This window comes from Vibrio sp. Vb0937 (assembly GCF_033338855.1).
Map to the genome: position 1 here is coordinate 1 of NZ_JAWOTK010000025.1, position 50,671 is coordinate 50,671.

Here is a 50,671-nt window from a genome sequence, read left to right on the forward strand (position 1 = left end):
TGGTGATTTCTCCAATTGATTTTCCGGTGTAGCGGTTTCCGACGTCTCGGAAAACCAAGTAGTTCTCTCAAAGTTACCTCTATTAACGACACCAAATTCAGAAGCTTTAGAAAAAAGTTTAAAAAAATAACATTGCGAGATTTAGCTAATAAAATTGAAGAAAAGTAAGAAAAAGTGCTCAAGTTTCCACAAATCGAGCCGAGAGGGCCAAATTGTATAGAAAACCAGCGAAAGGAAACAATTGAAGATAAGTTCGCAGACGATAGACGTAAGAATTAGAAAAGAAAAAGCCCCTTTTCCTTTGAGAGAACTGGGGCTAGGTTGGTCGCCAGAGCCTATGTGGAGATCAAGAGAAATGAACACATTTCCGGCATACCGAGTGCAACTTTATATTGAAAATGATTGGCAGGTGAGAGATGAGAGAGCCGCTCATTCTATTGTAAAGTTGCTTGCCAAAAGCCTGCATTCCCATCCACGTCTGAATGTATTGAGCACAGGCTAAGTAAACTACTGCAATAGTGACATTGCAGAGTTTGGCAACTGTTTCGCTTGAGCAAGAATCGATGTACCTGCTTGTTGCAAAATTTGTGCTTTGGTCATTTGCGTGGTTTCTTTCGCAAAATCTGTATCTTTAATTCGGCTGTTCGATGCGTCAACGTTTTCTTGGATATTCGCCAAGTTGTTGATGCTGTGACTCAAACGGTTTTGCTTCGCACCTAAGTCTGCACGTTGCGAGTCTACGTATTTCAGTGCCGAATCCAGCACAGAAATCGCGTTTTGAGAACCTTGTACCGTGGTCATATCAATATCTTGTACTGACGTTCTGATAGGTTCATCACTCAGGCCAAGCTCAGATGCTAATCCACCAGAAATGGAAATCTCGCCCTGAACGTTTGGATGCGCGACAAAAACTTGCAACTTGCCATCTTCACTTACAGACGCATTAATCATATCAGACTGACCATTAATGTAAGTGGCAAGCTCTTCGATGTCGTCGCCCGCTTTGGCATTAATGTTGATTTCTAGATCATCAACATTGCCGTCTTCGTCTTCACCCATACCTGGTAGCGTGATCTTCAAGTCAGATTTAGCTGGGTCAACGCTCCAGTTTTTATCTTTACCATTTTCAGATAAGAAGGTCACACCGCCCATGCGAGTATCGTCCGCACGAATGCTGGTGAGTCCCATGATCATGGCTTCTCCTGAGCTCGCACCAATCTGGAATGCTGCTTCACCGAATGAGCCGTTCAATAGACGACGACCACCAAATGAAGTGGTTTCTGCAATACGGTTTAGCTCGTCAATCAATGCCATTGACTCTTCGTTGATCGCCTGACGCTCAGCTGGAGAGTTAGTACCGTTCGATGATTGAATCGCAAGGTCACGCATTCGTTGCATGACAGAGGTTGCCTCATTCATCGCACCTTCAGCGGTTTGTGCAATCGAGATACCATCGTTCGCGTTACGCATTGCGACATCTAGGCCACGAGACTGTGCAGTTAAGCGGTTAGAGATCTGTAGACCTGCCGCATCATCTTTTGCACTGTTAATCTTATGTCCTGAAGATAAGCGCTCCATCGACGTGTTTAATTCATCAGTCGCTTTGTTTAGGTAACGCTGCGCGGTCATCGCGGAGACGTTAGTACTAACTGTTACAGCCATTTTGCTCTCCTGTTGAGTTCGCAAGCTTTTGCGAAGCGGCCAGCTTTACTCTCATTTGGATAAGCACTGACCGTAAAAGTTACTTGCTAAATCTGCCTTAAACGCAGGGTTTAGAATCTCTAAATCTGTTCTGATATTTTCAATACAATTTGTGTGCCAACTTGCGTAAATTATTTAACTACTTTTAAAAGAATCAAATAAACAATAAGTTAGCTTTATCATTAAGCTATTTCCGGTTTGTCAGACTCATCTTAGCCCAAGGGTATTGAACGCTGCCCTGTTGCCGCCCGACTTGCCTCCCGCATCATTGCCGCTTTGGGTAAAATCGTGCCGCATGACATCTCAGACTCTCAGGTTACGTCGACTTATCGCGCTTAAGGCTTTGCACATAAGGCATCAAAATCAGACAATGTGTATGAGTGTCATACTAGATGTAGTTAAACAACGTTAGATCTTTGGTCTTACCGAATGCTTGTTGCGATGCCTGTAACGCTCGCGAGTTTTCACTGAACTCGATCACGGCTTTAGAGTAATCCAAGTCCTCAAAGTTGCTCTTCGCTTTTGCGAGAGACAAATTAAAGTCTTCATGATTTTGCTCTTGGATATCCAGCGTACTCAATCGAGCACCGGCATCTGTACGCGCTTTATTCAAATGGATAAAAGCAGCGTGGAATTCTTCTGTCATTTGGTGCAATTTGGCGGTCGCCGACGTATCCGAAACCGATTTGTCTGACCATGCCATTGCATCCTTGAAGGTATCGAAAATGCTGAACTCTGCCCGCTTTTCGATCTCAATGCTGTCACCAGGCGTAATTTGGCCTTTTACGTGCACTTTCAGGCCTTTGTATTCAATCCCTTTCTCTGGAGAAAACTCATCGGCATCCACTACTTTGCCGTTACGCTCTAATTGGTAACCAAATTTGCCGTTATTCATATCGACAAATGTCACGCGATACGCCGCATCATCCTTAGCGTCAACGTTAGTAGCTTTGTTTAGCAACAGCTCAGAGCCATTTTGTAGATCGTAATTCGGCTGATAGTCGCCAAATGGGTTTGGTATCTCCATAAACAGCTTGCTGCCAGGATCGTTCATTGGCATCTCAAGCATGCTAGAAACTTTCATTTTGCGCTGATAATCGTCCCCAGCGTATTGCACGCTACCATCTTTATCGCGATAAAATGGTTGGCTTTTTGGCTTAGTGCCAGCAAACACGTAGTTACCAGATTCATCTTGCGAGTTCACCAAGTTAAGGAAGTTGTTCGCAATCTCTTCTAGCTCACGCTTCTTTGCTTGTCGGTCTTCAGCAGAAAAGGCACCGTTAATCATCTCCATCGTTAAGCGCTTCGACTCGTCGGCAAAATTCTCCGCATTGGCGATATTAACTTCGTGGTTTTCTAGACGATTACGCACCAACACTATCGAGCTAAGATATTGTTGTAGCTGTTCTTGTTGCTGACTAATGTTTTGGATGTAATGCGCAGCGAGGGGGTCGTCACTAGGTTTCAGTAACTTTTTCCCTGAAGCAAGTTGCTCTTGGTTGTGGTGAACCTTATTCTCTTGACGACGCAGATCATTTTGTACGGACTGATAGTTATGGAAACTAGAAATTCGGGTTAGCACTTATCTCTTCTCCTTACCTCAGTTGTAAAATGGTATTGAAGGTATCATTCGCCGCTTGCATCACACGTGATGAAGCCATGTACGCTTGTTGAAACTTCATCATGTTGGCCGCTTCTTCATCGAGGTTAACGCCAGAAATAGAAGCAACGCGCTCTTGCGCCGCTTCATGCTCTAAACGAGCGACGGAGGCTAAACGGTTTGCTGTAGAAGATTTCAGTCCAACTTCAGTATTGAGGTTATGATAAACATCGATCAAGGTACTGGATTTTCCATCCATCATCTTGTCTGTTTGGATCTTCTGCATTTTTCTCAAGTTGCCGTTACCACCTTCAGAAGGCACCAAGTTTGCGGTGAATTTATCATTCATCAGTGCGCCTTCGCTCAACTCAAACACGGTTGCATCGCCGTTTTTATACAGCGGATGGCTTTTCGGCACTGAGATTTCAATCATCGGGTTATCTTTATCTAACGGGTATGAGTATTTGTCCGATAGTAAATTACCCTTGTTATCCGTGATCTTTAACCACGGCTTATCATGCTTCTCGTCGGCTGGTTGTACGGTAACCTCAAACTCTTTAACATCCCCCGCCTCACGAATTTTAAACTTGGCGTTACCTTGGGCAAAAGTGGTTGAGGCTTCATAACTTTGTGCGGCAATAGCTTTTGCGTCATTGGTTTCCATCTTTATGATGGCTGCACCACTTCTCGTTGGGCGGAGCAATACGCGCTCACCGGCGGCAAGGCCTTCACCAATTTGCACTTTCATACCATCCAGAACAAACGACGAATCCGAACGGTCGATGTTCAACGACATTTGCTCACCTTTCGGTGTTGTCACGCTGTATTGGTCGCCATCAAAACGCAGCGAATATTCACCACCTTTGATCGCGGAAATGTCCTCGATGTAAACCGCAACATCAGCTTGTGAGTCAGGCGCAGCAAAAACTCGAGATTTTGCCACCAGCTCAGAGTTCACGTCGGTAAATACGTCTTTACCTATCTTGCCGTTGAGATCCAGACCTTGAGATTGCAGCTGATTAATTTTGTAGGAAAAGCCCGTCGCTAAACGGCCCATTTCATCTTGCAGTTGTGGGATGTGTTTGTCGCGCATTTCAAGTAAAGCGCCGATTTTGCCATCCATATCATCAGACTTGATCGCTTTAATGCCATTCCCTTCCACCATTGCTAATCGTCTTTGATGAACATCCGGATAGCCATCGATCATTTTGAGCTGGCTTGCTTCCGTGCCAGAAACAAGAGTGTGTCCATTGCCGATATGAACATTAAACCCTTCCGCATTTTTGCGTGGGGTTACGGTAACTTTGGTGTACTCTGACAGCTCAGTAACCAGCTTTTCATGCTGATCCATCAGGTCATTATGTGGACCGGGAGTACGCATCATCAGTCGATGAATATCGCGAATTTCCAACGCAAGTTGGTTAACGCGCTCAATGCCCATATCCAATTTTTTATTGGTGACATCAGATTGCAGTCGCACGGTTTCGTGGAAATCATTTAATGTATCAGAGAAGATTTTCGCCTTTTCCAATACCACTTTTCGTGCCCCTAAATCGTTCGGGGTATCTGCCATGGTTTTTACCGCATCGAACCACTCATTCAGGTTCTCAGGAATTTTCTTCGATGCCACAGAGCTCAACATACTAGAGAGCATATCAAGATTGTCTTGGGTATCCGTTTTGTTGGCATTGTTGGTCGACGACAGGTTCAGTTCATTCACGGCAAACTGATCCCACGAGCGGCGAACATTTTCCACATGCACACCCATGCCGTAGGTAGAACCACCAAACATGCGCGGATCATTCGTGCCTTGGATAACAGACTGACGGCTATAACCCTCTGTATTAACATTAGAAATGTTATGACCAGTGGTGTTTAATTGTCTCTGAGCAGTAAGCACACTTTGAGTACCTACATTCAGAAGATCTGACGCCATACATGCCCCCGAAAACGAAATATAAATCGGCAAAACCGATCACCTAGACACATTAAAAGCAAAAGATGTGCCAAGTGATAGAAAGGCGTAGATGTTCAGATAAAGTGAAGGCTTGCACTATGGCAAGCCTTCGAGAACGTCATAAATTGTCGCAGAGACATTACATACTTTCGATTTTATCCTTCACCTGCAGGACTTTATCTGCGTAATTCGGATCGGTCGCGTAACCCGCACTGTGGATACCGCGAATAAACAACTCTGAATTTCCGCGTTTCTGCAATGCTGTCTCGTAACGTGGGTTGTCATTCAAAAATCGTACAAAGTCATTAAAGCTGTCTTCGTAACTTGAGTAGGAGCGAAACGCTGCCGTCTCTTTCACTGGCGTGTTATCGTGGAACTCTAAAGTTTGAGTCGTCACTTTGTCACCCTGCCAGCTTCGATCTGCTTTGATATTAAATAAGTTGTTGCTGCTGCCACGCGCGTTCTTCACGACCTTTTGTCCCCACCCCGTTTCCAAAGCGGCTTGCGCAAGTAGCAAAGATGGCTCGACACCTAGGGCTTTCGCAGCTTTCTCCGCGTATGGCTTCATCGAGTTAACAAAGGATTCTGGTGAATCGAATCGAGTGGGTTCATTGCTTGGTCGAGATAGTTGACCAGATTCAATCAAGCGCTGTTCAATCTCGCGCGCTTTTTTCGGGTCAACACGACGATATTCCGCAGCATTGTTTGCCGCATCACGCATAGCCGTTTCTTTTTTGTCGTTCCCTTGCCCAGCCGTTAATTGCTTAACAATCATATCGGCCAGTCCCATTGAACCAGACGAACTCAATTCACTCGCCATCTGTTCATCCAACATTTGTCGGTAGAACTTCTCGTTTTGGCTGTTCATCATGTTGGACTCAAAGCCCTCATTGGCTTCACGCATGGATTTCAACATCATGGAGGTGAAGATCGATTCGAACTGACGAGCAGCCGCATGCAATGCTTCTTGCTCGCCATCTTTTCCCTCTTTCACTGCTTTTTGACGCAGAGTATCCAGAGAACTGATGTCATGGATAAAACCAATGTCGTTAGGATTGTTCATTATACCTACCTCCTAACCATTAAATGATGATCAACTGGCCTTCAATGGCACCAGCTTGCTTCAATGCTTGTAAAATTGCCATCAAGTCCGAAGGCGCAGCCCCGACTTGGTTCACGGCACGGACCAAATCATCCAACGTTAAGCCTGGTTCGAACTTAAACATTTTGCCTTGCTCTTCGCTGACTTCGATATCCGAGTCTGGTACGACTACGGTTTGCCCACCAGAAAAGCCGTTAGGTTGGCTAACATTCAGGTTTTCTTTGATCGCAACCGTCATGCCGCCGTGCGTTACTGCTGCTGGTTTAAGACGCACATGCTTACCAACTACGATGGTGCCCGTGCGAGAGTTAACGATGATTTTGGCTGCACCATCTGCTGGGTCGAACTCTAGGTTTTCGATTGCCGATAAGAACGCAACACGCTGGCTGACGTCACGAGGAGCACGCACGCGCACTGATGTCGCGTCAACAGCGCTCGCCATTTGTGGGCCAAGGAAGTTGTTTACAGCATCCGCCATACGTTGAGCCGTTGTGAAATCTGACTCAAGCAAGTTGAACGTGATGTAATCACCACGACCAAATGGGTTTGGAATTTCTCGCTCTACTGTCGCACCACTAGAGATAAGACCAACGGTTGGATTGTTACCTACGATTTTAGAACCGTCAGCGCCTTCAGCACTGAAGCCGCTCACCACTAAGTTACCTTGAGCAACCGCGTAAACTTGACCGTCGAGACCTTTGAGGAACGTTTGTAGTAGCGTACCACCACGCAAACTTTTAGCACTTCCGATGGAAGAGACAGTCACGTCCACTTGCTGACCCGGTTTAGAGAAAGGCGGCAACTCTGCCGTAACCATGACTGCGGCAACGTTTTTAATTTTTGGCTTTGTGCCCGGCGGCATCTGAATGCCGAAGTTTTGCAGCATGGCGGCGAAACTTTGCTCTGTAAACGGGTTCGCTTCACCCGTACCCGGTAAGCCTGAAACCAAACCATAACCCACGAGTTGGTTGCTTCGTACACCTGCCACTTGCGCGACGTCTTTGATACGTGCGGCTTGGGCTACGGTAGAAAACAGAGCAACGCTCATCAGTACTAAAAGGAGTTTTTTCATGCTTACTTATCTCTTGCAGTCAAATTGCCGTCAGCACGGCGTGTTATAGCGCTACATTAAAGAATCGTGCCAAGAAGCCTGGCTCTTGCATATCTTGTTGCAAACCAGTGCCAGAGTACTGAATTCTTGCGTTAGAAACGCGATTTGATGCAATGGTGTTGTCGAAATTAATATCATCCGGACGAATAGTGCCACTTAAACGTATGTACTCATCACCCGTATTTAGCGTCATCCACTTCTCACCGCGGATCACGAGGTTGCCGTTTGCCAGTACTTCGATCACCTCAACAGTGATGTAACCACTGATGCTGTTGCTCTGTTTTGCAGAAGAGTCACCTGCAAATGAGTTGGAGTTGTTTAGGTCATAAGAGAAATTATATTTTCCGCCAATTTGCAGCTCTTCTCCGCCCACTTGAAGCGGGTCCATTTGCGCTTCATTGGTTTTCGATAAATCGGCATTTGCGCTTTTCGTCGCACTGGTTGTCTCATCCAGTGTTACGGTAATAATGTCGCCAATACCACGTGGTTTAGAATCGTCGTATAGATCGGTAATGTGCTCGGCGCTAAACAACGAACCTGTTGCAGCAGCGTAATGCTCAGGTTTGTTTTTCGGATGAATTGGAGCCCAAGCAGGGTCGCCAGCAACCGGATCGCTTCTACCACGTAAAGTATCTACAATACCGCTGCTCTCTTCTTTCGATTTATCGCCTTCTACTGCGTCGACCACAGTGGTTGCTTGTGTCACTTCATCCGTTTCAATCGGTTCCAACATGGCACAGCCCGACATCGTAGCAATCAAAGCGAGTAGGCAAATACGTTTCATCGTGAGCTCCTCAAATCTTGCTCTTAATCGTTACAATTGCTGGTTAACGAAGCTCATCATCTTATCGACTGACGAGATCACTTTTGAGTTCATTTCGTAAACGCGCTGGGCTTCGATCATATTGACCAACTCTTCTGTTACATTCACGTTGGACGCTTCCAGCATGGATTGACGAATTTCCCCCAAACCGTCCAAACCAGGAACACCCTCTTGTGGATCGCCACTGGCACCCGTTGGTAAGTAAAGGTTCTGACCAATTGGCTCTAGGCCACCCGGGTTAACAAAGTCTGTAATGGTTAGCTGACCAACGACTTGGTTGTCTTGCTGACCTCGGACGCGAACCGACACTTCACCATCCGTACCGACAGTAATAGAAATCGCATCTTCTGGAATCACAATTTCAGGCTCTACAGGGTAGCCAGAACCCGACGTGACTAACGTGCCTTCACCATTGAGCGTGAACTGACCGTTACGGGTATAACCGATGTTGCCGTCCGGCAATGTCACTTGGAAAAAACCGTCGCCTTCCACCATCATGTCCAGTGCGTTGGTCGTTGTCTGTGCATTGCCGTGCGTGTGCACTTTTTGCGTCGCAACCACTTTAGAACCCGCACCTAGCATCAAGCCACTTGGCAGTTCCGTGTTCTGAGATGACTGGCCGCCAGGCTGGTTGATGTTCTGATAGAACAAATCTTCGAATACTGCACGGCTCTTTTTGTAGCCGACAGTAGAGGCGTTCGCCAAGTTGTTCGAAATCGTGGCAATGTTGGTTTGTTGGGCGTCTAGACCTGTTTTACTTACCCATAGCGCTGGATGCATAGTGAACCTCTAACTCTGTTAACTCATACGAAGCAGTGAATCTGAAGATTTATCCATTTCTTCAGCTGTGCTCATCATCTTGACTTGCATTTCAAACTGACGTTGTAAGTCAATCAATGCGGTCATTTCACCTACGGCATTCACGTTACTGCCTTCTATCGCTCCCGTCTGGAGGCTAACAGTCGCGTCTGCTTCGTAAGGTTGGTTTGGAGTTTTATGGCGAAATAAGCCATTGGTGTCTTTAAACAAGCTTTGGTCATTAGGCTTAACAAGCTTAATGCGATCAACCGCTTGGAATTCTTCTGCCGGGGCACCTTGAGGAAGCACAGAGATGGTGCCATCCCGACCGATTTCAATTTTGGAGAGAGGAATAGGCAAAGTAATCGGCGCATCGTTTTCACCCAGCACCAAATGACCACTTGCGTTGGTAAGCATGCCATTTTGATCGACTTTTAGGTTGCCGTTACGGGTCAACCCTTCTTTCCCTGTGTGATCGAGTACCGATATCCAACCGCTGCCTTCAATCGTCACATCCAGATCACGCCCTGTTGTAATCACGCTACCTTGAGCAAAGTTATGCCCTGGACGCTCTGTCATGCTGAATACACGTGAAGGATGGCCTTCACCATAAGCCTGCATTGAGCGAGCCTGTGCTAAATCAGCCCGAAATCCGGTCGTGCTTACGTTAGCCAAGTTATTAGCGCGCAATTGTAGTGCCTGCATATTTTGCTTGGCGCCACTCATTGCGAGAAACAGTGCGCGATCCATAAATTACTCCAAAAAATCTCTCTGTACACGGAGTAAAAGCAATAGTTATGCCAAAATAAAAATAGACTTACTAATCAATACCTTGAATTAATAACAAACTATTAAAAGAGGTCAATAGAGGCAGAAAACTGTAACGAGAGGCAAGGTTTTGATCCATACGGCGGCAACAGCGGCAAATCGTAGATCAAAGCATGCTTAGCCTGAGTGAGGTGTATTCAGGCTAAGCATCAGATGAATGTCATGATGAAAGTGAACAAAGCGGTAATTACTAAGAAGCAACCACACGCCATTGCTTACTCAAGCAGAGTATCGAATGACCCAGCTAGTGCTCTAGCGGATCTGTAAGATATTCTGTTGTAGTTGGTTGTGTACTTCTAGCGAACGTGAGTTTGCTTGGAAGTTACGCTGAGCAGAGATCAGGTCCACCAACTCCTGAGTCATATCAATGTTTGACTGTTCCAGCATACCGTTATTGATGGTGCCGAAAGAGCCTTTATTTGATTCACCCCAGATCTTGTCACCAGAGAACTGCGTTGAATCCCATTGAGTGCCGCCTTTCTTATCCAGACCTTGCTCGTTTGGAACACGTACGAGAGCAACACGACCCAATGTAACGTTTTCACCGTTTGAGTAAGTCCCCAATACGCTGCCGTTTTCATCGAAGTCAACTTTGGTTAGGAAGCCCGTTGTTGCACCGTCTTCGTCAAACTTAGTTAGTTCGAACGGAGCCGCAAACTGTGTTGCTGAGCCTAAGCCGAAGTTAAGCGTCTGCGCAGGATCAGCACCATTCATATCGACTGGTGTCGTATTCGTCGCTGGATCGCCCAGAGCCACAGAAGTGATTGGCTGACCATTGTTCAAGCTCGCCAACGTACCATCGTTGTTGAACTTCATGGTATGCCCCACATGACCTGTTGGCGTTTGCGCATCACCAGCCGCAACATTTAAAGGCTTTTCACCTTCTTTATCTGTCACGGTGTAGTAAGTGTTCCATGTATTTGGCTGAGTCTGATCTTTCAAGTAATACGTCGTTAGCTTGTAAGACTGACCCATCGAGTCATAAATTGTCGAAGAGGTTGAACGGTTGTATGTATCTGGGTCTGAAAAATCAAACTGCGTTGGATCTTTCAAATCGCCGTTCGCTGGCAAGTTCACACCCACTTCAATGTTTGCTGTTTGTTTTGGCTTACCAAATTCAGCAGGAATATTGATGGGTTGTGGCTCGTATGAAGAAACCTCACCAGAGCTTGGGTCCACTTGGTAACCTAATAAGAACTCGTCGTTCGCGGTCACCATGTAGTTTTCTTTATTTAAGTGAAATGCACCATTACGTGTCAGTTCATTCTGTTGTGGAGTTAGACGCTCTTTCGCTACAGCGAAAAAACCTGTCCCCGAAACACGCAAATCCATTGGGTTGTTGGTGTAAATGCTAGAGCCTTCATGGAACTGCTGTGCCACTTGGCTTGCTTGTGCACCACCACCCGGTGTGGTTTTTGCGTTAGTAAATAAAGAGTTAGAGTAGACATCAGCAAACTCAGCACGGGACTCTTTAAAGCCGTAAGTGTTGGCGTTCGCAATGTTGTTACTGGTGGTGTTCAAATCCAGTTGGGCGGCGGACAAACCGCTTAAAGATACATATGACATTCCAAAATCTCCTAATCTAGCGAGCTATGACTACGCTTTGCCGACTTCCAATACTTCTGCAAGTCGAACTGGCGATTCAAAACCAGCCAGATTGAGTAATACGTTTCCGTCACCTTTGCCAAGCAATACGCTGTTTACGTTGGCATACGTCGATACTGGGAACTCTTGCGACTCCCCCTCAACTAAGCCAGACGCTTTCACTTTGTATTTGCCAGCTGGCAGTGGATTTCCGCTTTCATCTTTACCGTCCCAAAGCACACGCGTGTCGCCGGCTGGTTTCGCCCCTACCTCAAAGGTACGAACCAGTTGGCCAGCTTCATCCTCTACACGAACAAACAGATTATCGATAGATTGTGAAAGCTTAACCATTGCCGCCATTGGTGCGTCGTCCTGCTTCACACCTGCTGCTCCTGGGACCAATACGTCACGCCCTACCAAAGAGGAAGCTTGTAACGCTTGATTTGATGTCATTGACGAATTCAAACTCTCAAACTGAGTGTTCATCTTGCCAATACCATCAACGGTCGCAAATGAAGCCATTTGCGCAATCATCTGGTCATTACTTACCGGCTTAAAAGGGTCTTGCTGAGACAGTTGCTTCGTGAGCAATGATAAGAAGTCTTCCTGTTTTAGGTCCTGCTTACCCGTGCTCTCTTCCGCTTTCTTGTTACTCTCTTGTAGACTTTTAAGCTGGTCGATATAGGACAAGCCGCTTTGACCAACGTTGTTAATTCCGGCCATACGCTACCCCCTTATCCTTATTGACCCATCTGCAGCGTACGCAGCAGCATTTGTTTACTAGAATCAGCGACTTGTACATTAGTCTGATATGCACGAGAAGCTGAAATCATGTTTGCCATTTCTTCCATTACATTGACGTTAGGCTTGTAGATGTAGCCTTCTTCGTTTGCAAGGGGATGGTCTGGGTTGTACTCCGCAATCAGCGGTTTATCACTTTCTACAATACCCATCACTTTCACTGGCACCGTATCACCGCCACGCATGGCGTTACTTAACTCTGCACCAAACACTGCATGACGCGCTTTGTAAGTGTCTTTCGCAGAGCTGCTGACACTGTCGGCGTTCGCCAAGTTGCTTGAGGTAGTATTCAGACGAACGGATTCAGCGCTCATTGCGGAACCTGTCACATTGAAAACGTTAAATAAGCTCATCTAAATTATTCCCCTTTGATTGCTTTGGTTAAGTTCTTGAATTTGCTGCCTAGAAAGTCGAGTGATGCTTGGTGTCTGATTTGGTTTTGCATAAACAAGTTACGCTCTAAATCCAAGTCTACCGTGTTGCCATCTCCCGTATCTGGTTGCGTAGGAAGACGATATAACTTGTCCCCAACCAACGTCGTAGTGGCAGGAATATGCCGACCATCTGTGCGACTAAGACCAATGCTTGCCCCAGATGTTGCCGCTTGCAATTCCTTCGCAAAGTCTAAACCTCTTGCTTTGTAACCAGGCGTGTTTGCTTGTGCGATATTGGTGGAAATCACCTCTGCATTGCGCTCACGTACGCCCACCGTGTGCTGGTGGATGCCTAGTGCATTGTCAAAAGATATAGCCATGTTTGCCTCTACAATTAAGAACTGACCGTGATTGATAACCAAAAAGCAATTAGCATGCCAAGACCTAAAGCATTACACCAACCTAGTGGTTACCGTGAATTGAAATAGCAATAAGTGAGCCAAAGTAACTGGAATGTCATGTCGTATCACTTTGCTCACTTAATAAAGATACACCGTGTTGAGGGCACAAGGCAAAAACGCGCTTCAACTAATTGAGTGATACATGAAACGCTCGGCGCAGAAAGGTAACAAACAAAAAAGCCTGACACGAAGTCAGGCTTTTCTATCAATGAAGAGATACCGCTATTTAAGCTTGTAAATGATGCCCGGATTACAGCGCACCATTTCAAATTTATCAGTCAGACCAGTTAGCGACTCTGATGCCCCTAACAGCAAGTAGCCACCAGGGTTTAAACTGCTCGCCATTTGGTTAAGCACTTTAGATTTCATTTCTGGAGAAAAGTAAATCAATACGTTACGACAGAAAATGATGTCGAACTTACCCATCAGTGCGTAACTGTCCATCAAGTTTTGTGGACGAAAGTTCACCAAACGCTTGACGTTATCTTTGACTTTCATGCGACCACCGTCCGCATTTTCAAAGAAGGTGCGACGACGTTCTGGTGAAAGCCCGCGACCCAAAGCCAAGTTGTCGTACACCCCTGCACGACACATCTCGAGCATACTTGCCGAAATATCTGTGGCTGTAATGGACACGTTTGGTAACAAGCCCGGCTTGCGCTGTTGCGTTTCCAGGATCGTCATTGCAATAGAATACGGTTCTTGGCCCGATGAACTGGCAGCAGACCAGATCTTAATTGGGCGCTTGCTTGCCGCTACTTCTGGCAATAATTTGTCAGCTAAAACCGTGAACGGATAAGTATCTCGAAACCACAAGGTTTCGTTAGTCGTCATCGCATCCACAGCGGCGACTCGTAATTCTCGATTACGCCCTGTAACAACATCACGTAGCAAATCTGATAACGATGCGAGCTTAAACTTCGTCACTAAAGGACTCAGTCGGCTACGCACGAGGTATTGCTTGCTATCACCTAACACGATGCCACATTGCGATTCTAGAAAACGGCTAAAGTCACGATACTCTTGATCACTGATTGTAATAGCAGTCATTAATGTCTCTTTTATTGTGTTAATGCAGATTTAACCGCGTTACCCAACTCATCTGGGTTAAATTTCGCAATGAAGGTGTTGGCACCTACACGCTCAACCATAGCTTGGTTGAATACACCACTTAATGAAGAATGGAGGATAACATAAAGGTCTTTCAAATCGGCATGTCTGCGAATTTCAGCCGTTAAGGTATAGCCGTCCATTTCTGGCATTTCAATATCGGAAATAACCAACGAAATTTGATCGTAGATATTGCCTTCTTGAGCCATTTCAATCAACTTATTGTACGCTTCTTTGCCGTCTTTGACAGATACGACCTCAAAACCGATGGATGTAATCGCACGCTCTACCTGTTTACGCGCGACCGTCGAGTCATCAGCAATCAGTATGCGGCGTACAATAGGCTTTTCTTGTTCTGCTTGTGCGATTTCTTCGCCAATAGCGGAATCCATCGTTTCATCAACTGGCGCAATTTCTGCCAGGATTTTTTCAACGTCAAGGATTTCAACCAGCTCATTGTCAATGTTTGTCACGGCAGTCAAGTAGTGCGCTTTACCTGCACCGTCTGGCGGTGGCAAAATCGCTTCCCAATGCATATTGATAATACGCTCAACCGATGATACCAAAAATGCTTGGATCGTACGGTTAAATTCTGCAATAACAACAAAACATTTATCTAAATCAGTGGTTGGGCGGCCACCAATTGCCAGGCTCAAATCAATAACGGACACGGTATGGCCGCGGATATGAGCGATACCTTTAACCAGAGGGTGTAGATTTGGCATTGAAGTCAGCTTAGGGCACTGTAGTACTTCTTTCACTTTGAATACGTTAATGCCGTAGCGCTGTCGGCCCATCAGTCGAAAGGTCAATAATTCCAATCGGTTCTGACCGACGAGTTGCGTACGCTGATTCACCGAGTCAAGAATCCCCGTCATATGCTCATCTCCATCTCAAACTTTTTGTTTTTAAATGATACTCTACCACTGGCAAGCACGATACCAGGGAGACAGTATGGCGTATTTCACTTTCACTTCGACACCATTGACTATGACAATATGTAGAGCGCTAATTACAAAGTACGCTAAGTCTATCGGCATTTTGCTCAGTATGTTTAGCTTTTTTGTTCATTCAGCTTCAGATAATCAGATCGAGCAAATAAAAACAGCAGCAGAACAACATATTCTTGCTACGGTTGATCAGCCTGATGGTGGCGAGCTATCTGTTAATGCGGCAGAGATCGACTCGAGAATAAAAGCAACGGATTGCCCTATTCCGTTAGATACATCTGCCTCTTCCACCAGCAGCACGAGAAGTAACATCAATGTGTTAGTGGAATGCCAACCGGATGACTGGAAAGTCTATGTCCCTGTGAGGATCTCGGTATCAGTACCAATGATCGTCGCGACACGAACACTAGGGAGAGGAGAAATCGTCAGCGCATCGGATGTTACCACTTCCATGATCGAGCTACAGCGCTTTCGTAAAGATGGATTTTCTAGCTACGATCAAGTGGTTGGGGCAAAGCTAAAGCGTAATGTTCGCTTAGGCGATGTCGTAGAGAGAAATGATGTTTGTGTGGTATGCCGAAATGAAAAGGTCATTATCAAAGCGGTGAATTCTGGCATGACGATCACAACGCAAGGCACAGCATTGCAGGATGGTTCAGCTGGCGATCAAGTAAGAGTGAAAAATGATAAGTCACAACGTATAATAGAAGGCATAGTGACTGACATTGCGGAAATCACTGTTAATTTTTAATACCCACTGGTAGCGTGTTTAAACTGATCAATAAAAATGCAAAAAATGACTAAAGTTATTTTTGCGCTGGTCGATAGTCTGGATACCAGTATTACGATACAAGGCAAAGGTTAAACATGGCAGGTATAGATAATATACGTTCAGGGCAAATGATGACGACAACAAGTCGCGCACCTGCACGTAACGATTCCAATGCTACCAGCACGACAGAATCAAAAAAGGCGCCAGCGCAACAAGACGCAGTATCACTCAGCCAGCAAAGTAAAGCCGTCAGTAAACTCCAGAAGGATATGGCAGCTTCTCCGGCATATGACAGCGCCAAAGTTGCAGCAATCAAAGAAGCTATCACAAACGGTTCATACAAAGTCGATCCTGAAAAATTGGCTGACAACATGATTAAGTTTGAAAACGAATTGCAAGGCAAAAGCTAACTGACTTAGGCCGAAGGTAAGTATTTTATGGCAGCATTAGTCGATCTCGTTAATTTCCAGCTAGAAAATGCTAAGGCACTTTCCGCTGTTTTACGCCAAGAAACACAAGCAATCACGGCGCGTGTCTCTACCGAGATTGAGAACATTGCCAAACAGAAGATGACGCTCATTGATCAGCTCAGAACAACTGATCAGCGAATCGCCTCTCACCCGCACGTCAATCAACTTACTGAAGATGAGCACCTAAGTCAGGTTGTTGCTCAAATCCAATCGATCGTCCTCGACTGTCAACAAGTTAACCAAGTAAATGGCGAATCGCTTAGTCGCGCACAGCTGAGCTTCAATAAACTCAACAACATGCTTCAGCGAACTCATGGCAAAGTTGGCATGACCTACAATGCGGGCGGAAAAACCCACACCATCTCGACGCTTGGCACCAATATAAAAGCTTAAACGTCACTCCTACCCTCAATTCCCGCGCTCACGTAGATATAAAAAAAGCGACTCATTGTTACCAATCAGCCGCTCAAAAAGATTATCTGTCTAGTGAAATGGTTTAAAACAAGGTTTGCTGACGCTTCTCAGGTACCTGCTGAACTTCTCCATAATCACGTAGCTTATCCATCTTACGGATATCCAGACGCAGCTCAGTCACATAACTGTCTTCAACAAGATAACTACGCACAACTTCTGCACCACGAATTACACCATCGACGGCACCAGTGGTGCTTTCAATACCCAAACGCTGGTCTTGCAGCTCTGCACGTCCACTAACACGCATGCCATAAACTTGCTCTGCTAGCTCACGATAAGCATCAATTTTTGATGCGCGCATTGCTCGTACACGCTTTTCTTCTACTGTGCGGCCTGTTTGCTCACTGACGCTGGCGTAACCCACCGCCACTAAGATTTCATCTTGACGCATCTGTTGTAATGGCTGACACCCAACCAATATCAGTGTGGCAACAATAAATAATAACTTCTTCATGCTTCTATCCTATGGACGGAGAATCACAGTGTACGGCTGACGAATGGTAGGGTCAGAACGAATCAACACACCATCTTGTGTGCGGATGCTATTTAACGTATCTAAGTCACGCCCAATACGGTCAGCCGGAAGGAAACCTTGCGCTGTCGCTACAACTACACGGCTTTGCATGCCAACCACGCGTGCATTGACAAGCACTCCGCCCTCTTGGCGCAGCATTGTTCCGGTCAGTACATACTGAATTTGCTGCTCTTGAGCTAAATCTTGCCAATCACGACTTAAAGCAAAATCGCCCTGCTGCGTCACTTGAATAGAGCCCGTAGTTTTGAAATCAACCACTTTAAACCCTCGGCGCTGAAACTGATGGATAAAACCTTCAGAGACCGAGTTACCTAACCAGTTTGTTGCATCCATATTTTGTAGATCAACAAACGAGGTAATCGCAATCGGTGTCCGCGCTGATACTGCCACATTAGAAACCATCAGGTCTTCTGTCATGCTCTCAATGAAAAAGTCCATCGTATGACGCGGACTATCCATCAGCATGAACTGGCTTCCCGAGTAAGGTTCTTTACCATTGTAAATCGGTGAGTACGCGCACGATGTCAGAAGCGTCATCATCGATGCGGCGACAAGCCACTTTTTCATGGTTTGATTCTCCAGATAATCTTAGGTGATACCGTTCTTTATTAATTCCTTTCCAAGAAAGTGAATATTGGAACAGTCTTTGCTTTTCTTTGTTTGCCTAACGAAGAAAAACCCACCAAACTTCACTGAATTTGTTAAAGCAATATTTATACCCGAACGGTTGTAACCAATGAAAAAAATATTAAACAGTCTGTTTTCAATCACTTTAGTGATGCTTGTGCCTTTTAAGGTAATGGCATCTTGGTATGAAGTCACAGGCGTTGCCACCATCGTTTCTTCAGAAGAGACGGCAAGGCTCCATGCGTTGGAAGACGCGCTGTTCAAAGCCGTCAATTTTTCGGGCGCAGATATTGGCAGTATTAGCAACTTGATGCCGCTATTAGAAGAAAGCCGCAACGAATACCAGTTTACCAATCATGAAGTCCGTTACATTTTGGTCGAGTCTGAACGCAAACGTCGCGGTAAAGTCGAGGTAAAAATCCGCGTTGATATTTATCCATCGGCAACGGGTTGCCACACCGATCAATACAAAAAGACAATGCTGGTCGGCAATATTGAGGTCGCATCACCACAACAAGCAGTGATGGGACAAATTTATCAAGTTGGTGACGATTTTAGCCACGTAGTGAACCGTCAACTTGATCAAACCTCACGCAGCTTTGTGTCTGTTGGTACAACGGACTACTCAATAAGCAGCAACTATCCTGCTCGCACTCAAATGATCGCACAAGACAATGGCGCACAATACATCATTGGAGGGGTCATAACCGATCTCACTGCAACGGTCGAATCTCAACTATTGCAAGATGACATCATCAATCGTCAGTTTGCGTTAGAAATGAAAGTATTTGATGGTAAAACTGGCCATGAAATCTTCAACAAAGCCTACCGTGAGGTCGCGCGTTGGCCATTTGCTAAGACGAGTCAAGTGGACACTCGTAGTGCACGTTTTTGGGCATCGACCTATGGCGAGATGATGCTTCGCGTTAGTCGCAATATTATGTTGGATCTGGAGTCGGAGCTGTCTTGCAAAATTACATTGCCAGAGGTTGTGGCAGTCTTCGGTAATACCGTAACGATGGATCTCGGCCGTATGCACGGCGTAAAAGAGGGAGACAAATTGCAGCTTTGGCACACCGCGTCGTTTATCGACCAAAATGGATTGCCAAGAAACAAAGTCTCGCAAAGCGAAATTACATTAACGGTATCACGCATATACGAACACGAAGCGGAACTGACGATTGATCAGCCAAATTTAGCATCTAGCGTTCAAATTGGCGACGTAATGAACAAGATCCTATAAAAGCAAACATTAAGTCTTGAGATATGCTCACTTTTGAATATCATAGGCAGCGCATCTTATTTGATTATACCAATGACCGTAGCGAATCGTTCAACGTGATGCTGATACAGATCTGGTAGATTGCTAGATTTGAACTCAGTAAAACAGTGCAATGAACTGCAACTATTGGTATTACGCCCCCATGGCACAGCTGGATAGCGCAGTCCCCTCCTAAGGGACAGGTCGTAGGTTCGAATCCTACTGGGGGCGCCATATCATAGCCTTAGCTCCCACTTGAGCTAAGGCTTTTTTGTATCTTCAATTTCAAGCCTCGCACTGCTCCCCCTAGTACACCGTGTTAGATAATCTTCCCAGTAATCAATATGATCGGATCGGGTGTTTCGGTTACGGGATAAACCCTTCTACTGATCTGACTTCTTCCCCTTGAAATCATTTCAACAAGCCCTATTTACAGTTTTGTATTTTATTACTTTAATTATCTATGAGTTTTGCTTACCCTTTTAGCTATTAATAAAATTATTAGTTAGCACTATGTCTAAGAGCAATTTAATAACTAACACTGGACACCGCTTTATTTCTAAAGGCAAGACAGCCTTTAAGATACATATCCATACCCCCGAGGATACGGTACTACACCGCTCGGTAGGATTTGTTCGTATTGGAGAAAAGAAAGGCTTACAAAAAGCCATTAAGCTGAGAAACGAGTTAGGCCGGCAAATGTGGGGCAAATTCTGGCGACGTCTTTTGAAAGACCCTTACTTAATGACCAGGCTTCCACATAGCGTTGAGCCTAAAATCGTTCACAAGCCTAACCCTACTCTTGAAAACCCTGACAACCGAGATACGTGTTACATCGCCAAGTGGCGAGAGTTCAATGATGACGGTGAGTATAAATATAAAACGGTGGTTCGCTCTATTAGTAAGTACGGCAAACTTGCCGCCTACATGCAAACCAAAAAAGCGTTGTTAGAAGCACATAAAGATAACTTGGAGATCCTGACATTTATGGGGCGTTTAAACAGCATTGATCTTAAGTAATACCTAGCCACTTTGAACATTTCAGTCAGTTTTTAAAGAGAAATAAAAAGCCCCAAAGAGCGAACTCTTTGGGGCTTTCAGCTTCAGTCTTCTATACTACGGTCGAATAGGAGCTTATTGCTGAACTTGGTATTCAAATTCTGGAACAACGATTTCTACGCGACGGTTTTGTTGACGACCTTCACGAGTGTCGTTTGAAGCGATTGGGTTGTTTTCACCTTCGCCACGAGCTTGGATACGTGATGAATCAATACCTTTTTCAACGAGCGCGTTAGCAACAGACTCAGCACGTTTTTCAGAAACCTTTAGGTTGTAAGCTGCTGGACCAGACGTATCTGTGTAACCTACAACTTCAACGTTCGCTTGTGGGTGCTCGTTTAGGAAAGCAACTAGGTTATCAAGTTTTGCAGCGCTCTCTGGTTTTAGAGTTGTGCTGTTTAGATCGAAGCTACCTGTGCCAATTGTTTGAGTTTCGAATGTTTTCGTAACTACAACTGGCTCTTCTACCACTTCTTCTACAACCACTTCTTCAACAACAACTGGCTCTTCTACGATTACTGGCTCATCGTTGCCGCCGAATTTGAAAGAAACACCTAGTGTTGCAGTGTTACCTGTCGCACGAGTTACATCGTTGCTGATGTCAGTCAGTGTTTGGTATTCCGCACGAGCTGTTACGTTTTGGCTTAGGTTGAATTCAAGACCAGCCGCGCCTAGGTAAGAGTAATCATCTTTGCCATCAAACATTACGTAAGCGCCACCCACTTTACCGTAAAGTGCGATGTCTTCAGTGATTGGTAGGCTAAATTTAGGAGCAAGAGTGATTGCTTCTACGTGGCCACCGAAAGAAGTTTGGTTAAAATCACCGATGTTGTCGAAACCCGCTTCTACTGCGAAGTATTTATTCATTTCGTAACCAACAAAAGCGCCAAGAGTAGAATCGTCTTTGTCACAAGCCTGGCCCGCTACACACGCGTCTTCCATCCATGACTTACCCATCTTACCACCAACGTATACTTCTGCTTGTGCTGCTGAAGCCATAAGTAGAGACGCTGAAATTACCGCTGCTAATTTTTTCATTATTGATTCCTCTAAAGAAGTTCTTTTGTTAGATGCCGAAATGCGCCGTCTGACTGACGTTGTATTTCAATTCTTTTTATTCATTCCTTGAGTGAGATACTTAGTCAGCTTCTTTTTATGCACATGCATTTTTTTTATGGAAGCAACTTACGTACATTTCCTGTTCAGTGATACATATCGCCATCTCGGTATCGCTGACGGGATGAACTATAACGCTAAGAAATCGCGAGAAAAATCCCAATTCTGTCAATTTATTGTCATCAAAAATCTCGACAACATGTGATCTTAAGCAAAAAAATCCCCACGCAATCACCACGCAAACGTTTGCTTTAATTTTTGGAACAACATAGCTAAAGCAAAGGTTTTTCTTAAAAATGAGACAAACAAAATGGAACTTTAAGGAACATGGATAAAAATCAATCAGATATTTGATATATAATCGCTCGTTTTTTATTCACGCCAACGATGTTTGGATTAAAAAATCTTATCCATATTGAGGTAAATTACAGGTGAAACCATCTCTTCATTCACCAATATGAGAGAAAGTTTCTCGTTATCTAAATTGAAGATACAAAAAAGCCGCGGTTGCTCACCGCGGCTTTGTGACTATTTATTCAAAAAGAACGTTCAGTTCAAAGCAATTATGCGTTTGCTTCACGCTCAGCAATGAACTCAAGCGCCATCTTAATGCGAGCAATACAACGCTCTTTTCCAACCAGCTCCATTACTGCATCGACAGAAGGAGACTGACCGCCGCCTGTTACAGCAACACGTAATGGCATACCGATTTTGCCCATGCCGATTTCCAACTCTTCACATACTGCTGCGATAACGCCATCTTTGATGTTCGCTGTCGTCCATTCAGTTAGTGCTTCCACTTTCGCTAATGCAAGTTCTAGAGGCTCTTTAGCCACGCCACGCAGGTGTTTCTTCGCTGCGCCCGCTTCAAACTCAGAGAAATCTTCATAGAAGTAACGGATTTGCTCAGCTAGCTCAACTAGTGTGTTGCAACGCTCACCCACCAGCTTGATCACGTCAGTAATAGCAGGACCATTCGTTACGTCTAGTTTTTGTTGGTCTAGATGCCATTGTAGATGCTCAGCAACGTACGCAGGATCTGAGTTCTTGATGTAGTGGTTGTTCAACCATTGCAGTTTGTCAGTGTTAAAAGCAGACGCTGACTTAGATACTGCGTTTAGGCTAAATAGATTGATCATCTCTTCTTGAGAGAAGATTTCTTGGTCCCCATGAGACCAACCAAGGCGCACTAGGTAGTTGTTTAGTGCCGCAGGCAGGTAGCCCATATCGCGGTATTGCATGACTGATACAGCGCCGTGACGTTTAGACAGTTTCGCGCCGTCATCACCCAGGATCATTGCACAGTGTGCAAATGTTGGTACTGGCGCACCTAGTGCTTCGTAGATGTTGATTTGACGAGGCGTGTTGTTGATGTGGTCTTCGCCACGAACAACGTGAGTGATACCCATGTCCCAGTCATCCACTACTACACAGAAGTTGTAAGTAGGTGAACCGTCAGTACGACGAATGATTAGGTCATCCATTTGATCGTTGCGGATTTCAATGCGACCACGGATTTGATCATCAAATACTACGCTGCCTTCTTTCGGGTTACGGAAACGGATAACACATGGATCGCCATCTTTTGCCGCTTCGTTTGCTGCTTTGATTTTTGGATGGTTAGCATCGTAGCGAGGCATTTCTTTATTTGCTTCTTGCTCTGCACGAATTTCATCTAGCAGCTCTTTAGACGCGTAACATTTGTAAGCTTTGTCTTCAGCAAGAAGCTTATCAACCATTTCGTTGTAACGGTCAAAACGTTGAGTTTGGTAGTAAGGACCTTCATCCCACTCCAAGCCTAGCCATTCCATGCCTTCAAGAATTGCATCAACCGCTTCCTGAGAGTTACGCTCAAGGTCTGTATCTTCGATACGTAGAACGAATTCACCACCTTGGTTTTTAGCGTATAGCCAAGAGTAAAGTGCAGTACGCGCACCACCAACGTGTAGATAGCCAGTTGGGCTAGGAGCAAAACGAGTTTTAACCGTCATTTGAGTTCCTTAGGGGTAATGAGCAACGAGAGATCTCTCGTTGTAATGTCAAGGATAAAAGTGGCGACATTTTACCACCGTAAGTCAATTCTACAATCGGTTTGACAACAGAAATAAAAACAGGGCAGAACCAAAAAGGCACAGCCCTACTATTTACTGTTAAAGCACGAGACGAAATTACTTCAGGTTACGCATTGCCCATTGCATAAATTCTTGCTGCTCTTCACGGCTCAATTCATTAAACGATGCTTTGATTGTTTTGGTTTCCGCTGGAGAAGACGCAATGCTTGCCTTGGTCGATTCTTTATTCATTGCGTTGTTATAGTCGGCAACTTCTCGTTCGTAATCACGAAAACCTTGCAAACCACCTTTACGAAGTTGAACCATAGAGAATGCCACTTCTTTTCCGTTTTTGTCTTTCAATACCACTTTAGGATCGAGTTCGAAGGCTCTCGCCTCTTCAATAGTACGGAATGTTTGATAAGTCATAGAAAGCTCGGTGTCTTTTTCTGCATCAAACTCTAATACAAGTGGCTGCGAATCGAATTTACGGCGCTTTCCATCTTCAAATACGATTTGTCCAACCGTTACCGCTAATTGGTTTTCCCCATCCTTTAACTCGATGCTGTTGTTCTTGGATATCCACTCAGGGTAGACGAACTCGCCGTTGAGAACGCGAGGAACTAATTCAGATTGCAGAGTGAGTTGAGCAGCAAAAGCTGGCGCCGAAAGCATTGCGCAAAGTCCGAGAAGTGTCGTTGTTTTTTTCATCATGGTTTCTCACTTTATACCAATTTAGATAAGCCTCTAAAACTTACAGGCCAGTCATTTCAAAGGCTTATTTGAATAAGTATCAAGATAAAAAGGGCGTTTCCGCCCTTTTAGCTGCTTCTTTAGCTAGAAGTAGTATTCAACACCTACAGAGAACTCGTCGTAGTCAGCAGACTTCCAACGTGCTTCTGTTGGTTTATCTAATTGAGACGCACCGTCGCCAAAGTCTAGAGTACGAGCACGTACGTACAGCACTGCCGATGGGTCTACGAAATACATAACTTGTGCTGATAACACATCGTCCGCTGTATCGTTAATTTTCTTACCATCACGCTCTAGATCAAAGTTAGCGGCGTAAGCCAGTTTGTATTGCCAATCACCCGTGGTGTACATGATAGCGGCAGACATTGCATCTTGCTTTTCACTCACACCATTGCTTGCGTCCGCTTCCATGTATTTGTATTGCGCAAAGAAAGAGATCCCGTTATCAAACCAGCCTTGTGCCCCTACCAAGTACGTGTTGTTTTCCCACGTTTGGCTTTCCATCTTGATATTACGGTTACCTTCATATGCCGCATCTAACTGGATAGGACCAATTTTGTAGTGTGCTGCGATACCACCCCAGTAGTCATCCCCTTCACCTAGACCTGCTTTATCACCTGCACCAGCTGCGATATCTAGGGAGAATTTGTCAGCAAACATTGGAGAGTCCCAGCGGATAGTGTTTGATTGACGGTCTTGGTACTTGGCGCCACCAATAGCACCACCCCAGTCGTATACATCGCCGAGACCAGGGTTAGATGCTGGCCAGTCAACCAATTCGTACATAGGTGTCAAAACGCGACCCAGACGAATTTGACCCCAAGATGCACTTTCAAAACCGACGAATGTGTCACGTTCACCAAGACCTGCGCCCTCGCCACCAAAGCTAGGGTCTACATAACCGCCTTCGATTTGCCAAATAAAAGTAGGGTCGAAGTTAGCAAATTGTTTTTTACCACGGAAACCAATACGAGATTCGTTGTTTAGCTGCATGCCACCCAAATCATCGTCCGTTGCTTTGCTACCAGAATCGTAATCGCGGTACGCGGCCTGCATCGCGATGATTCCGTAAACTTCATAAGAAAATGAATCTTTGGTTAGAAACTCTTTTGCTGCGTCACTGTTTGCACCATCAGCAAATGCAGCACCACTGAACATCATGCCGGTAATTGCCGTGGCAAGTAGGCTTTTCTTTAGGTAAGACATTATAAACCCCTATATTTTTAGTTTTTTCCATTTTCAAATTCACTAACTAGGACATGGCAGGAACTTGAAACAGTGTTTGGACGGGGCAAATATGACAAACTTTTTTCGCACTAAAAAACTTTCCCTACAGCAATCTGAGCGACTTCAAAATGAGAAGATCAAAAATAAAATAAATCAATAAAAAACAATCGCTTAACATCAAATATAAAAAATAAAAAACGTTAAAAGTACGTTTTGACACTGAACTGACATTGAGAGTATCTAAAAAACGTGAGCGACTTCATTCATCTTTTAGGTGTTTTAACGGAACTTTATATTCAAAGAGAAAAAACCTTGAGATCACTCGCAAGTAAAATGACCGTGCACTTGTGGGATTCGAGAGATTTTGACGAAATTGTTGTGAGTAGCAAATGGGTATTGACCTTACCCTTGCAGGAAGGTTTAAGCTCATAGCATCACTACTATTGAGGTGCAGATTATGTATCAGTTAGTTATACCTTTATCAGGGCTCAACTGTATGGGCTGTGCGAGAAAAGTTGAGAATGCTTTACATGCGAATCACGATGTGGAGATCCTCAATTTGTCCCCGACGCAAGTAGAGGTCAAAACCGAGTCTTCTCTTAAAGAGCTCGTCTCGTCGATTGAATCTCTTGGTTACCAAGCAGGAAATCACTACGAACTAAACCTTTCAGGCTTAAGCTGTGGCGGTTGCGTCAGAAAACTTTCATCTTTATTAGAATCTAATCAAGACGTTATTTCTTTTGAGGCTTCAACAACGCACTTAGAGATTCGTACCCTCCTCTCCGAGCAACAAGTGATCGACTTAATAGCAACACTCGGCTATACCGCCAACCTTGATTCTGTTGAAGTAGAGAACGAAAGCTCACCAGAGACCGAACAGGTAGAAAAGCAAAGCAATATTAAAGATACGCAGGTGCCACCAGCGAGTATTCAATTGCAAATGCTGATTCAAGGCATGACGTGTGCGAGTTGCGTCTCTTCAGTAGAGAAAGCACTTACTAACGTAGAAGGCGTTGAGAAAGCACAGGTCAACCTCGCAGAACAAAGCGCACTAGTATTCGCAAGCCAAGACTCTGATGACCTCCTTAACGCAATTGTTGAATCGGTAAAACAAGCCGGTTACCAAGCAGAGATCCTACAAGACGCCGCAACCCAGCAAGAAAAGCAAGCACAGCAACAACGTCAGCAACAGAAACGCTTTAAACTGGATGCTATTGCTGGCCTTGTCGTCGGTGCCCCTTTAATGATTTGGGGCGTTGCTGGCGGCAATATGATGATTCGCAACACCAACGACCAATTAGCTTGGGGCGCGATCGGTATCGTATGTTTACTCCTTCTTGCCACAGCAGGGAAACACTTCTTCAGTAACGCTTGGTTAGCAGCTACTCACAAGCGCGCCACCATGGACACGTTAGTCGCGCTCGGTACTGGCGCAGCGTGGTTCTATTCGATGCTTGTGGTGATTTTCCCAGACTGGTTCCCTCTTGCTTCACGCCACGTGTACTTTGAAGCGAGTGCAATGATCATCGGCTTAATTTCTCTTGGGCACTATATAGAAGCAAAAGCCAAAGCAAACACAACACGTTCCTTACAAGCTCTGATTAACCTGCAACCTCAGCAAGCTACGGTAATCACGGAACAAGGCGATCAACAAATCGCGGTTGAGCAAATCACGCTAGGCATGAAACTGCGTATCAAACCAGGCGAGAAAGTGCCTGTTGATGGTGTTGTGATTCAAGGTGAATCATACATTGATGAGTCGATGCTCACTGGTGAACCAGTACCAGTATTAAAAGCGCAAGAGGCTCAAGTGTCTGCCGGGACATTAAATACCGATGGTGGATTAGTCATTGAGGCAACGGGCATTGGCGCAAATACCATGCTGGCTCGTATCATCCGCATGGTGCGCACAGCGCAAAGCAGTAAGCCTGCCATCGCGAAACTGGCAGACCAGATTTCATCGGTGTTTGTCCCTGTCGTTGTTGGCATAGCAATACTGGCCGCGCTCGTTTGGTTTGCCGTTGGCCCAGAGCCAAAAGCGAGTTATATGCTGGTGGTCACCACAACCGTCCTGATCATCGCCTGCCCTTGCGCTCTAGGCTTAGCAACCCCACTTTCTGTCACGGTGGGGGTGGGTAAAGCCGCAGAGCTCGGCATTCTGATCAAAGACGCCGATGCCCTGCAATTGGCAAGCAAAGTCGACACGGTTGTATTCGACAAAACTGGCACGCTTACCCAAGGTAAACCTAGCGTTCAGCAAGTGTTTACTCACGCCACCAGCCAAGAAGATCTATTGGATTTAGCGTATGCGGCAGAGCGTCAGTCTGAGCACCCACTGGCAAAAGCGGTATGTGATTACGCCAAACGACACGACGCAAAGGATGTCTCATTAGACAAGTTTGAGAACGTTCGCGGGCGCGGCATTTGGGCGACGTATCAAGATAAACCGCTACTCATTGGTTCGCTTCAATTTATGCAAGCAGAGAACGTCGAGACCAGCGCACTAAAACCTGCCATCGATGAATGCGCAAAAAATGCGTGGACTCCGGTAGCTGTGGCATTGAACGGCGAACTGATCGGTCTGATCGCCATTGCCGACCCGATCAAATCAGATGCGAAGCAAGCGCTCTCTGCATTAAAATCGCAAGGCATCAAAACGGTAATGCTGACGGGCGATAACCAACACGTTGCCAATGCTATCGGCCAAGAACTTGGTATTGATGAAGTGATTGCCCAAGTAATGCCAGATGAGAAAGCTCAGCACATTGAGCAACTTCAATCTCAAGGACATGTCGTGGCAATGGTGGGGGATGGCATTAACGACGCCCCTGCTCTCGCGTTATCCAACCTAGGTATTGCCATGGGTAGCGGCAGTGATGTCGCCATTGAAAGTTCGCAAATGACCATCCTGAACACGTCACCAATGGCGGTAGTACATGCGATTGAACTCTCTCGCGCTACACTTAAAAACATGAAGCAAAACCTATTTGGTGCCTTTGTTTACAACTCGTTGGGTATTCCAGTTGCCGCTGGCGTGCTTTACCCAGCGTTTGGATTTTTGCTCAGTCCTGTTGTCGCAGGAGCGGCAATGGCACTGTCTTCAATTACTGTCGTTAGTAATGCAAATCGACTACGACTGTTTTCAGTAAAATAACCACTTCTTTTTGAGGGTATTATGAAGTTGAAACTATTGACCTTTGCAATGCTTGCGACCGTGTCCGCCAACGTATTGGCAGCCGATGTCATTAACCATAAATCACCATACTGTGGCTGTTGTGGAGAATGGACAAAACACATGGAAGAGAACGGCTTTACGGTCGAAGAAAAATTGCACGATGACATGAACGCCATCAAACGCGATCTAGGCATCAAGAACGAACAGCTTTACTCTTGCCACACGGCAGAGATCAACGGCTATCTGTTCGAAGGTCACATTCCAGCCGAAGACATTAAAGCGTTTTTGAAAAATCCACCACGTAACGCAAAAGGCCTATCAGTACCGGGCATGCCAATGGGCTCCCCTGGTATGGAATATGGCGACAAAAAAGACAGCTACACCGTTTACGCCTTTAACGAAAAAGGCCAAGTGTTCGAATATAGCCACCACGAAGGCAACGACCAATAAAAACAAAGCCCAGCGAGATAAACCGTTGGGCTTTTTCTTAATGGACAGTTAAGACAAATATAAAATTAGAAGCCGTAAGAGGCACCAAATACAAAAGCGTTATTCACTAGGCTGTCACCACTCGCGTTTTCTGCACCGTGTGCTTGACTACGGAACTCAAAGTAAGGTTGAACACCTTTACGAGTCCACGTTGCACGAAGCTCGTGGTCCATGGTTTCCGCTTCAATCATGTAGACGTTGTTGTAGCTTAGCGTCACATCCTCATTCATCACGTAACCGATGCGGTTGTCCATGCGATAATCTGTATCCGCATCTGCGTCTGTCGCATCAATGTGCGCACGAGTACGGTTACTTAAGGAGATGCCGTTATCGAAGTTGTAACCGATCTTAACCAATGGACGGTACTGTACATTCTCGCCAGCAGAGAAGAGGTGTTGGTAACCCGCGGCAACCCATAAATGATCGGTAATATTAAATGACTGCTCACCACCCACAGTGATTGCTGGTGTTGTGTTACCTGCGCCACCGTTTTCTGTTTCCAGTTTACCCAACTGAATACCATCAAATTCGGTGTAAACCGTAAAGCCGCCGAATTGGTTATCAAAAGTATGACCAGCTTCCAGTGTAGACGTAACGTCCGAACCATGAATTCGACCATCATCGTGGAATTGAACATTACCTGTTACGTAAGAAGAACCAGCAAAAGCGCTAGAAGCGAAAGCGAGAGAAAGAGCACTCAGTGCAAAAATGTTTTTCATAATTACTGCCTTTATTTATTCACGTTATGCGATAGTTTTAGAGGGCATCTCTTCCCTTTTATCGCAAACTTTGGAATGTGCCTCCTTGGCGTTCGCAATATTGTTTCAATTAATTCGCGATGAAAAATAAAACATTTTAAAAAGTGATCTTGTTCAAACCGAAGCTCAACAACCCTGATAAAAACATGGGAAATACAGGCACTTATCGTATTTTTATAAAATTATTCAAAAAATAGAAGTGTGATCATAAACAGATAATTTATTGATATTTAGCAGATTAAGTCGATCCAGTTCACAATAACCTTGACCATTACAACCAAAAACTTATTTATCAATGAAAAATAATTAGACATCGATCACGCTTAATTTCCTCAAAAAATAAAGAAAGCCCCAACATGAGGTTGAGGCTTTGCCAAAAAATTAACTTACAAGAATTGAGTTATTTCACGCTGGTCACTCGACTTGCTTTCTCACCGGTTGCTGACACAGAACGGATAAACACTTCACCTTTCACATTTGGACGAGCATTATCTGCGTAAGTTAGCCAGTTCTTGCCGTCTAGAGAGTATTGAAGCTTCACACCCGGGAACTGAACGTTCATTGCCAGTTTACCCTCTTCAACTTTCGCGCCTGGTACAGGTAGGCGGTAGTCGATACCCGCTTTTTCTAGCTTAGCCAGCTCGCGTTGGCCAAGTACGTTCGCAAAGCGGTTGTAGTCTTGGTTTAGCGCAACTTTGTTTACTAGGTTAGAGTTTTGCGAGTATTCAACACCCACTTTGTAGTCGTTTTCCCAATCAGCACGGTGCCATGCACGTTCAGCGGCTGCCAGTACGCGAGGGAATACCATGTACTCGTATTGCTCGTCGTTACGTACTGTCTCAGACCACAGCTGTGCTGATAGACCATAGAAAGGTTTCGCTTTGATTTCACCTTTACCAGTGAAGCCGTTACCATCGCGGTCTACAGAGGTTTCTGCGTTCTGAGGCATGTTCTCTGGTGCAAAACCAAACATCTTACGAGTATCTGTTGCACGCGTCGCCCAGTAATAACCACGCTCTTTCGGGTCAACTTCGTACGGCATGTCCATGTATACGTAGTCTGGGTTAGAAACGATAACGTCGTAACCTTTCTTAGACCATTCGTACACTGATGATGTGCCACCCCAGTAAAGAACGTCCCAGAAGTTAACACGTGTGTTTTCTGTTGCGAACGCTTTCTCACCTTCACTGTACTTAAGGCCATCTTGCCAAGCTTGGAAGTTTGGAATGCCTTTCTCTGCCACCATCTTCGACACTTCTTCTGCAAAGTGGCTTGGTAGATGAGCAAAATCGCTTACCGTACCGTCTGCAATTAGCGTCTGACATTGTGGTGATTGTGCAAATGGCTTGTCTTGCTTAGACAAATCAATGTTACCCTTCCAGCTTACTTTGTCTTCTGCGTTAATGTCTTGCAGACCAGCGCCTAACTTGATGTTCTTCGCTTCATCACCACCGAAGTGCCATGTTGTTAGCGGCGTACCCGCTTCTTGGTGCATTGCTGCTACTTCTGAAATCACTTTATCAACAAAGCGAGTTGAAGATTCCATACATGGGTTGATGAAGCTTTGCTTGTTGTAGAACTGAACCGTCGTTACGTTCGATGTATCTTGAGGATCCATCAGGCGGTACTCGTTCGCTTCTGCTTCTTTACCTTCTTCCATTAGACGGTCGTAACGTGCTTCCATTGATACCACTGCTGCACGAGCGTGTGCTGGCATATCGATTTCAGGAATCACTTCGATGTTACGCGCTTTCGCGTACTTCAAGATGTCCACGTAGTCTGCTTTGCTGAAGAAGCCAGAACCAAAGTTGTCTGTCGTTGCACCTGAGCCAAGCTGAGGCAGTAAACAGCTTTTCTCTTCCAAATCGAAACAACGGTTAGCACCCACTTCAGTCAGCTCAGGCAGACCCGGGATTTCTAAACGCCAGCCTTCATCATCCGTTAGGTGAAGGTGTAGTTTGTTCATCTTGTACGCGGCCATTTGGTCAAGCGTTGCAAGAATCGCGTCTTTAGAGTGGAAGTTACGAGCCACGTCCACCATCACACCACGGTAATCAAAACGCGGCGCATCTTTAATAGACAGTTGTGGTAGAGAATCAGCATTTTGGCTATCTACCAGGCCAAAGATAGATTGTACTGCGTAGAAAGCACCTGCTTGGTCAAACGCTTTAATCGCAATACCGTCGCCTTTGATGCTCATTTCGTAAGCACCAGATTTTGCCAATTCACCGGTGAAGTCTGCAGGAACAACAGTGATGCTTACAGGAAGATCACCACGAACATCCACACCTACCACTTCTGCACGATCTTGGATTACCGCGTATTGAGTTGCATCGAAAGCGGCTTTAGGCAGCGCAATACCCGCCGCGATATCTACCGTACCGTTACCTGCTTCAACAGACAGTGGCGTTGGTAGTAACGTGGTTGATACGTCTTGTTTTACTAGGTCTTCGTTCTTCTCGAAACGAGACACAGCGTTTGCAAATACGTTGTTGTCATCTGGCGTACGTTTTAGGTTGTTCCCCTCAAGGCCAGTCACGAAAGATGCAACGTCTTCTGTGTTAAGAGAAGCAATCATCTTAGGCTCTGCATTTGGTGCAGCAACGAAAGCGCCTGGCATGAAGTCAGTTTCAAATAGCTGCCAGTATTCAGCAACAAGAGGAAGCACAACCTCTTCACCCGCAGCAAAACCATCAAACTTATCTGTTGGTTCTAGTTTGTGTAGATCACCCGTTACGCGAGAGATTTTAAACTGTTCGTTTTCAACATCCAGAATCAGACGAATGCTATGGAAGTAAATAGCCCAATCTTTTGAGTCAACCGCTTCACCTTGGTTAACCAGCGTCATGTTTACCTTGTTACAAGACGCCCACTCAGCCCCTAAGTCCTGACAAGCAAGACCTTCGTTTGCACCGTGGTTAGTCAACACTTGGTATTGAATATCAAGATTATTAGCCAACGAATTTACAACTTGTTGTTCAGAGCTTTGCAGCGCAGAGCAACCTGCAAATGTAGTGATAACAGAAACAGCAATCAGACTAGGTTTAAACATCTTACTTCCCCAAAAAAGTCAGTGGTTCAAAACGACAATGATAAAAATCTCGGCCCCTCAAATGCGAGGTACCTAACCGTTACATTCAACATACAACCTGTTATTTCTAAGCGTAAAATAAATAGAAATAGGAAGTGATCCAGCTCAAAAAATGACACTCAGCAAAAACAATAAAAACCTAATTTTCATGGAGTTACAATACACGTCAAAATCGAACAACTTGTTTTGACGAGTTTGCTGCGATCTAGGTCACTTATATTCATGAGTTACGACTGATTTTGTAAGATTTGGATCACGCCTAATTATTTTGTGAACCATTAGTAAGCGAATTACCTATTTACCTTTCGTGAAGTGACTCTCATTTATTCGTCGTCAAAACTCGTCAATATTTTTAGAAATGACGATTTTGTCGAATACCCCACTGGAGAAATTGCACTTAACCTCACGCTATTTTGCGTATAAAGTTTAAAGGTATCTTATCTGAGGACCATTCTATGTTTCGTCTCTTGACGCTCATATCATCTCTACTTGTTACTTTGACTCCTTTTTCCTCTTATGCAGAGCCACAGCATTGGTTAGCGAAAAAAGGGGAAACCGAACTTATGATTATTGGCTCGGTACATGTGGGGGATAAAACGATGTACCCACTCCCTAGAACGGTCATCCAGCATTTAAGCCAAAGCGCAGGGTTGATTATTGAAGCAGACGTCAGGAATTCTGAAGGCTTGGTTTACCCACAAACAACCATTCTTTCTAAAGATGTTTTAGACAGAGCTCAACGTCGCCACTTAATTGAAATTGCCCAAGATTTAGGTTTGCCAGAAACTCAACTCCTAAATTCCCCACCTTGGATGGCGGCATTCACCATCCAACTCGCTTTAGTCAACAAACTGGGGTATGTCTCTGATAAAGGGGTCGACATGCACTTAATAGGACTCGCTGATAAAAAGCAAATCCCGGTCATTCCACTAGAGTCCGTGCAATTCCAAATCGATTTAATCGCAGGTCAATCAGAAGGCGGTAAAGAGATACTTCTCTCATCAATTGAAGAATATGATGGCGGAGAAGAGTTGGTTCAATGCTTGATAGAGAGTTGGAAGAGTGGTGATGGTAGCATGTTGGTCGAAGCCTCTTTGACCGATCATACAACAGAAGAGTTTAACCAAGCCTTTTTATACGAGCGTAATCGAGATTGGGCTAAAAAACTCGACACTGGCAGTGTTCTACCTCAACAATCGGGTCGCTACACCGTTGTTGTTGGTGGCTTGCATTTAGTAGGTAAAGATAACCTGATTGAACTCCTTAAAAATCGGGGATTTAACATCAAACCACTGGGTAAGACGCGCCAAGCAAATTGTGGTATCTAGTGATTGTTTGAAAAATGCCATTTAAATACAATTATTTAAATACAACCATTTAAAATTCATTCAAACTTTCTTATTAAAACGCCGTTAAGCTAAGTGGATACAAAACAACTCATATGAAATTTAAATATTTATTCCTATACACGATGGGAATTATGCTCACTTCTTCGCTGTCTTATGCTAAACCGCCATGCAACGTAGAAGCTTTTCAAGCTATTGATATAACTCCGGAAGTAAAAGGCGGTGTTTTAGATAAAGAGAGTGGTCAATTTCTTATTACCGAAAAACCAATGATGCGTTGCGCGAACATCACGTTTTCAACAGCCCACACTCGAAATCGCGTTGCACATATGATGAACCAAGGCTTTGAAGCGGTTTACTATGATGGAAATACAAGCAAATCTCACTCAGTAACGTTTGATGAAGACGATTTAAAAGCGGGTTACGTCAAGATTGGTCCAAATCACCCAAAGACCGCTTATGTCTGTTTCACTACTTCTGAAACTCCTATCAATACTATCTCGTGTGACATCAAGTAATAAATTTACTCGCTCTAAAAAATGAAAAGGCCCTACATTTCTGTAGAGCCTTCCTCTCAATACGTGTCGGTGAAGTGCCACATTCGAACATCAGGCGAACCCCAATTTGATTCGATACTATTGAAGTCTAAAATTACTAGCGCTAAAAACGACGAAAGCCTGCTCATTGAGCAGGCTTTCTAAAAGTGGTCGGTGAAGTAGGGATTCGACGCGACCGAGCTTCCAGAGGACTGGCATTCCAGACCCCGATCCTCTGGTTCCAAATAAATATCACCAAATACGAAAAAGGCTCTACATTTCTGTAGAGCCTTTTTCTCAATATGTGTCGATGAAGAGCCATATTCTAACTTCAGGCGAACCCCATTTGGTTCGCAACTATCAAAGCCAAATTTGCGACCGCTGAAACGACGAAAGCCTGCTCATTGAGCAGGCTTTCTAAAATTGGTCGGTGAAGAGGGATTCGAACCCCCGACCCTCTGGTCCCAAACCAGATGCGCTACCAAGCTGCGCTATTCACCGAGATGTTTAACTGAGGAATTGTCCCCGTCAACGAATGCGTATATTACGGATTCTGAACTGTGGCGCAAGTGCTTTTTACAAAAAAACCTTAGGTCTTAATTCGTTTGATGAATAACTGAACACTAGCACGTAAAATGTGACTGATAACTCACAACAAAATACAGTTTATTAACCTTAGCAACATAATTGATCCAGATCAGTGTGCAACAAGACACCGCCATTTAGTTTATTCCTGTCGGGAACATCTTGGAGGAAACGTATGGACTTTTGGCTTGATCTCCTATTTGGTAATGCAGTGGGTCTATCGTCAATGATAGTAATTTTTGGGGCAATTGGTCTGATGTTATTTTACGGCGGTTTCTTCATATACAAGATCATGAACGACAAATCTCCTCACTAGATCTCGCTTAGCTCTAGAAACGCTTTGCACCGGAGTCGGTTACTTGCCTACTCCGGTTTTTTATTTGATCTCAATGCACCACTCATTGATATAATCCTATTATTCTTCCCTGTTCTTAATGAGATTACTGCTATGTCTCACGACGACGATTTTGATCTATTTCAACAGATGATGGGCGATGTAAAGCCAATCACTCAAGACACCACCGAACACAAAAAAGTACACCAAGTAACAGAAGCACAGCTCGCAAAACGCGAAGCAGCAATCTGGTTAACGGAAGATGACCCAGAATACCTATCACTTGATCACGCTGAAATGCTCAAGCCAGAGGACTTTGTTGAGTTCAAACGTGATGGTGTACAGGACGGGGTTTACCGCAAACTTCGCCTTGGTAAGTATCCAATCCAAGCTCGCTTGGATTTGCACCGTAAAACATTGAAAGAAGCACGTGATGAAGTCGTGACGTTTTTAAAGCAATGCCTATCAATGGACATTAGAACGGTCGTTATCGTCCATGGTCGAGGAGAACGCTCAAATCCACCTGCAATGATGAAAAGCTTTGTTAGCAGTTGGCTACGACAAATTAAGGAAGTCCAATGCGTCCATAGTGCGCAACGCTTTCACGGTGGAACTGGAGCCGTTTACGTCCTACTTAGAAAAAGTGCGGAAAAGAAATTAGAAACCCGCGAACGTCACCAAAAACGGTTAGGCTAAATTTCACCCTAATGCTAGAATGCCCGCCCTTATTCTTCCTTCCCCTTAAAGGAAGGGAGCTTCATTCGCCGTTGTGAAACGTTAGGAGACAAAAATGTCACAAGACAACGCTAAACGATTAAATAAATTCATCAGTGAAACGGGGTTTTGCTCACGCCGTGAAGCAGACAGACTGATTGAGCAAGGCCGTGTCACCATTAATGGCAACAAACCTGAAATGGGGACAAAAGTGCTACCTGGTGATGATGTTTGTGTGGATGGTAAGCCAGTGGCAGCAAAAGAGAAGCCGATTTATATCGCTCTCAATAAACCAACAGGCATCACCTGTACAACTGAGAGAGACGTCCCTGGAAACATCGTTGATTTCATCGGCCACCAAAAACGTATCTTTCCGATCGGACGCTTAGACAAACCCTCTGATGGTCTGATCTTTTTGACCAACGATGGCGACATCGTGAACAAAATCCTTCGCGCAGGCAACAGCCACGAAAAAGAGTACGTCGTACGCGTGGACAAGCCAATTACAGGCGAGTTTCTCAAACAGATGTCGAGTGGCGTTAAGATTCTCGACACAGTCACCCTACCTTGTAAGGTAACGAAAGAAACTAAATTCTCTTTCCGTATTGTGCTCACTCAAGGGCTTAACCGTCAGATCCGTCGCATGTGTGAAGCGCTGGGCTATGAAGTATTCAAGCTGCGTCGCGTACGCATCATGAATATCTCTCTTGATGGTATTCCCAATGGGAAATGGCGTTATCTAAGTGACGAAGAAGTGGCAGAGATCCTAGCAATGTGTGAAGGCTCGGTAGGTACAGAAGAAGCATCAAAAACAGACTCTAGAGGTCGCAACATTCGTAAAGCGACCGACGCGAAGCTGTTTGATAGCCGAGAAGAAAACCAAGATTCTACTGCTCGTCGTAACCAGAAGACACGAACTTTCCGCGGTAACAATGCTGATGAATTCCGTCATGCACCAAACTCGAAAAAAGGTCAACAAAAGCGTCGTCAGCGTGATGATCAAGGCGGACGTCCAGCTAAAGAACATTACAAAGCGAAACCACAAGGTGAACGCAGCAGACCGCAAGGCGAGCATGGTAAATCACACCGTAAACCAGATGCATCGAGCAATACGCATTCAGCAAACAAGCCTCAATCACCGAGTAAGCCCAAGCAGCATTACATGAACCCAAATGCAGCGAAACCAAGCAAACCAGCTAAACGCACTGGTGGTACATTGAGTCTGAAGAAGTAACGCTTCACTGACAGGCAAGATCAAAAAAGGACGCTCATGAGCGTCCTTTTTATTTGTCATGAGTTTACAAACAAAGAGGTGCAAACTGACCGCGAGTTAAGCTCAGCAAATCTCTCGGGGCTAACTCAATTTCTAAACCACGTTTACCAGCACTCACACAGATTGTGTCTTGCTCTACTGCGCTTTCGTGCAAAAAAGTAGGTAAGGCTTTCTTCTGCCCTAGTGGGCTAATTCCACCAACGACATAACCTGTGGTCTTTTGCGCGATTTCCGGATCAGCCATATCGGCCTTTTTGCCCTTCGCTGCTTTCGCCGCCAGTTTTAGGTTCAGCTTTTGATCAACAGGGATAATCGCAACCGCAAGGTTCTTTGGCTCCCCGTTCAAGCAGAACAACAAGGTTTTAAATACTGTTTTCGGATCCTGCCCCAGTACTTCAGCAGCCTCCAAGCCATAACTATCGGCTCTAGGGTCATGCTCATACTGATGAATCGTGTGTGGAATTTTTTTCTTTTTCGCAAGATTAATGGCCGGAGTCATCAAGATTCTCCTCATAAAAACAAAAAGCGCAGATTGAATTGGATCTGCGCTTTTAGTTAATGATATCAGCGAGTTTGAGTCAATCGCTTTTTCTCTGTTGGGTTACTGATCAATCGCCGTATCAACTAAATACGTGATTTCACCTGAAGGGGCATACTCATTAACATCAATAGGGCTGTGTGTTTCTAAATAATCCTTCAAAACTTCAGCATCGGTAAAACCTGTATTTACATACCCTGGATGATCGTCGATTTTAGGGTAACCATCACCACCAGCAGCATTGTAGCTTGGTACGGTAAAGCGGTAATTACCATCTAAGCGAAGTTGCTTATTACCAATGAACACATTGGTTACCTCACCATTAATTATACTCATCGCAATGCCGGCAAACTGTGCATAAGCACCAGAGTCAACAGGCTTAGTTGCAACGACATTTAGATAATCTAATACCTCTTTACCCGTCATATCAACGTAAGAAACCATATTGCCAAATGGCTGAACAGTGAGCACGTCTTTATAAGTAATATCACCCGCAGCAATCGAATCTCGAACACCACCAGAATTCATTACAGCGAAATCTGCTTTCGCACGTTCCATGTGAGCCGTTGCAATTAATCGACCTAAGTTTGTTTGCTGGTAACGAACCACATTGCGGTCACCCTCAAGCTTACCGTTAGATTCTGCAATCTTCACGTTTAGTTTGCCCTGACCTTTTTCTTGATAAGGACGAAGAAACTCAAGCATCATTTCGTCTTGTTTAATCTCATCTTGGATCAAGACTCGTTGCGACTGACCATCAACTTTAACTTTCTTTTTCAAGTTTACAGGGATTAGATCGTAGCTCACCATCGAGAGTTCGCCATTACGAAACTCGTAATCGGCGCGTCCCACATATTTCCCCCACTCATGTGCCTGAACAATAAAGGTACCATTTTGTTTATCGGGCTGACATTCATCACCTGGTTTAAAGTTCTTTTTGATAACGTTTGGACCTTCCATGCACACAGGTTCTTGTGAGTGTCCTCCAACGATCATGTCGAGATCGCCGTCATTCAAATAACGAGCTAACGCCACATCGCCAGGAGCATTGATGCCTCTACTACCATTTTCATAGTGTCCCATATGCGTGACAGCAAAAATCAGATCTGGATACTCTGTCTCTTTCAGTTCTGCAATCAACTTCTTGGCTTCTTCTTTTGGGTCACGGAAGTCAATTTGTTCAATGAATTCAGGGTTGCCAAGTTTCGCTGTGTCTTCGGTTGTAAGACCAATGACCGCAATTTTAATGCCCTGCTTGTTAAACATCGCGTATGGTTGGAATAAACGCTTGCCAGTATTTTTATCGTAAATATTGGCAGACAACATCGGAAAGTTTGCCCACTCTTGCTGCTTGAATAGCACGTCCAATGGATTATCAAACTCATGATTACCTAGAGCCATCGCATCGTAACCAATTTTGCTCATGCCTTTAAAATCCGGCTCGGCATCTTGTAAATCAGACTCAGGTACTCCTGTGTTGATGTCACCACCAGAAAGCAGTAACACGCTGCCCCCCTCATCCTGTATTTCTTCGCGCAAATCATCGATTAACGTTTTACGCGCCGCCATGCCATATTCACCGTATCGATTTTGCCAAAAGCGACCATGATGATCGTTAGTGTGCAACACGGTCAATTTATAGGTTGTATCGGCATTCCATTCTGGTACAGGTTGCGTAGCACACCCAGCTAACGAGGCCAAGATAGCGGCACTCAAAACAGTTTTGATCATCAGACGCTGATTCATTTATTTACCTTTTTCTTATTGGGATTACTGACGCACATTTTAAGCATTGGATCTATTTGAAAACCACGTGCACCCTAACACATTGATTTAATAATTATGATGCATTGTTTAGCAATAACAAATTCATCAGTAACAAGTTTGAGAATTCACGGCTTTTCAGATAAAAAAATAGCCAACATCGGTTGGCTATAGTATTTGTTACCACCAGTCATCTGGCGTTTACTTGATATCTATATCTGCAAAGCTCTTGATCAGATCATCAAGCGATTTCATTTGTGCTAAGAATGGCTCTAACTTGTCTAGAGGCAGTGCAGATGGGCCATCACAACGCGCTTGGTCTGGGTTTGGGTGCGCTTCGATAAATAGACCTGCGATGCCTGTCGCTAGACCCGCTTTAGCAAGCTCAACTGTCTGCTCACGACGGCCGCCAGATGCTGCGCCTGATGGGTCACGCATTTGTAGTGAGTGCGTTACGTCAAAGATGATTGGGCTACCTTTCGAAGCATTTTTCATCACACCAAAACCAAGCATGTCTACAACTAGGTTATCGTAACCGTGGCAAGAACCGCGCTCACATAGGATGATCTTGTCGTTACCGCATTCTGCGAACTTCTCAACGATGTTACCCACTTGACCAGGGCTCATAAATTGAGGTTTCTTCACGTTGATAACCGCACCTGTTTTAGCCATAGCTTCAACAAGGTCAGTTTGACGAGCTAGGAATGCAGGAAGCTGAATAACGTCTACCACGTCAGCGACAGGTTGAGCTTGTGCTTCAGTGTGAACGTCCGTGATGATCTTTACACCAAAAGTGTCTTTCAGCTCCTGAAAGATTTTCATACCTTCTTCCAGACCTGGACCACGGTATGAATGAACAGAACTGCGGTTTGCTTTGTCAAACGACGCCTTAAATACGTAAGGAATACCAAGTTTTTCCGTTACTTTTACGTAGTGCTCACAGATCTGCATCGCAAGATCACGAGACTCAAGAACGTTCATACCTGCAAATAGGGTGAATGGCTTGTCGTTAGCAACCTGAATGTCGCCGATATTAACGATTTTCTGTTCCATTTTGATTCTCTTTTTCTGTCCACGATACGCCACAGTTCGGCACATCGATAAAATTAGTGAAGTGTGACGTGCGTTTCACTCATCACATTAACTTGTGATTTTAGTAGCTCGGAAGCCGGATCGTCAGGGCATTGGTCAATAAAGTACTGAAAATCTGATACCGCTACTTGAGGGCACTCTAGCTGTTGGAAAATAAAACCACGGTCACGAATTTCGTATGGGTCATCTGGCACAAATGTTAGAGCAAGATTTGTACAACGTAATGCCAGCGTATAATGCTCTTCACGCAACATCGCACTTTTAATCAACGCCAACCAGCGACCAATAATTGTTGGGTTGTCAGCTTCCTCAAAATGTTCAGGCTTTAGCTGAGCTAGCGGTCCTTCTTGGCCAATAAGCCAAGCTTGAAGAATCCTTTCACCTACATACTCACCATTAAATGGGTTGATGTAGTCTGGCTTCTTATGCATCCAGTCGACTTTTAACAGGAACTGAGTAGGGAAAGTAACTCCCTTCAACGGGAACCCCAGCTTTTTGCCTAGGTATAACAAAATCGAACCTAAGCTCACAGGAATACCTTTTCTGCGCTCCAACACTTTATCGATGAAGCTGTTGTCCGAAATAAAGTATTCCTGCTCGTCGCCTTTGAATCCCCACTCGTGGAAAAACAGTCGTAGGAATGCATCAAATCGTTGCTCTTCATCGATTTCATGAACAAGCGTGGCTTCTGCATCTTTGTAAAGACGCTCTAACTCTTGTTTCGCCCAATGTACTTTGGTTTCTGGGTTAATCGCTTTGTTTAGCTCAAGCGCACCTTCCACCAACGGTATATTGTCAAAATCTTCGTCAAAAAACTCTAACATGACGTCTATCCAAATAACGTAGGGCTCTTAGACACAGCAATGTTTGCAGCCATGACCAACCAACCTAATGCGCCGAAAAAGCCAAATATCTTCAGTAGGTTGTTTTTCGCAAGTTTCAATGAGAAGAATCCAAGCGCAATGTACGCCAGTACGCAGGTGATTTTGTTTGTTAACCACGGTGCGGCATCGGTAAACGGGATGAAACCCGTAATGAAAATAAGCGCGATACCTGACACTAGCAATGCAGTATCAACGATGTGGGGAAACACTTTCAAAAAACGATTATTTCGCTTCGGTGAGTTCATCATCATTAACACGAATCGGATCGATAGTAGCGTCGCGCTGAGAGCGATCGTCACTAAGTGTATGTGTTTTAGAGCTACGTACATTTTTCTTCTCTTTTTAGTTAGTGTTTGCTGACTTCCATGATTAACTGGCCAGACAACCAAGCGTTACTCGATCGTTACCGCCATAATCTTTTTCCGTAGCGACCTGTTGGTAACCTAAGCCACGCATTATCTCACGCACCGCCTCACCTTGATCATAACCATGTTCAAATGCCAGCCAACCGCCCACTTCAAGATACTGACGAGCAAGATCCGAGATATGACGAATATCAGCTAAGCCATTCTCTTTAGCAACTAATGCAGATTTTGGCTCAAAGCGCACATCACCTTGGGATAAATGTGGATCTTTTTCATCAATATATGGCGGGTTGGAGACAATTAAAGCAAACTTCGTACCTTCTGTAATAGGCTCAAACCAACTGCCTTGAGCAAAGGTCACATTTTTGATGTTTAGCTGCTCAGCATTGTACTCTGCAAGTGCTTTCGCTTCTTGCTTAAGGTCTACGCCCATCACTTGACGTTTTGGCATTTCAGATGCGAGTGCGATAGCAATTGCCCCCGTCCCCGTTCCAAGATCTAAAATAGGTCCTGTTTGCTCATAGGTCTTATCGAGTGCAACCTCGACCAAACGTTCTGTATCCGGTCTTGGGATCAAGGTAGAGGGAGAAACTTTGAACGGTAAAGACCAAAACTCTCGCTCACCAATAATATAAGCGACGGGTTCACCAGTTAAACGTCGTTCAAGTAGAGCGTCAAACTGAGATTTTTGCTCTGCTTCTAACGCTTTTTCTGGCCAGGTCAGCAGGTAAGTTCGTGGTTTGCCAAGGACATGGCAAAGGAGTACAGCTGCATCGAGAGAAGGCGACTCTTTGCCGCCTTCTGCCAGTTTCGCCGTCGCACTTTTCAGTGCTTGCTCAATCGATTGAACTTGGCTCATCGATTAGCCGTTCTCTGCAAGCGCCGCAAGTTGGTCTGCTTGGTGCTCTTGAATCACAGGATCAATCAAGCTCTGCAGGTCACCTTCCATCACTTCGTTCAAACGATAGATGGTTAGGTTGATACGGTGATCAGACACACGACCTTGTGGGTAGTTGTATGTACGAATACGGTCACTACGGTCACCAGAACCTAGAAGGTTACGACGTGTATCAGACACTTCTGCGGCACGACGCTCTTCTTCCGCTTGAACGATACGAGCAGCAAGAACCGCCATTGCTTTCGCTTTGTTCTTGTGCTGTGAACGCTCATCCTGACACTCTACTACCGTACCCGTTGGTAAGTGGGTAATACGGATTGCAGAATCCGTGGTGTTAACGTGCTGACCACCCGCGCCAGATGCACGGAACGTATCGATTTTCAGGTCTGCTGCTTTGATTTCTGGCAGATCCGCTTCAGGGATTTCCGCCATTACTGCTACTGTACAAGCAGAAGTATGCACACGGCCTTGAGATTCAGTTGCAGGAACACGCTGTACACGGTGACCGCCTGACTCAAATTTCAACACGCCGTATGCACCGTCGCCGCTTACTTTCGCGATCATCTCTTTGTAACCACCGTGCTCTGCCTCGTTAGAAGACATGACTTCGATGCGCCAGCCACGCTTTTCTGCGTACTTGCTGTACATACGGAATAGATCACCCGCGAAAATGCCCGCTTCGTCGCCACCCGCACCTGCACGAATTTCTAGGAAACAGTTACGATCATCGTTCGGATCTTTTGGCAGAAGAAGAATCTGTAACTCATCAGTAAGACGCTCAATCGTCGCTTTCGCTTCTTTGATTTCTTCTTGCGCCATTTCACGCATTTCTTCGTCGTCTTCGTTTGCCATCTCTTCAGCGGCGACAAGATCTTCTTGTGCTTGTTGATAAGCTTGGAAGCACTTGGTTACTTCTTCTAGCTGAGAGTACTCTCTTGATAGAGCACGGAATTTGTCCTGATTTCCAATTACATCAGGATCACCAAGAAGATGTTGAACTTCTTCGTAACGTTCTACTAGCGTTTCTAGCTTAGTCAGAATAGAGGCTTTCATAGTGTCGTTTTCTTAATAAAAAGCGTGAGTTATAGATCATCCAAGCCAAGTGTTTGGCGGATAATCGTTAATTTTGCTGGTTCGCCTTGCTCAGCTGCACTTTGCAATGCGCGAGTTGGAGCGTGAATCAGTTTGTTGGTGAGTTTATTACTCAGCTCGCGCAGCACTTTCTCCGGATCTGCGCCTGCCGCTAAAGATTGCAAACTTTTGCTCAGTAACTCTTCACGAATTTCGTTGGCTGATTTGCGATAGTCGCGAATACTATCGACGGCTTGCAGTGAACGCAACCATGTCATAAATGCAGCGCTTTCTTCACTAACAATCGCTTCAGCTTGAATCGCTTCGACTTTACGCTGCTCAATGTTGCTGTCGATGATAGATTGCAAGTCATCAACAGAATACAGATATGCGTCGTTCAGTTCACCGACTTCCGACTCTACATCTCGCGGCACCGCAATATCGACCAACAAGATAGGTTGATGTCGGCGCTGCTTTAGAGCCGTTTCGACCATACCTTTGCCAATAATAGGCAATGGGCTCGCCGTTGAGCTAATCACAATATCCGCTTTCGCCAAATGTTCAGGAATTTCGTTCAAACTGATCACTTCTGCGCCAAATTGGTCCGCTAAGCCTTGCGCGCGCTCTTTAGTGCGGTTCGCGACAATCATTTTTGTGCAACCGTTGGACGCTAAATGCTTCGCGACCAATTCAATCGTCTCGCCCGCACCAACTAAAAGCACGGTTGAATCTGATAACGACTCAAAAATATGTTTTGCCAGTGTACATGCCGCATAAGCCACGGACACGGCATTACCACCAATATCTGTCTCTGTTCTCACCCGTTTGGCGACTGAGAACGTCTTTTGAAACAGTTTATCAATCGAGGCATCGACGGCTTGATGATCTCGCGAGTCAGAAAATGCTTGCTTTACCTGCCCCAAAATTTGAGGCTCACCCAACACCAGAGAGTCAAGACCGCACGATACGCGCATCAAATGCTTTATTGCAGCTTGTTCTTCATGAACATACAAACTCGGCATTAAATCTTCGCGGCTCACTTGATGAAATTGAGCAAGCCAATCGATCAACTTGTTTCGCGCTCCTTGCTTAACATCGCAGTACAACTCAGTTCGGTTACAGGTTGAAACAATCACACTGCCGTTAACCGCTTCGTGCTCTCTAAGTTGCTCGAGTGCAGGGCCGAGTTTATCCGGACCAAACGCCACCTTCTCTCGCAAGTCGACAGACGCTGTATTGTGATTAATTCCAATAGCAAGCAAGGACATCTAACGTGGTATCTCTGGGATAGGTTATAAAATAGGTCCAGAATTTTACTGTAAGCACGCATTTATTGAAAGGGTAAGCCGGATTTGTTTTCCTAAGTGCGACTTTTCAATGCTATAGTTGTGAGCGATTCCCGATGAAACTGATTAATAAGCCATCAAACATGACGTTACGCTCCTTTATTCTTTTTTTCTTGTCGAGCTTACTGCTCGCTGGTTGTTCGTCCGTTCCTGAAAGTGTTACCAGCGTTGAATGGCAAGCTCATGAGCAGCGACTCGAAACCATCCAAGATTTTCAAGCAACGGGGAAACTTGGTTATATTGGCCCAGACCAAAGACAAAATTTAAACTTCTACTGGAAACATTCTTCAGCACTAAGCCAGTTGCGTTTAACAACGATTCTCGGACAAACGGCATTAAAGCTCACCATCACCCCACAAGGCGCCACAGTAGAAACTTACGATGATCAGGTCCTTTCTTCTCGCAGTGCTAACCAGCTGATTTACCGTCTTACAGGGTTGATGATGCCCGTCGAACACATGCCTGACTGGCTATTAGGTCTACCGACCGATGCCGACAAATTCCAACTGTCTCCAACCAATACACTGCAAGCGTTAAACAAACAAATTGGTTTAAATGATTGGAGTATTGCATATCAAAGATATGGCGACGTTCAATGGCATGAACAGTCCCTCCCTCTGCCAAATAAGCTGAAACTCACCACAGCTGATGTCAAAATAAATCTAGTGATCACAAAATGGAACATCACCCAATGATTGAACTTTCAACACGCTGGCCATCACCAGCGAAATTGAATCTCTTTCTATATATCAACGGCCGTACAGAGAATGGCTATCACGAGTTACAAACGTTATTCCAATTCGTCGATCACGGCGATGAGCTCACCATTCAAGCGAACCATTCTGGTGATATTACGATTTCTCCAGAGATAGAAGGTGTGCCTCTTCAAGACAATTTAATTTGGAAAGCAGCAACCGCGCTTCAAGCTTACTCAAACTGCCCTTTTGGCGCGCATATTGAGCTACAGAAAGTGCTGCCTATGGGTGGAGGCATTGGTGGGGGCTCATCGAACGCAGCTACAGCATTAGTGGCACTGAATTACTTATGGCAACTGAATCTAACTGACGACGAACTGGCTGAAATTGGTTTAAAACTGGGCGCAGACGTGCCCGTATTTGTGCGCGGATTTGCAGCTTTTGCTGAAGGTGTTGGTGAAAAACTCTCTCCTGCTTATCCCGAAGAAAAGTGGTACTTAGTCGTCAGACCGAATGTATCTATCGCAACCGTCGACGTTTTTTGTCATCCAGATCTGACGCGAAACACCCCAAAACGAGATCTAGAAACACTTTTAAATACGCCAAGCGTAAACGATTGCGAAAAAATTGTACGAATGCTCTACCCAGAGGTTGATAAGCAACTTTCTTGGCTGCTACAATACGCGCCGTCAAGATTGACGGGGACAGGATCTTGCGTTTTTGCTGAATTTTCGAGCAAATCTGAAGCAGAAACTATCCTTGCACAACTCTCTGATAAAGTCTCGGCATTTGTCGCTCAAGGGCGCAATATTTCGCCATTAAAAGAGACTTTGGCTGAATACCAATCAGCCTCACACCGACCTATTTAAACTGGACGCAAACCCGAGGTTTCCACCGTGCCTGATATGAAGCTATTTGCTGGTAACGCAACACCTGAACTAGCCCAACGTATTGCTGATCGTCTTTACATCTCTCTTGGTGATGCATCTGTTTCTCGCTTTTCTGATGGCGAAGTTGCAGTTCAAATCAATGAGAATGTTCGTGGTAGCGATGTTTTCATCATTCAATCCACTTGTGCACCGACTAACGACAACCTAATGGAATTGGTTGTTATGATTGATGCAATGCGCCGTGCTTCAGCAGGCCGTATCACTGCAGTTATCCCTTACTTCGGCTACGCTCGCCAAGACCGTCGTGTACGTTCTGCGCGTGTGCCAATTACTGCAAAAGTTGTTGCTGATTTCCTATCTAACGTTGGTGTTGACCGCGTTCTAACTATCGACCTACACGCAGAGCAAATTCAAGGCTTCTTCGATGTACCTGTAGACAACATCTTCGGCACGCCAGTGCTACTTGAAGATATGCAGGCTCGCGGTCTAGATAACCCTGTAGTGGTATCTCCTGACCTAGGTGGCGTTGTTCGTGCTCGTGCAACAGCAAAAGCACTAGGCGACATCGACATCGCAATCGTAGATAAGCGTCGTCCACGTGCAAACGTTTCTGAAGTAATGAACCTAATCGGTGATGTTGAAGGTCGTGACTGTGTGATCGTTGATGACATGATCGACACAGGTGGCACACTATGTAAAGCAGCTGAAGCACTAAAAGAGCGCGGTGCTAAGCGTGTATTCGCTTACGCTACTCACGCAGTATTCTCAGGCAACGCTGCGGATAACATCAAGAACTCAGTTCTTGACCAAGTTATCGTGACTGACTCTATCTCTCTGTCTAAAGAGATGGCTGCAACAGGTAAAGTGACAACACTAAGCCTATCTCGCATGCTAGCTGAAGCGATTCGTCGTATCAGCAACGAAGAGTCAATCTCTGCAATGTTCAACTAATACGAACATTTCAGTTAAACTGATTTCAAAAGCACCCCTCTTTGGGGTGTTTTTTTATTTGTACTGATAACCAGAAAATCCCTTGGTCGCCCACTGCGAGAATTCTGTGCTATCATACTGCGCTTTTTGAGATTCCAGAGAGATCCTAACCTTGACTCAACCAATCAAACTTCTTGTTGGTCTTGCTAATCCGGGACCAGAATACGCCAGAACTCGTCACAATGCGGGCGCTTGGGTTGTAGAAGAATTAGCACGCGTTCACAACGTTACACTGAAGAACGAACCAAAGTTTTTTGGTCTAACAGGACGCATTATGGTCAATGGCCAGGATCTCCGTTTGCTTATCCCAACCACCTTCATGAATCTATCAGGTAAATCGATCGCAGCGCTTGCGAAATTTTATCAAATTAAACCTGAAGAGATCATGGTTGCTCATGACGAGCTAGACTTACCGCCAGGTGTCGCTAAGTTTAAAAAAGGTGGGGGTCACGGTGGACACAACGGTCTGCGTGACACCATTAGCAAACTGGGCAATAACAAAGATTTTTATCGTCTTCGTATTGGCATTGGTCATCCGGGACACAAAGATAAAGTGGCGGGTTTTGTATTAGGTAAAGCGCCAGCTAAAGAGCAAGAGCTTTTAGATGCAGCAGCTGATGAGGCTGTTCGTTGTCTAGATATCCTGATTAAGGATGGCCTATCTAAAGCACAAAATCGCCTCCACACGTTCAAAGCTGAATAAGGTTACTATCATGGGTTTTAAATGTGGCATCGTTGGTCTACCTAACGTAGGTAAATCAACTCTGTTCAACGCACTAACTAAAGCGGGTATCGAAGCAGCAAACTTCCCGTTCTGTACCATTGAACCAAACACTGGTGTGGTTCCTGTGCCGGATCTACGTCTAGACGCACTAGCTAAGATCGTTAACCCACAGAGAGTTCTTCCAACGACGATGGAGTTCGTGGACATCGCTGGTCTTGTTGCTGGTGCATCACGTGGTGAAGGTTTAGGTAACAAATTCCTAGCTAACATCCGTGAAACAGACGCGATTGGCCACGTTGTACGCTGTTTTGAAAACGAAAACATTGTTCACGTTTCAGGTAAAGTTTCACCTATCGAAGATATCGAAGTGATCAACCTTGAACTTGCAATGGCTGACCTTGATTCTTGTGAACGAGCGATTCAACGTAACGCGAAGAAGGCAAAAGGCGGCGATAAAGACGCAAAATTTGAACTAACCGTACTAGAAAAACTGTTACCAGTACTAACTGAAGGCGGCATGGCACGCACAGTTGAGCTATCTAAAGAAGAGTTAGCAGCAATCGGCTACCTAAACTTCCTAACACTGAAGCCAACTATGTACATTGCAAACGTAAACGAAGATGGCTTCGAAAATAACCCATATCTAGATGCGGTTCGTGAGTTCGCAGAAAAAGAAAACAATGTCGTTGTACCTGTATGTGCAGCTATCGAATCTGAACTATCTGAACTAGAAGATGAAGATCGCGAAGAATTCCTAGCAGATATGGGGATCGAAGAGCCGGGTCTGAACCGTGTAATTCGCTCTGGTTACGAACTACTGACTCTACACACCTACTTCACAGCAGGTGTTAAAGAAGTACGTGCTTGGACAATCCCTGTTGGTGCAACTGCGCCTCAGGCGGCAGGTAAGATCCACACTGACTTCGAGAAAGGCTTTATTCGTGCAGAAGTAGTCGGTTACGACGATTTCATCCAATTCAATGGTGAAAATGGCGCAAAAGACGCAGGTAAATGGCGTCTAGAAGGTAAAGACTACATCGTAAAAGATGGTGATGTTGTACACTTCCGCTTCAATGTTTAATTAAATGAATGAATTCTAAACACTTCATTTACACTAAAAGCCAGCTGTTAAGCTGGCTTTTTTAATACCTTAAGTAAATGAACAAAAATAAATTACGCAACTGCAAGCTAATTTATTTCCAGTTTTAGATCATAAACACGCCTCTTTGTTTAAAAAGGAAGCGAACGAGGTTTTTTCCGAAATTTATTAAAAAAAACTGTTGACGGATCTCACTCAACTTCGCATAATGCGCGCCGTTCCCAACGACAAGGCAACAAAGCGTTGAGAACAAAAAATATGGTTTTGGCTACGTAGCTCAGCTGGTTAGAGCACATCACTCATAATGATGGGGTCACAGGTTCGAATCCCGTCGTAGCCACCATAAACAACGTTATTTAGGTTTTTACCAATTACCTTGATAACTACAGAATAAGTTGCGGAAGTGGCGGAATTGGTAGACGCACCAGATTTAGGTTCTGGCGCCGCAAGGTGTGAGAGTTCAAGTCTC

Annotated in this window: 47 protein-coding genes and 3 tRNA genes; 19 read left to right on the forward strand and 31 right to left on the reverse strand. The window is 44.9% G+C overall.

Going from position 1 to position 50,671, the window contains the following annotated elements:
* Positions 1 to 507: 507 nt before the first annotated feature.
* From R7P67_RS19490 to R7P67_RS19555, 14 genes are all read right to left on the reverse strand, one after another.
* The gene (locus R7P67_RS19490; protein ID WP_005382038.1) at positions 508 to 1,662 is read right to left on the reverse strand and encodes a flagellin; all 1,155 of its coding nucleotides are present in this window, start codon (positions 1,660 to 1,662) and stop codon (positions 508 to 510) included.
* Positions 1,663 to 2,089: 427 nt separating this feature from the next.
* Positions 2,090 to 3,283, reverse strand: a complete 1,194-nt coding sequence (flgL, locus tag R7P67_RS19495; protein WP_005382037.1) for a flagellar hook-associated protein FlgL — start codon at positions 3,281 to 3,283, stop codon at positions 2,090 to 2,092.
* A gap of 13 nt (positions 3,284 to 3,296) precedes the next feature.
* Positions 3,297 to 5,237 carry a flagellar hook-associated protein FlgK gene (gene flgK, locus R7P67_RS19500; protein WP_136976123.1) on the reverse strand — a complete coding sequence of 647 codons (1,941 nt, stop codon included), beginning with the start codon at positions 5,235 to 5,237 and terminating at the stop codon, positions 3,297 to 3,299.
* Between the two features lie 160 nt (positions 5,238 to 5,397).
* Positions 5,398 to 6,324, reverse strand: coding sequence for a flagellar assembly peptidoglycan hydrolase FlgJ (flgJ, locus tag R7P67_RS19505; RefSeq protein ID WP_042522768.1), 927 nt, complete (start codon positions 6,322 to 6,324; stop codon positions 5,398 to 5,400).
* Between the two features lie 16 nt (positions 6,325 to 6,340).
* Positions 6,341 to 7,432, reverse strand: coding sequence for a flagellar basal body P-ring protein FlgI (locus R7P67_RS19510; protein WP_005393118.1), 1,092 nt, complete (start codon positions 7,430 to 7,432; stop codon positions 6,341 to 6,343).
* A gap of 43 nt (positions 7,433 to 7,475) precedes the next feature.
* Positions 7,476 to 8,255 (reverse strand): flagellar basal body L-ring protein FlgH, encoded by a 780-nt coding sequence (gene flgH / locus R7P67_RS19515; RefSeq protein ID WP_005382033.1) that lies wholly within the window; start codon positions 8,253 to 8,255, stop codon positions 7,476 to 7,478.
* Between the two features lie 30 nt (positions 8,256 to 8,285).
* Positions 8,286 to 9,074: a flagellar basal-body rod protein FlgG gene (flgG, locus tag R7P67_RS19520; protein ID WP_005382032.1), complete on the reverse strand. Its 789-nt coding sequence runs from the start codon at positions 9,072 to 9,074 to the stop codon at positions 8,286 to 8,288.
* An 18-nt stretch (positions 9,075 to 9,092) separates the two neighbouring features.
* On the reverse strand, positions 9,093 to 9,842 hold the full coding sequence (gene flgF, locus R7P67_RS19525) for a flagellar basal-body rod protein FlgF (RefSeq protein ID WP_005382031.1): 750 nt from the start codon (positions 9,840 to 9,842) through the stop codon (positions 9,093 to 9,095).
* Positions 9,843 to 10,172: 330 nt separating this feature from the next.
* A complete protein-coding gene (flgE, locus tag R7P67_RS19530; protein WP_005382030.1) occupies positions 10,173 to 11,486 on the reverse strand; it encodes a flagellar hook protein FlgE in 1,314 nt (437 codons plus the stop codon).
* Between the two features lie 30 nt (positions 11,487 to 11,516).
* Positions 11,517 to 12,227, reverse strand: a complete 711-nt coding sequence (flgD, locus tag R7P67_RS19535) for a flagellar hook assembly protein FlgD (protein WP_005382029.1) — start codon at positions 12,225 to 12,227, stop codon at positions 11,517 to 11,519.
* 17 nt (positions 12,228 to 12,244) lie between these two features.
* A complete protein-coding gene (gene flgC, locus R7P67_RS19540; protein WP_262654187.1) occupies positions 12,245 to 12,658 on the reverse strand; it encodes a flagellar basal body rod protein FlgC in 414 nt (137 codons plus the stop codon).
* Between the two features lie 5 nt (positions 12,659 to 12,663).
* Entirely contained in the window at positions 12,664 to 13,059 is a 396-nt protein-coding gene (gene flgB, locus R7P67_RS19545) for a flagellar basal body rod protein FlgB (protein WP_005382026.1), read from the reverse strand.
* A 303-nt stretch (positions 13,060 to 13,362) separates the two neighbouring features.
* Positions 13,363 to 14,190: a CheR family methyltransferase gene (locus tag R7P67_RS19550; RefSeq protein WP_005382024.1), complete on the reverse strand. Its 828-nt coding sequence runs from the start codon at positions 14,188 to 14,190 to the stop codon at positions 13,363 to 13,365.
* 11 nt (positions 14,191 to 14,201) lie between these two features.
* Positions 14,202 to 15,128 carry a chemotaxis protein CheV gene (locus tag R7P67_RS19555; protein WP_005382022.1) on the reverse strand — a complete coding sequence of 309 codons (927 nt, stop codon included), beginning with the start codon at positions 15,126 to 15,128 and terminating at the stop codon, positions 14,202 to 14,204.
* A gap of 76 nt (positions 15,129 to 15,204) precedes the next feature.
* Between R7P67_RS19555 and flgA the strand changes: the two genes are divergently transcribed.
* The 3 genes from flgA to R7P67_RS19570 all read left to right on the forward strand — a co-directional run bounded on the left by flgA (position 15,205) and on the right by R7P67_RS19570 (position 16,835).
* Entirely contained in the window at positions 15,205 to 15,951 is a 747-nt protein-coding gene (gene flgA, locus R7P67_RS19560; RefSeq protein ID WP_262654186.1) for a flagellar basal body P-ring formation chaperone FlgA, read from the forward strand.
* Positions 15,952 to 16,067: 116 nt separating this feature from the next.
* A complete protein-coding gene (flgM, locus tag R7P67_RS19565; protein ID WP_005382018.1) occupies positions 16,068 to 16,382 on the forward strand; it encodes a flagellar biosynthesis anti-sigma factor FlgM in 315 nt (104 codons plus the stop codon).
* A gap of 27 nt (positions 16,383 to 16,409) precedes the next feature.
* On the forward strand, positions 16,410 to 16,835 hold the full coding sequence (locus R7P67_RS19570) for a flagella synthesis protein FlgN (protein ID WP_005382015.1): 426 nt from the start codon (positions 16,410 to 16,412) through the stop codon (positions 16,833 to 16,835).
* Positions 16,836 to 16,938: 103 nt separating this feature from the next.
* Here the strand turns inward: R7P67_RS19570 and flgP are convergent, their stop codons facing one another.
* Both flgP and R7P67_RS19580 read right to left on the reverse strand, forming a co-directional pair.
* Positions 16,939 to 17,370 carry a flagellar assembly lipoprotein FlgP gene (gene flgP / locus R7P67_RS19575; RefSeq protein WP_005382014.1) on the reverse strand — a complete coding sequence of 144 codons (432 nt, stop codon included), beginning with the start codon at positions 17,368 to 17,370 and terminating at the stop codon, positions 16,939 to 16,941.
* A gap of 9 nt (positions 17,371 to 17,379) precedes the next feature.
* Complete coding sequence (locus tag R7P67_RS19580; RefSeq protein WP_005382013.1) at positions 17,380 to 18,018, reverse strand: FlgO family outer membrane protein; 639 nt, start codon at positions 18,016 to 18,018, stop codon at positions 17,380 to 17,382.
* 169 nt (positions 18,019 to 18,187) lie between these two features.
* On the opposite strand from R7P67_RS19580, the gene R7P67_RS19585 reads away from it, so the two are divergent.
* From R7P67_RS19585 to R7P67_RS19595, 3 genes are all read left to right on the forward strand, one after another.
* Complete coding sequence (locus tag R7P67_RS19585) at positions 18,188 to 19,321, forward strand: flagellar assembly protein FlgT (protein WP_005382012.1); 1,134 nt, start codon at positions 18,188 to 18,190, stop codon at positions 19,319 to 19,321.
* A gap of 175 nt (positions 19,322 to 19,496) precedes the next feature.
* A tRNA-Arg gene (locus tag R7P67_RS19590) sits at positions 19,497 to 19,573 on the forward strand.
* 279 nt (positions 19,574 to 19,852) lie between these two features.
* Positions 19,853 to 20,359, forward strand: a complete 507-nt coding sequence (locus R7P67_RS19595) for a hypothetical protein (RefSeq protein ID WP_005382011.1) — start codon at positions 19,853 to 19,855, stop codon at positions 20,357 to 20,359.
* A 114-nt stretch (positions 20,360 to 20,473) separates the two neighbouring features.
* Here R7P67_RS19595 and R7P67_RS19600 read toward each other — a convergent pair whose 3' ends face one another.
* From R7P67_RS19600 to chiP, 4 genes are all read right to left on the reverse strand, one after another.
* On the reverse strand, positions 20,474 to 21,436 hold the full coding sequence (locus R7P67_RS19600) for an OmpA family protein (protein ID WP_006743033.1): 963 nt from the start codon (positions 21,434 to 21,436) through the stop codon (positions 20,474 to 20,476).
* A gap of 641 nt (positions 21,437 to 22,077) precedes the next feature.
* Complete coding sequence (gltX, locus tag R7P67_RS19605) at positions 22,078 to 23,505, reverse strand: glutamate--tRNA ligase (protein ID WP_005384075.1); 1,428 nt, start codon at positions 23,503 to 23,505, stop codon at positions 22,078 to 22,080.
* Positions 23,506 to 23,682: 177 nt separating this feature from the next.
* Entirely contained in the window at positions 23,683 to 24,279 is a 597-nt protein-coding gene (locus R7P67_RS19610; RefSeq protein WP_199267687.1) for a DUF2057 domain-containing protein, read from the reverse strand.
* 123 nt (positions 24,280 to 24,402) lie between these two features.
* The gene (gene chiP, locus R7P67_RS19615) at positions 24,403 to 25,524 is read right to left on the reverse strand and encodes a chitoporin (protein WP_005382007.1); all 1,122 of its coding nucleotides are present in this window, start codon (positions 25,522 to 25,524) and stop codon (positions 24,403 to 24,405) included.
* A gap of 478 nt (positions 25,525 to 26,002) precedes the next feature.
* Here chiP and R7P67_RS19620 point away from each other — a divergent pair, with 478 nt between their 5' ends.
* Together R7P67_RS19620 and R7P67_RS19625 are read left to right on the forward strand one after the other, a co-directional pair.
* The gene (locus tag R7P67_RS19620; protein WP_262654185.1) at positions 26,003 to 28,699 is read left to right on the forward strand and encodes a heavy metal translocating P-type ATPase; all 2,697 of its coding nucleotides are present in this window, start codon (positions 26,003 to 26,005) and stop codon (positions 28,697 to 28,699) included.
* Positions 28,700 to 28,720: 21 nt separating this feature from the next.
* Positions 28,721 to 29,170 (forward strand): DUF411 domain-containing protein, encoded by a 450-nt coding sequence (locus tag R7P67_RS19625; protein WP_005382005.1) that lies wholly within the window; start codon positions 28,721 to 28,723, stop codon positions 29,168 to 29,170.
* 65 nt (positions 29,171 to 29,235) lie between these two features.
* Here R7P67_RS19625 and R7P67_RS19630 read toward each other — a convergent pair whose 3' ends face one another.
* Together R7P67_RS19630 and R7P67_RS19635 are read right to left on the reverse strand one after the other, a co-directional pair.
* A complete protein-coding gene (locus R7P67_RS19630) occupies positions 29,236 to 29,928 on the reverse strand; it encodes an oligogalacturonate-specific porin KdgM family protein (RefSeq protein ID WP_005382004.1) in 693 nt (230 codons plus the stop codon).
* Positions 29,929 to 30,367: 439 nt separating this feature from the next.
* Positions 30,368 to 33,019: a beta-N-acetylhexosaminidase gene (locus R7P67_RS19635; RefSeq protein ID WP_262654183.1), complete on the reverse strand. Its 2,652-nt coding sequence runs from the start codon at positions 33,017 to 33,019 to the stop codon at positions 30,368 to 30,370.
* A 494-nt stretch (positions 33,020 to 33,513) separates the two neighbouring features.
* Here R7P67_RS19635 and R7P67_RS19640 point away from each other — a divergent pair, with 494 nt between their 5' ends.
* Together R7P67_RS19640 and R7P67_RS19645 are read left to right on the forward strand one after the other, a co-directional pair.
* On the forward strand, positions 33,514 to 34,386 hold the full coding sequence (locus tag R7P67_RS19640; RefSeq protein WP_154204784.1) for a TraB/GumN family protein: 873 nt from the start codon (positions 33,514 to 33,516) through the stop codon (positions 34,384 to 34,386).
* A gap of 152 nt (positions 34,387 to 34,538) precedes the next feature.
* Positions 34,539 to 34,922, forward strand: a complete 384-nt coding sequence (locus R7P67_RS19645) for a hypothetical protein (RefSeq protein WP_005384085.1) — start codon at positions 34,539 to 34,541, stop codon at positions 34,920 to 34,922.
* Between the two features lie 442 nt (positions 34,923 to 35,364).
* On the opposite strand, the gene R7P67_RS19650 is transcribed toward R7P67_RS19645, so the two are convergent.
* Positions 35,365 to 35,441 (reverse strand) — tRNA-Pro (locus tag R7P67_RS19650).
* Between the two features lie 259 nt (positions 35,442 to 35,700).
* On the opposite strand from R7P67_RS19650, the gene R7P67_RS19655 reads away from it, so the two are divergent.
* The 3 genes from R7P67_RS19655 to rluF all read left to right on the forward strand — a co-directional run bounded on the left by R7P67_RS19655 (position 35,701) and on the right by rluF (position 37,807).
* Positions 35,701 to 35,841 carry a DUF3149 domain-containing protein gene (locus R7P67_RS19655; RefSeq protein WP_005382236.1) on the forward strand — a complete coding sequence of 47 codons (141 nt, stop codon included), beginning with the start codon at positions 35,701 to 35,703 and terminating at the stop codon, positions 35,839 to 35,841.
* A gap of 132 nt (positions 35,842 to 35,973) precedes the next feature.
* Positions 35,974 to 36,555: a DNA endonuclease SmrA gene (gene smrA / locus R7P67_RS19660; RefSeq protein ID WP_005382233.1), complete on the forward strand. Its 582-nt coding sequence runs from the start codon at positions 35,974 to 35,976 to the stop codon at positions 36,553 to 36,555.
* Positions 36,556 to 36,649: 94 nt separating this feature from the next.
* Positions 36,650 to 37,807, forward strand: coding sequence for a 23S rRNA pseudouridine(2604) synthase RluF (gene rluF / locus R7P67_RS19665; protein ID WP_154204785.1), 1,158 nt, complete (start codon positions 36,650 to 36,652; stop codon positions 37,805 to 37,807).
* Positions 37,808 to 37,871: 64 nt separating this feature from the next.
* On the opposite strand, the gene ybaK is transcribed toward rluF, so the two are convergent.
* From ybaK to hemA, 8 genes are all read right to left on the reverse strand, one after another.
* Complete coding sequence (gene ybaK, locus R7P67_RS19670) at positions 37,872 to 38,345, reverse strand: Cys-tRNA(Pro) deacylase (protein WP_154204786.1); 474 nt, start codon at positions 38,343 to 38,345, stop codon at positions 37,872 to 37,874.
* Between the two features lie 102 nt (positions 38,346 to 38,447).
* Entirely contained in the window at positions 38,448 to 40,130 is a 1,683-nt protein-coding gene (gene ushA, locus R7P67_RS19675) for a bifunctional UDP-sugar hydrolase/5'-nucleotidase UshA (protein WP_154204787.1), read from the reverse strand.
* A 219-nt stretch (positions 40,131 to 40,349) separates the two neighbouring features.
* Positions 40,350 to 41,201, reverse strand: a complete 852-nt coding sequence (gene kdsA / locus R7P67_RS19680) for a 3-deoxy-8-phosphooctulonate synthase (RefSeq protein WP_005384095.1) — start codon at positions 41,199 to 41,201, stop codon at positions 40,350 to 40,352.
* Between the two features lie 53 nt (positions 41,202 to 41,254).
* Entirely contained in the window at positions 41,255 to 42,064 is an 810-nt protein-coding gene (locus tag R7P67_RS19685) for a SirB1 family protein (RefSeq protein ID WP_154204788.1), read from the reverse strand.
* A gap of 5 nt (positions 42,065 to 42,069) precedes the next feature.
* Positions 42,070 to 42,453: a SirB2 family protein gene (locus tag R7P67_RS19690; protein ID WP_005382225.1), complete on the reverse strand. Its 384-nt coding sequence runs from the start codon at positions 42,451 to 42,453 to the stop codon at positions 42,070 to 42,072.
* 40 nt (positions 42,454 to 42,493) lie between these two features.
* A complete protein-coding gene (gene prmC / locus R7P67_RS19695) occupies positions 42,494 to 43,348 on the reverse strand; it encodes a peptide chain release factor N(5)-glutamine methyltransferase (protein WP_151514568.1) in 855 nt (284 codons plus the stop codon).
* 3 nt (positions 43,349 to 43,351) lie between these two features.
* Positions 43,352 to 44,440 (reverse strand): peptide chain release factor 1, encoded by a 1,089-nt coding sequence (prfA, locus tag R7P67_RS19700; RefSeq protein WP_005382222.1) that lies wholly within the window; start codon positions 44,438 to 44,440, stop codon positions 43,352 to 43,354.
* Between the two features lie 29 nt (positions 44,441 to 44,469).
* The gene (hemA, locus tag R7P67_RS19705; protein ID WP_005384104.1) at positions 44,470 to 45,726 is read right to left on the reverse strand and encodes a glutamyl-tRNA reductase; all 1,257 of its coding nucleotides are present in this window, start codon (positions 45,724 to 45,726) and stop codon (positions 44,470 to 44,472) included.
* A 134-nt stretch (positions 45,727 to 45,860) separates the two neighbouring features.
* Here hemA and lolB point away from each other — a divergent pair, with 134 nt between their 5' ends.
* The 6 genes from lolB to R7P67_RS19735 all read left to right on the forward strand — a co-directional run bounded on the left by lolB (position 45,861) and on the right by R7P67_RS19735 (position 50,545).
* Positions 45,861 to 46,499, forward strand: coding sequence for a lipoprotein insertase outer membrane protein LolB (lolB, locus tag R7P67_RS19710; protein WP_085570134.1), 639 nt, complete (start codon positions 45,861 to 45,863; stop codon positions 46,497 to 46,499).
* On the forward strand, positions 46,496 to 47,368 hold the full coding sequence (gene ispE / locus R7P67_RS19715) for a 4-(cytidine 5'-diphospho)-2-C-methyl-D-erythritol kinase (RefSeq protein ID WP_005384108.1): 873 nt from the start codon (positions 46,496 to 46,498) through the stop codon (positions 47,366 to 47,368). The genes lolB and ispE overlap by 4 nt, the downstream gene beginning before the upstream one ends.
* A gap of 27 nt (positions 47,369 to 47,395) precedes the next feature.
* The gene (locus R7P67_RS19720) at positions 47,396 to 48,340 is read left to right on the forward strand and encodes a ribose-phosphate pyrophosphokinase (RefSeq protein WP_005393176.1); all 945 of its coding nucleotides are present in this window, start codon (positions 47,396 to 47,398) and stop codon (positions 48,338 to 48,340) included.
* Positions 48,341 to 48,491: 151 nt separating this feature from the next.
* Positions 48,492 to 49,082, forward strand: coding sequence for an aminoacyl-tRNA hydrolase (pth, locus tag R7P67_RS19725; protein ID WP_042524127.1), 591 nt, complete (start codon positions 48,492 to 48,494; stop codon positions 49,080 to 49,082).
* 10 nt (positions 49,083 to 49,092) lie between these two features.
* Entirely contained in the window at positions 49,093 to 50,184 is a 1,092-nt protein-coding gene (gene ychF / locus R7P67_RS19730) for a redox-regulated ATPase YchF (RefSeq protein ID WP_005393178.1), read from the forward strand.
* A gap of 284 nt (positions 50,185 to 50,468) precedes the next feature.
* Positions 50,469 to 50,545 (forward strand) — tRNA-Met (locus tag R7P67_RS19735).
* The last annotated feature ends 126 nt before the right edge of the window (positions 50,546 to 50,671 follow it).

Coding starts and splice junctions, on each gene's coding strand:
- R7P67_RS19490 (WP_005382038.1), bottom strand. CDS start 1,662: ATGGCTGTAACAGTTAGTACTAACGTCTCCGCGATGACCGCGCAGCGT.
- flgK (WP_136976123.1), bottom strand. CDS start 5,237: ATGGCGTCAGATCTTCTGAATGTAGGTACTCAAAGTGTGCTTACTGCT.
- R7P67_RS19510 (WP_005393118.1), bottom strand. CDS start 7,432: ATGAAAAAACTCCTTTTAGTACTGATGAGCGTTGCTCTGTTTTCTACC.
- flgH (WP_005382033.1), bottom strand. CDS start 8,255: ATGAAACGTATTTGCCTACTCGCTTTGATTGCTACGATGTCGGGCTGT.
- flgG (WP_005382032.1), bottom strand. CDS start 9,074: ATGCATCCAGCGCTATGGGTAAGTAAAACAGGTCTAGACGCCCAACAA.
- flgF (WP_005382031.1), bottom strand. CDS start 9,842: ATGGATCGCGCACTGTTTCTCGCAATGAGTGGCGCCAAGCAAAATATG.
- flgE (WP_005382030.1), bottom strand. CDS start 11,486: ATGTCATATGTATCTTTAAGCGGTTTGTCCGCCGCCCAACTGGATTTG.
- flgD (WP_005382029.1), bottom strand. CDS start 12,227: ATGGCCGGAATTAACAACGTTGGTCAAAGCGGCTTGTCCTATATCGAC.
- flgC (WP_262654187.1), bottom strand. CDS start 12,658: ATGAGCTTATTTAACGTTTTCAATGTGACAGGTTCCGCAATGAGCGCT.
- flgB (WP_005382026.1), bottom strand. CDS start 13,059: ATGGCTATATCTTTTGACAATGCACTAGGCATCCACCAGCACACGGTG.
- R7P67_RS19550 (WP_005382024.1), bottom strand. CDS start 14,190: ATGACTGCTATTACAATCAGTGATCAAGAGTATCGTGACTTTAGCCGT.
- R7P67_RS19555 (WP_005382022.1), bottom strand. CDS start 15,128: ATGACGGGGATTCTTGACTCGGTGAATCAGCGTACGCAACTCGTCGGT.
- flgA (WP_262654186.1), top strand. CDS start 15,205: ATGGCGTATTTCACTTTCACTTCGACACCATTGACTATGACAATATGT.
- flgM (WP_005382018.1), top strand. CDS start 16,068: ATGGCAGGTATAGATAATATACGTTCAGGGCAAATGATGACGACAACA.
- R7P67_RS19570 (WP_005382015.1), top strand. CDS start 16,410: ATGGCAGCATTAGTCGATCTCGTTAATTTCCAGCTAGAAAATGCTAAG.
- flgP (WP_005382014.1), bottom strand. CDS start 17,370: ATGAAGAAGTTATTATTTATTGTTGCCACACTGATATTGGTTGGGTGT.
- R7P67_RS19580 (WP_005382013.1), bottom strand. CDS start 18,018: ATGAAAAAGTGGCTTGTCGCCGCATCGATGATGACGCTTCTGACATCG.
- R7P67_RS19585 (WP_005382012.1), top strand. CDS start 18,188: ATGAAAAAAATATTAAACAGTCTGTTTTCAATCACTTTAGTGATGCTT.
- R7P67_RS19595 (WP_005382011.1), top strand. CDS start 19,853: ATGTCTAAGAGCAATTTAATAACTAACACTGGACACCGCTTTATTTCT.
- R7P67_RS19600 (WP_006743033.1), bottom strand. CDS start 21,436: ATGAAAAAATTAGCAGCGGTAATTTCAGCGTCTCTACTTATGGCTTCA.
- gltX (WP_005384075.1), bottom strand. CDS start 23,505: ATGACGGTTAAAACTCGTTTTGCTCCTAGCCCAACTGGCTATCTACAC.
- R7P67_RS19610 (WP_199267687.1), bottom strand. CDS start 24,279: ATGATGAAAAAAACAACGACACTTCTCGGACTTTGCGCAATGCTTTCG.
- chiP (WP_005382007.1), bottom strand. CDS start 25,524: ATGTCTTACCTAAAGAAAAGCCTACTTGCCACGGCAATTACCGGCATG.
- R7P67_RS19620 (WP_262654185.1), top strand. CDS start 26,003: ATGTATCAGTTAGTTATACCTTTATCAGGGCTCAACTGTATGGGCTGT.
- R7P67_RS19625 (WP_005382005.1), top strand. CDS start 28,721: ATGAAGTTGAAACTATTGACCTTTGCAATGCTTGCGACCGTGTCCGCC.
- R7P67_RS19630 (WP_005382004.1), bottom strand. CDS start 29,928: ATGAAAAACATTTTTGCACTGAGTGCTCTTTCTCTCGCTTTCGCTTCT.
- R7P67_RS19635 (WP_262654183.1), bottom strand. CDS start 33,019: ATGTTTAAACCTAGTCTGATTGCTGTTTCTGTTATCACTACATTTGCA.
- R7P67_RS19640 (WP_154204784.1), top strand. CDS start 33,514: ATGTTTCGTCTCTTGACGCTCATATCATCTCTACTTGTTACTTTGACT.
- R7P67_RS19645 (WP_005384085.1), top strand. CDS start 34,539: ATGCTCACTTCTTCGCTGTCTTATGCTAAACCGCCATGCAACGTAGAA.
- R7P67_RS19655 (WP_005382236.1), top strand. CDS start 35,701: ATGGACTTTTGGCTTGATCTCCTATTTGGTAATGCAGTGGGTCTATCG.
- smrA (WP_005382233.1), top strand. CDS start 35,974: ATGTCTCACGACGACGATTTTGATCTATTTCAACAGATGATGGGCGAT.
- rluF (WP_154204785.1), top strand. CDS start 36,650: ATGTCACAAGACAACGCTAAACGATTAAATAAATTCATCAGTGAAACG.
- ybaK (WP_154204786.1), bottom strand. CDS start 38,345: ATGACTCCGGCCATTAATCTTGCGAAAAAGAAAAAAATTCCACACACG.
- ushA (WP_154204787.1), bottom strand. CDS start 40,130: ATGAATCAGCGTCTGATGATCAAAACTGTTTTGAGTGCCGCTATCTTG.
- kdsA (WP_005384095.1), bottom strand. CDS start 41,201: ATGGAACAGAAAATCGTTAATATCGGCGACATTCAGGTTGCTAACGAC.
- R7P67_RS19685 (WP_154204788.1), bottom strand. CDS start 42,064: ATGTTAGAGTTTTTTGACGAAGATTTTGACAATATACCGTTGGTGGAA.
- R7P67_RS19690 (WP_005382225.1), bottom strand. CDS start 42,453: ATGTACGTAGCTCTAAAACACATACACTTAGTGACGATCGCTCTCAGC.
- prmC (WP_151514568.1), bottom strand. CDS start 43,348: ATGAGCCAAGTTCAATCGATTGAGCAAGCACTGAAAAGTGCGACGGCG.
- prfA (WP_005382222.1), bottom strand. CDS start 44,440: ATGAAAGCCTCTATTCTGACTAAGCTAGAAACGCTAGTAGAACGTTAC.
- hemA (WP_005384104.1), bottom strand. CDS start 45,726: ATGTCCTTGCTTGCTATTGGAATTAATCACAATACAGCGTCTGTCGAC.
- lolB (WP_085570134.1), top strand. CDS start 45,861: ATGAAACTGATTAATAAGCCATCAAACATGACGTTACGCTCCTTTATT.
- ispE (WP_005384108.1), top strand. CDS start 46,496: ATGATTGAACTTTCAACACGCTGGCCATCACCAGCGAAATTGAATCTC.
- ychF (WP_005393178.1), top strand. CDS start 49,093: ATGGGTTTTAAATGTGGCATCGTTGGTCTACCTAACGTAGGTAAATCA.